General features: G+C 72.6%; 54 protein-coding genes and 3 tRNA genes (1 of these 57 only partly in view). 31 read left to right on the forward strand and 26 right to left on the reverse strand.

All coding sequences use genetic code 11. The features are described 5' to 3' along the window. Positions 1-136: 136 nt before the first annotated feature. The 4 genes from BJP25_RS21360 (at position 137) to BJP25_RS21375 (ending at position 6,041) form a co-directional block, all read left to right on the forward strand. Positions 137-1,384, forward strand: a complete 1,248-nt coding sequence (locus BJP25_RS21360; RefSeq protein WP_143219237.1) for an acyltransferase family protein — start codon at positions 137-139, stop codon at positions 1,382-1,384. A 66-nt stretch (positions 1,385-1,450) separates the two neighbouring features. Further along, the gene (locus BJP25_RS21365) at positions 1,451-3,403 is read left to right on the forward strand and encodes a DUF6541 family protein (RefSeq protein WP_075976788.1); all 1,953 of its coding nucleotides are present in this window, start codon (positions 1,451-1,453) and stop codon (positions 3,401-3,403) included. Between the two features lie 95 nt (positions 3,404-3,498). After that, a complete protein-coding gene (locus BJP25_RS21370; RefSeq protein WP_143219238.1) occupies positions 3,499-5,139 on the forward strand; it encodes a glycosyltransferase in 1,641 nt (546 codons plus the stop codon). Beyond that, positions 5,136-6,041 (forward strand): glycosyltransferase, encoded by a 906-nt coding sequence (locus BJP25_RS21375; RefSeq protein WP_233158194.1) that lies wholly within the window; start codon positions 5,136-5,138, stop codon positions 6,039-6,041. Before BJP25_RS21370 ends, BJP25_RS21375 begins: the two co-directional genes overlap by 4 nt. Before the next feature lie 278 nt (positions 6,042-6,319). Here the strand turns inward: BJP25_RS21375 and cspE are convergent, their stop codons facing one another. Next, on the reverse strand, positions 6,320-6,523 hold the full coding sequence (cspE, locus tag BJP25_RS21380; protein ID WP_075976790.1) for a transcription antiterminator/RNA stability regulator CspE: 204 nt from the start codon (positions 6,521-6,523) through the stop codon (positions 6,320-6,322). Between the two features lie 257 nt (positions 6,524-6,780). Here cspE and BJP25_RS21385 point away from each other — a divergent pair, with 257 nt between their 5' ends. Together BJP25_RS21385 and BJP25_RS21390 are read left to right on the forward strand one after the other, a co-directional pair. Further along, on the forward strand, positions 6,781-7,131 hold the full coding sequence (locus BJP25_RS21385; RefSeq protein ID WP_075976791.1) for a hypothetical protein: 351 nt from the start codon (positions 6,781-6,783) through the stop codon (positions 7,129-7,131). After that, the gene (locus tag BJP25_RS21390; protein ID WP_075976792.1) at positions 7,131-7,862 is read left to right on the forward strand and encodes a lysophospholipid acyltransferase family protein; all 732 of its coding nucleotides are present in this window, start codon (positions 7,131-7,133) and stop codon (positions 7,860-7,862) included. The genes BJP25_RS21385 and BJP25_RS21390 overlap by 1 nt, the downstream gene beginning before the upstream one ends. A gap of 40 nt (positions 7,863-7,902) precedes the next feature. On the opposite strand, the gene BJP25_RS21395 is transcribed toward BJP25_RS21390, so the two are convergent. Continuing rightward, on the reverse strand, positions 7,903-8,709 hold the full coding sequence (locus BJP25_RS21395; protein WP_075976793.1) for a Cof-type HAD-IIB family hydrolase: 807 nt from the start codon (positions 8,707-8,709) through the stop codon (positions 7,903-7,905). A 103-nt stretch (positions 8,710-8,812) separates the two neighbouring features. On the opposite strand from BJP25_RS21395, the gene BJP25_RS21400 reads away from it, so the two are divergent. The 4 genes from BJP25_RS21400 to BJP25_RS21415 all read left to right on the forward strand — a co-directional run bounded on the left by BJP25_RS21400 (position 8,813) and on the right by BJP25_RS21415 (position 12,691). Next, entirely contained in the window at positions 8,813-9,790 is a 978-nt protein-coding gene (locus tag BJP25_RS21400) for an LLM class flavin-dependent oxidoreductase (RefSeq protein ID WP_084794319.1), read from the forward strand. Between the two features lie 101 nt (positions 9,791-9,891). Further along, positions 9,892-11,100 (forward strand): UDP-galactopyranose mutase, encoded by a 1,209-nt coding sequence (gene glf / locus BJP25_RS21405; RefSeq protein WP_233158195.1) that lies wholly within the window; start codon positions 9,892-9,894, stop codon positions 11,098-11,100. A 53-nt stretch (positions 11,101-11,153) separates the two neighbouring features. After that, entirely contained in the window at positions 11,154-11,669 is a 516-nt protein-coding gene (locus BJP25_RS21410; RefSeq protein ID WP_075976794.1) for a phosphatase PAP2 family protein, read from the forward strand. Between the two features lie 71 nt (positions 11,670-11,740). After that, a complete protein-coding gene (locus BJP25_RS21415; protein WP_084794337.1) occupies positions 11,741-12,691 on the forward strand; it encodes a decaprenyl-phosphate phosphoribosyltransferase in 951 nt (316 codons plus the stop codon). A gap of 200 nt (positions 12,692-12,891) precedes the next feature. Here the strand turns inward: BJP25_RS21415 and BJP25_RS21420 are convergent, their stop codons facing one another. From BJP25_RS21420 to BJP25_RS21430, 3 genes are all read right to left on the reverse strand, one after another. Beyond that, complete coding sequence (locus BJP25_RS21420) at positions 12,892-13,350, reverse strand: NlpC/P60 family protein (RefSeq protein WP_075976795.1); 459 nt, start codon at positions 13,348-13,350, stop codon at positions 12,892-12,894. 98 nt (positions 13,351-13,448) lie between these two features. Then, positions 13,449-16,523: an AfsR/SARP family transcriptional regulator gene (locus BJP25_RS21425; protein WP_158075699.1), complete on the reverse strand. Its 3,075-nt coding sequence runs from the start codon at positions 16,521-16,523 to the stop codon at positions 13,449-13,451. Positions 16,524-16,600: 77 nt separating this feature from the next. After that, complete coding sequence (locus BJP25_RS21430) at positions 16,601-17,356, reverse strand: decaprenylphospho-beta-D-erythro-pentofuranosid-2-ulose 2-reductase (RefSeq protein WP_075976797.1); 756 nt, start codon at positions 17,354-17,356, stop codon at positions 16,601-16,603. Between the two features lie 116 nt (positions 17,357-17,472). Here BJP25_RS21430 and BJP25_RS21435 point away from each other — a divergent pair, with 116 nt between their 5' ends. Then, a complete protein-coding gene (locus BJP25_RS21435; RefSeq protein ID WP_075976798.1) occupies positions 17,473-17,886 on the forward strand; it encodes a GtrA family protein in 414 nt (137 codons plus the stop codon). Positions 17,887-17,890: 4 nt separating this feature from the next. Here the strand turns inward: BJP25_RS21435 and BJP25_RS21440 are convergent, their stop codons facing one another. The 4 genes from BJP25_RS21440 to wzm all read right to left on the reverse strand — a co-directional run bounded on the left by BJP25_RS21440 (position 17,891) and on the right by wzm (position 20,916). Then, positions 17,891-18,157, reverse strand: a complete 267-nt coding sequence (locus BJP25_RS21440; protein WP_075976799.1) for a hypothetical protein — start codon at positions 18,155-18,157, stop codon at positions 17,891-17,893. Between the two features lie 135 nt (positions 18,158-18,292). Then, positions 18,293-19,186, reverse strand: a complete 894-nt coding sequence (gene glfT1, locus BJP25_RS21445; RefSeq protein ID WP_075976800.1) for a galactofuranosyltransferase GlfT1 — start codon at positions 19,184-19,186, stop codon at positions 18,293-18,295. Beyond that, entirely contained in the window at positions 19,183-19,974 is a 792-nt protein-coding gene (gene wzt / locus BJP25_RS21450; RefSeq protein ID WP_075976801.1) for a galactan export ABC transporter ATP-binding subunit Wzt/RfbE, read from the reverse strand. Before wzt ends, glfT1 begins: the two co-directional genes overlap by 4 nt. A 15-nt stretch (positions 19,975-19,989) precedes the next feature. Beyond that, a complete protein-coding gene (gene wzm / locus BJP25_RS21455; RefSeq protein ID WP_084794323.1) occupies positions 19,990-20,916 on the reverse strand; it encodes a galactan export ABC transporter permease subunit Wzm/RfbD in 927 nt (308 codons plus the stop codon). Between the two features lie 72 nt (positions 20,917-20,988). On the opposite strand from wzm, the gene BJP25_RS21460 reads away from it, so the two are divergent. From BJP25_RS21460 to BJP25_RS21475, 4 genes are all read left to right on the forward strand, one after another. Next, positions 20,989-22,260, forward strand: a complete 1,272-nt coding sequence (locus BJP25_RS21460; RefSeq protein WP_084794326.1) for a cytidylyltransferase domain-containing protein — start codon at positions 20,989-20,991, stop codon at positions 22,258-22,260. 41 nt (positions 22,261-22,301) lie between these two features. Then, on the forward strand, positions 22,302-23,183 hold the full coding sequence (locus BJP25_RS21465; RefSeq protein WP_075976803.1) for an N-acetylneuraminate synthase family protein: 882 nt from the start codon (positions 22,302-22,304) through the stop codon (positions 23,181-23,183). Positions 23,184-23,319: 136 nt separating this feature from the next. After that, a complete protein-coding gene (locus BJP25_RS21470; RefSeq protein WP_233158197.1) occupies positions 23,320-24,000 on the forward strand; it encodes a hypothetical protein in 681 nt (226 codons plus the stop codon). Next, the gene (locus BJP25_RS21475; RefSeq protein WP_075976804.1) at positions 23,997-24,509 is read left to right on the forward strand and encodes a hypothetical protein; all 513 of its coding nucleotides are present in this window, start codon (positions 23,997-23,999) and stop codon (positions 24,507-24,509) included. Before BJP25_RS21470 ends, BJP25_RS21475 begins: the two co-directional genes overlap by 4 nt. Positions 24,510-24,582: 73 nt before the next feature. Here the strand turns inward: BJP25_RS21475 and BJP25_RS21480 are convergent, their stop codons facing one another. After that, positions 24,583-26,118: a M28 family metallopeptidase gene (locus BJP25_RS21480; protein WP_075976805.1), complete on the reverse strand. Its 1,536-nt coding sequence runs from the start codon at positions 26,116-26,118 to the stop codon at positions 24,583-24,585. Positions 26,119-26,311: 193 nt separating this feature from the next. Then, entirely contained in the window at positions 26,312-27,856 is a 1,545-nt protein-coding gene (locus BJP25_RS21485; RefSeq protein WP_084794328.1) for a M28 family metallopeptidase, read from the reverse strand. Positions 27,857-28,001: 145 nt separating this feature from the next. On the opposite strand from BJP25_RS21485, the gene BJP25_RS21490 reads away from it, so the two are divergent. Beyond that, the gene (locus BJP25_RS21490; protein ID WP_075976806.1) at positions 28,002-28,961 is read left to right on the forward strand and encodes an NAD(P)H-quinone oxidoreductase; all 960 of its coding nucleotides are present in this window, start codon (positions 28,002-28,004) and stop codon (positions 28,959-28,961) included. A gap of 9 nt (positions 28,962-28,970) precedes the next feature. Here BJP25_RS21490 and BJP25_RS21495 read toward each other — a convergent pair whose 3' ends face one another. After that, entirely contained in the window at positions 28,971-30,173 is a 1,203-nt protein-coding gene (locus BJP25_RS21495; RefSeq protein ID WP_075976807.1) for a cysteine desulfurase-like protein, read from the reverse strand. A 69-nt stretch (positions 30,174-30,242) separates the two neighbouring features. On the opposite strand from BJP25_RS21495, the gene BJP25_RS21500 reads away from it, so the two are divergent. Continuing rightward, positions 30,243-30,800, forward strand: a complete 558-nt coding sequence (locus tag BJP25_RS21500) for a bacterial proteasome activator family protein (protein ID WP_075976808.1) — start codon at positions 30,243-30,245, stop codon at positions 30,798-30,800. A gap of 63 nt (positions 30,801-30,863) precedes the next feature. Here BJP25_RS21500 and BJP25_RS21505 read toward each other — a convergent pair whose 3' ends face one another. Further along, a complete protein-coding gene (locus BJP25_RS21505) occupies positions 30,864-32,171 on the reverse strand; it encodes a 3-hydroxybutyrate oligomer hydrolase family protein (RefSeq protein WP_075976809.1) in 1,308 nt (435 codons plus the stop codon). A 164-nt stretch (positions 32,172-32,335) separates the two neighbouring features. Here BJP25_RS21505 and BJP25_RS21510 point away from each other — a divergent pair, with 164 nt between their 5' ends. Further along, complete coding sequence (locus tag BJP25_RS21510; protein ID WP_075976810.1) at positions 32,336-33,259, forward strand: extracellular catalytic domain type 1 short-chain-length polyhydroxyalkanoate depolymerase; 924 nt, start codon at positions 32,336-32,338, stop codon at positions 33,257-33,259. 50 nt (positions 33,260-33,309) lie between these two features. On the opposite strand, the gene ypfJ is transcribed toward BJP25_RS21510, so the two are convergent. Both ypfJ and BJP25_RS21520 read right to left on the reverse strand, forming a co-directional pair. After that, positions 33,310-34,230 carry a KPN_02809 family neutral zinc metallopeptidase gene (gene ypfJ / locus BJP25_RS21515; RefSeq protein ID WP_075976811.1) on the reverse strand — a complete coding sequence of 307 codons (921 nt, stop codon included), beginning with the start codon at positions 34,228-34,230 and terminating at the stop codon, positions 33,310-33,312. 556 nt (positions 34,231-34,786) lie between these two features. Next, the gene (locus BJP25_RS21520) at positions 34,787-36,505 is read right to left on the reverse strand and encodes a bifunctional metallophosphatase/5'-nucleotidase (protein ID WP_075976812.1); all 1,719 of its coding nucleotides are present in this window, start codon (positions 36,503-36,505) and stop codon (positions 34,787-34,789) included. A 111-nt stretch (positions 36,506-36,616) separates the two neighbouring features. Here BJP25_RS21520 and BJP25_RS21525 point away from each other — a divergent pair, with 111 nt between their 5' ends. Both BJP25_RS21525 and BJP25_RS21530 read left to right on the forward strand, forming a co-directional pair. Then, a complete protein-coding gene (locus tag BJP25_RS21525) occupies positions 36,617-37,087 on the forward strand; it encodes a MarR family winged helix-turn-helix transcriptional regulator (protein WP_233158199.1) in 471 nt (156 codons plus the stop codon). A gap of 27 nt (positions 37,088-37,114) precedes the next feature. After that, positions 37,115-37,199 (forward strand) — tRNA-Ser (locus BJP25_RS21530). A gap of 660 nt (positions 37,200-37,859) precedes the next feature. Here the strand turns inward: BJP25_RS21530 and BJP25_RS33580 are convergent. The 5 genes from BJP25_RS33580 to BJP25_RS21550 form a co-directional block, all read right to left on the reverse strand. Beyond that, positions 37,860-38,780 (reverse strand): hypothetical protein, encoded by a 921-nt coding sequence (locus BJP25_RS33580; protein WP_143219239.1) that lies wholly within the window; start codon positions 38,778-38,780, stop codon positions 37,860-37,862. 711 nt (positions 38,781-39,491) lie between these two features. Beyond that, on the reverse strand, positions 39,492-40,547 hold the full coding sequence (locus BJP25_RS21535; RefSeq protein WP_075976813.1) for a helix-turn-helix domain-containing protein: 1,056 nt from the start codon (positions 40,545-40,547) through the stop codon (positions 39,492-39,494). Beyond that, positions 40,544-41,281 carry a hypothetical protein gene (locus BJP25_RS21540; protein ID WP_075976814.1) on the reverse strand — a complete coding sequence of 246 codons (738 nt, stop codon included), beginning with the start codon at positions 41,279-41,281 and terminating at the stop codon, positions 40,544-40,546. The genes BJP25_RS21535 and BJP25_RS21540 overlap by 4 nt, the downstream gene beginning before the upstream one ends. A 59-nt stretch (positions 41,282-41,340) precedes the next feature. Further along, positions 41,341-41,835 carry a hypothetical protein gene (locus BJP25_RS35080; RefSeq protein WP_075976815.1) on the reverse strand — a complete coding sequence of 165 codons (495 nt, stop codon included), beginning with the start codon at positions 41,833-41,835 and terminating at the stop codon, positions 41,341-41,343. Positions 41,836-41,939: 104 nt separating this feature from the next. Continuing rightward, positions 41,940-43,178 (reverse strand): MFS transporter, encoded by a 1,239-nt coding sequence (locus tag BJP25_RS21550; RefSeq protein WP_075976816.1) that lies wholly within the window; start codon positions 43,176-43,178, stop codon positions 41,940-41,942. Between the two features lie 177 nt (positions 43,179-43,355). Between BJP25_RS21550 and BJP25_RS21555 the strand changes: the two genes are divergently transcribed. After that, positions 43,356-44,114, forward strand: a complete 759-nt coding sequence (locus BJP25_RS21555) for a sulfite exporter TauE/SafE family protein (protein WP_075976866.1) — start codon at positions 43,356-43,358, stop codon at positions 44,112-44,114. Here BJP25_RS21555 and hisC read toward each other — a convergent pair. Continuing rightward, positions 44,111-45,178 carry a histidinol-phosphate transaminase gene (gene hisC, locus BJP25_RS21560; protein WP_075976817.1) on the reverse strand — a complete coding sequence of 356 codons (1,068 nt, stop codon included), beginning with the start codon at positions 45,176-45,178 and terminating at the stop codon, positions 44,111-44,113. The two genes, BJP25_RS21555 and hisC, sit on opposite strands and share 4 nt — an antisense overlap. Before the next feature lie 181 nt (positions 45,179-45,359). Here hisC and BJP25_RS21565 point away from each other — a divergent pair, with 181 nt between their 5' ends. From BJP25_RS21565 to BJP25_RS21585, 5 genes are all read left to right on the forward strand, one after another. Then, positions 45,360-46,007, forward strand: a complete 648-nt coding sequence (locus BJP25_RS21565; protein WP_075976818.1) for a dienelactone hydrolase family protein — start codon at positions 45,360-45,362, stop codon at positions 46,005-46,007. A 21-nt stretch (positions 46,008-46,028) separates the two neighbouring features. Continuing rightward, entirely contained in the window at positions 46,029-46,793 is a 765-nt protein-coding gene (locus BJP25_RS21570; RefSeq protein ID WP_075976819.1) for an ESX secretion-associated protein EspG, read from the forward strand. Between the two features lie 48 nt (positions 46,794-46,841). After that, positions 46,842-48,578, forward strand: coding sequence for a phosphatidylglycerol lysyltransferase domain-containing protein (locus BJP25_RS21575; protein ID WP_075976820.1), 1,737 nt, complete (start codon positions 46,842-46,844; stop codon positions 48,576-48,578). A 68-nt stretch (positions 48,579-48,646) separates the two neighbouring features. Then, a tRNA-Ser gene (locus tag BJP25_RS21580) sits at positions 48,647-48,736 on the forward strand. A gap of 42 nt (positions 48,737-48,778) precedes the next feature. Beyond that, positions 48,779-48,854, forward strand: a tRNA-Arg gene (locus BJP25_RS21585). 128 nt (positions 48,855-48,982) lie between these two features. On the opposite strand, the gene BJP25_RS21590 is transcribed toward BJP25_RS21585, so the two are convergent. The 3 genes from BJP25_RS21590 to BJP25_RS21600 are packed head-to-tail and all read right to left on the reverse strand — an operon-like array spanning position 48,983 to position 51,032. Then, entirely contained in the window at positions 48,983-49,438 is a 456-nt protein-coding gene (locus BJP25_RS21590; RefSeq protein ID WP_084794329.1) for a hypothetical protein, read from the reverse strand. Further along, positions 49,435-50,712 (reverse strand): WXG100 family type VII secretion target, encoded by a 1,278-nt coding sequence (locus tag BJP25_RS21595; RefSeq protein ID WP_075976821.1) that lies wholly within the window; start codon positions 50,710-50,712, stop codon positions 49,435-49,437. Before BJP25_RS21595 ends, BJP25_RS21590 begins: the two co-directional genes overlap by 4 nt. After that, positions 50,709-51,032, reverse strand: a complete 324-nt coding sequence (locus tag BJP25_RS21600) for a hypothetical protein (RefSeq protein ID WP_075976822.1) — start codon at positions 51,030-51,032, stop codon at positions 50,709-50,711. Before BJP25_RS21600 ends, BJP25_RS21595 begins: the two co-directional genes overlap by 4 nt. Before the next feature lie 221 nt (positions 51,033-51,253). On the opposite strand from BJP25_RS21600, the gene BJP25_RS33590 reads away from it, so the two are divergent. From BJP25_RS33590 to BJP25_RS21625, 5 genes are all read left to right on the forward strand, one after another. Then, positions 51,254-51,661, forward strand: coding sequence for a hypothetical protein (locus BJP25_RS33590; RefSeq protein WP_143219240.1), 408 nt, complete (start codon positions 51,254-51,256; stop codon positions 51,659-51,661). Positions 51,662-51,663: 2 nt separating this feature from the next. Continuing rightward, positions 51,664-52,389: a hypothetical protein gene (locus BJP25_RS21610; protein WP_143219241.1), complete on the forward strand. Its 726-nt coding sequence runs from the start codon at positions 51,664-51,666 to the stop codon at positions 52,387-52,389. Positions 52,390-52,402: 13 nt separating this feature from the next. Next, positions 52,403-52,717: a hypothetical protein gene (locus tag BJP25_RS21615; protein ID WP_075976825.1), complete on the forward strand. Its 315-nt coding sequence runs from the start codon at positions 52,403-52,405 to the stop codon at positions 52,715-52,717. Positions 52,718-52,726: 9 nt separating this feature from the next. Further along, positions 52,727-53,515 carry a hypothetical protein gene (locus BJP25_RS21620; protein ID WP_075976826.1) on the forward strand — a complete coding sequence of 263 codons (789 nt, stop codon included), beginning with the start codon at positions 52,727-52,729 and terminating at the stop codon, positions 53,513-53,515. Between the two features lie 373 nt (positions 53,516-53,888). Next, positions 53,889-54,275, forward strand: a complete 387-nt coding sequence (locus BJP25_RS21625) for a SecDF P1 head subdomain-containing protein (protein WP_075976827.1) — start codon at positions 53,889-53,891, stop codon at positions 54,273-54,275. Positions 54,276-54,335: 60 nt separating this feature from the next. On the opposite strand, the gene BJP25_RS21630 is transcribed toward BJP25_RS21625, so the two are convergent. Both BJP25_RS21630 and BJP25_RS21635 read right to left on the reverse strand, forming a co-directional pair. Next, positions 54,336-55,130 carry a transglutaminase-like domain-containing protein gene (locus tag BJP25_RS21630; protein WP_233158200.1) on the reverse strand — a complete coding sequence of 265 codons (795 nt, stop codon included), beginning with the start codon at positions 55,128-55,130 and terminating at the stop codon, positions 54,336-54,338. Between the two features lie 58 nt (positions 55,131-55,188). Continuing rightward, positions 55,189-55,515 carry the 3' portion of a hypothetical protein gene (locus BJP25_RS21635; protein ID WP_143219242.1) on the reverse strand. Its footprint extends 168 nt past the window's final position, so the window shows 327 of its 495 coding nt (coding positions 169-495); its start codon lies beyond the right edge, outside the window; its stop codon occupies positions 55,189-55,191.

The following is a 55,515-nucleotide window of genomic DNA, read 5'->3' on the forward strand; positions in this document are numbered from 1 at the left end:
GGTGGGGACAGGAGAGCGGGTGGTGGGTGGGGCGTGGACCCCTCGGTGGGGGGTGGGGGATGGGTGGTTAGCCTGGGGCTGCTCTTTCGGACTTGCGCGTCGGGCGCTGACTTCTGGTATTCGGAGCTGAGACTCGGTGGTTGACGGTAGGGCTGGGCAGGCGGCGGTGGGGGGTGCTGGGCGGCCGCTGGGGGAGATCCTGCCGTTGACCGGGGTGCGGATCGTGGCGGCGATGTGGGTGGTGCTGTTCCACTTCCGGGGGAACCTGTGGGACGAGTACCCGGGGTTGAAGCCGGTGTTCGACCCGGTGCTGCGGCACGGGGACCTGGGGGTCGACCTCTTCTTCGCGCTGTCGGGGTTCGTGCTGGCGTTGAACTACCTGGACCGGATGGGGGACGGGCTCAGCAGGCGGGCGACGGCTCGGTTCCTGTGGGCGCGGTTGGCCCGGGTGTGGCCGGTGTACGCGGTCACGCTGCTGGTGGCGGCCGGGTGGCACGGGGTGCTGATGATGCGGGACCTGCCGGACCCGGTGGTGCCGGACGAGTACACCGTGCTGAGCTTCCTGCGGCAGGTGTTCATGGTCGTCATGTGGACGGAGCCGGACAACGACCGGGTGGCGTGGAACGGGCCGTCGTGGTCGATCAGCGCTGAGTGGTTGGTCTACCTGCTGTTCCCCGTCATCGTGCTGCTGCTCGTGCGGTTGGGGTGGGTGCTGCGGGTGCGGGGGCTGCTGTTCCTGGGGGCCGTCGTGGTGCTGCCCGCGGCGATGATGGCGGCGTTCACCGGCAACATGTACTCGCCGTACCTGTGGGTGCTGCGGCTGCTGGGGGCGTTCGTCGGCGGGGGCATCGCGTGCCTGGCGTTCCGGCGGATCGCGCAGACGCGGCGCAACGACGTGGCCTCGGGGTGGGCGGCCTGGGTGCTGCTGGTGCTCATCGTCGGTTCGCTGTACGCGACCGAGTGGGTGGGCAGCGCCTACTTGATCGCCACCTTCCTGTTCTCGCCGTTCCTCATCGCCATCTCGGTGTCCACCAGGGGGCTGTCGCGGGTGTTCTCCACCCGGGCGTTCGTCCTCGGGGGGCACATCTCCTACAGCGCCTACCTGGTGCACATGCTGCTCATCGAGCCGATCTGGTGGGCGCAGATGATGTGGCCGCAGACCTTCGCACCGCACTCCGCGCTGCTGCGCGCGTGCTTCCTGGCCGTGCCCTTCGTCGTGCTGCTCGTCGCCTACGCGATGTGGCGGTGGGTGGAGGAGCCCAGCCGGAAGGTCATGCGCGCGATGACCAAGCGGCCCCTGCCGCGCACCCCCGACGCCCCGGCCCCCCTGCACACCGGACCCGTTCCCACCGAGGAGCGGCAGGTGGTGCGGGAACCGGCCTGACCCGGCCCGCAACGGACAACGGCGGGCCCCGTCCTGGGGGCGGGCGCGCCGGGAGGACAAGAAGCCATGACCGCAACGCACCTGCTCGGGATCGGGTCGCTCGCCCTGGTCCTGCTCGTGCCCGGCCTGCTCGTCGGCGTCGCCGCCGGGCTGCGCGGGTGGGTGCTGCTCGGCGCAGCGCCCGTGCTCACCTACGGCGTCGTCAGCGTGTTCGCGCCCTACTTCCCCGGGCTGCTGCCCCGGTGGTCGGTGTGGGCGCTGCTGCTGTCGGCCGCCATCACCGCCGCCGTGGTGGGGGTGGTCCGGTTCGTCGCCCAGCGCTGGCTCGGGCGGTTCCAGGAACCGTTCACCATGCCGTCCCGGTGGAGCTGGTACCACCACGCGGGCGTCGTGCTGGCCATCGGCGTGGCCGCGGGCGTCGGCCTGCTGGTCACCTACCGGGCGACGGCGGGTTTCACGGGGGTGCACCAGTTCTGGGACGCGATGTTCCACGCGAACGCCACCCGGTACATCTCCGACACCGGGCAGTCCGCGCCGATCGCCCTGCGCATCATCAACGCCCCGGACAACCCGGACTTCTACTACCCGAACACCTACCACGTGCTGCTCGCCACGGCGGTGCAGATGTCCGGGCTGGCCATCCCCGACGCCATGAACATCGGCGGCGGCGCCCTCGCGGGCAGCCTGGCCCTGGGCGTGGCCGCCCTGGTCCGGGTCACCAGCGGCCGCCCCGCCGTCGCGGGCGCGTCCGCCCTGGTGTCCTGCGCGGTGGGGGCCTTCCCCGCGGGCCTGCAGTACTTCGGCCCGCTGTGGCCCTTCGCCGCGGGCATCGTCGTCATCCCCGCCTTCCTGGCGCTGTTCACCACCGCCGTGCGCTGCCGCCAGGTCGGCGTGCTGGTCGCCACCGCGGTCGGCGCCATGGGCCTGTCCGCGCTGCACCCCAGCGCCGCGCTCGCCGCGGGCGTCTACGGCGGCGGGTGGCTGCTGTTCCGCTGGGTGGGGGCGCGCAAGGTGCCGCTGCGGGAGGTCGGGGCGCTGGCCGTCATGGGCGTGGTCGCGGCGGTGTTCGTCGTGCCGCAGTTCCTCGCCGCCACCGCCACCGCGGGCAACGCCACCGTGTCCTGGCCGCTGATCTCGGTCCCCGGCCAGGCGTTCGGCTCGATCATGCTGCTCAACTCCGACACCCCGTACCCGCAGTGGTGGCTGGTGGTGCCGCTGGTGGTCGGGCTGTTCGCGGTGCGGCGGATGGACGGGCTGCGCTGGCTGCTGCTCGGCGGCGGCTTCTTCGTCGCGCTGTTCGTCCTCGCCGCCAGCTACAAGGGCTTCCTCGTCCGGCTGCTGACGAACCCGTGGTGGAACGACACCTGGCGCTTCGCCGGGCTCGTCGCCATCGCCCAGGTCGTCGTCATCGGCTTCGGCCTGGTCGTCATCCGCGACAAGGTCGTCGAGTGGGCGGGCCGGGCGCGCGCCGGGCTCGCGGACTCGCGCGGGGTCAAGCTCGGCACCCTCGCCGCCGTCGTCCTGCTGCTCGTGGTGGGCACCGGCGGCCTCTACCGCGACCTCAACCGCTGGGTCATCACCCGCGCGTACGGCGACGGCCCCACGGTCAGCGCCAAGGAGCGCGAGGCCATGGACAAGCTGCGCGAGCTGGTGCGCCCGGGTGAGCTGGTGATGAACGACCCGCAGGACGGCTCGCCGTGGATGTGGGCGCTCGACGGGGTGCAGCCGGTGTTCGGCCACGCGGTCATCCCCTCCGCCGACTACAAGGTCATCGGGCCGGACCGGGTGCGGCTGTTTGAGCACTTCGACGAACTCGACGATGACAGCGCCGTCGACGCCATCATCCGCAAGAACCGGATCGCCTACGCCTACATCGGCAACGGGTTCGCCAGCCCGTCGAGCAAGCGGGCGCTGGGCATGGACGCCCTGGACTCCGCGCGCTCGCTCAAGCTGGTGTACGAGAACCCCGACGCGCGCATCTACCAGGTGGTCCTGCCGGGCGGCGCCACCCCGGGGTGACGGGGTGTCACGCCGCCGGAACCCGCGGGAGCCGCGCGGGTAGCATCGTCTCGCCAGGCTCCCGCGGCGAGCGCCACACGACCCCCTCGAGAGACGTGACCACCAAGCGCGAGAACCCCAACGCAAGCCCGACCGTCGAGCTGCTGGACGAGAGCGGGGTCGGGCTCACCGGTGACGGCCTGCTCGACGACCGGGAGAAGGCCCTCGTGCTCGGCGCGGCCAACTTCCACGCCCTCACCCGCCCCGGCCGGACCTTCCGGCTGACGGTGCTGCGCGGCCCCCAGGGCACCCTGCCGTCGCTGACCGACGAGCAGACCGTGCAGATCGAGTGGGAGGACGACCGCGAGGTCGTCGGGTCGGTCGTGTTCCGCAGCCTGGTGCACACCACCTCCACCGAGGTCGACTCCGACGGCCTGGTCGACCTGGTGGTGGACGTGGGCGGGTCGGAGCAGACCGCCTCGGCCTACCACCAGCTGCCCGGCCTCAGGGGCGCCCTGCGCCGCGCGGTGCGCTTCACCGTGCCGGTGCAGTTCGACGCCCTGCGCCAGTACCGCACCGACCTGGTCGAGAAGAAGTACCGGGCGCGCGACCTGCCCCGCAAGGCGGGCGTGCGCATCGACCGGGGCGCGCGCGCGGTGGACACCGGCAAGGTGCCCGCGGTCGTGTTCGGCATCCACTGGCTGGAGCTGGGCGGGGCCGAGCGCTGGGCGCTGGAGACGGTGCAGCTGGCCAAGGACGCGGGCCTGACCCCGATCGTGATCACCGACCGGCCCTCGGGCCACCCGTGGATCACCCGGCCGGAGCTGGAGGGGGCGGTGGTCGTGCCGCTGACCCACCCGCTGCTGCCCGACAGCGAGGCCGCGCTGCTCAACGGCGTGATGACCGCCTTCGACGTGCGCGGCGTGCACGTGCACCACTGCACCTGGCTCTACCAGCGGCTGCCCTGGCTCAAGGCGATCCGCCCGGACATCCCCGTGGTGGACTCGCTGCACATCCTGGAGTGGCGCACCGGCGGCTTCGTCGACATCTCCGTGCGGGTGTCCAACGTCGTCGACCAGCACCACGTCATCTCCCCGCAGCTGCGCGACTACCTCATCGGCAAGCAGCGGGTCCCGGCCGAGAAGGTCGCCCTGGCGACCCTGGCCAACCTCACCGCGGACAAGCAGGTGCGGCGGCGCCCCGAGCGCGGCGACGCACCCTTCACCGTGGCGTTCGTCGGCCGCTTCACGCAGCAGAAGCGGCCGTACCTGTTCCTCAAGCTCGCGGCCGAGCTCAAGGCCAACGCCCCCGGCGCCGTCCGGTTCATCATGCACGGCGACGGCGAGCTGGCGGGCGAGGTGCACGGCCTGCGCGCCCGCCTGGGCCTGGCCGAGGCGCTGGAGCTGCGCGGCCCCGACCGCCCGGTGGCCGACACCCTCGCCGAGGCCGACGTCCTGGTCATCTCCTCCGACAACGAGGGGTTGACGCTGACCTCGTTCGAGGCCTCCGCCGCGGGCATCCCGGTGGTCTCCAGCGACGTCGGCTCGCAGGCCTCGCTCATCGCCGACGAGCTGCTGTGCCCGCGCCACCCCTACCCGTTCATCCGCACGGCCGCCGACCGCATCGCGGCCATGATGGACTCGCCCGAGCTCAGGGAGCGGTGGTTGGCCGAGCAGCGGGCCAAGTCCGCCGCCTTCGCCACCCTCCCCGACGCCCGCGCGTGGGTCCGCGACCTCTACCGAGGATGGAACTCGTGACCACTGCCGTAGCCGCCGTCATCGTCACCTACAACCGCAAGGCCAAGCTGCCGACGGTGCTGGACAACGTCCTGGCCCAGAGCATGGCCCCGCAGTGGGTGGTGGTGGTCGACAACGCCTCCACCGACGGCACCGCGGAGGTCGTCGCCGAGTACGCGGCCAAGGACGACCGGGTCGTGGTGGTCTCGCTGGGCGAGAACACCGGCGGCGCGGGCGGCTTCGCCACCGGCATGGCCCGCGGCTACGAGCTCGGCGCCGACTTCGTCTGGATCATGGACGACGACTGCTACCCGGACGAGCACGCCCTGCAGGAGCTGGTCACCGGGCACGCCAAGGCCGAGCAGAACCTGGGCACCCAGATCCCCTACGCCTGCTCGCTGGTCAAGTTCATCGACGGCACCATCTGCGAGATGAACAACCCGGGCACCACCTGGGACTGGGGCAGGCTCATCTCCCAGGGCCAGCAGGCCGTGCTGGTCACCCACTGCTCGTTCGTGTCGGTGCTGTTCCCCCGCTGGGTGCTCACCCGGCACGGGCTGCCGCTGCGCGAGTACTTCATCTGGTTCGACGACCAGGAGTACACGCTGCGCGTCACCAAGGACGCCCCCGGTGTGCAGGTGCTGACCAGCGTCGCCGTGCACGACATGGGCGTCAACCGCGGCGTCAACTTCGGCGACGTCACCGCGCAGAACATCTGGAAGTTCGAGTACGGCGCGCGCAACGAGGCGTCGTACCGGCTGCACCGGGAGAACCCGGTCTCGTTCGTGAAGTTCGTGCTCCGGCTCGTCCAGGGCCTGCGCGGCGGGCGGGTGGCCTGGCCGCTGCGCGTGCGCCTGCTCAAGAAGGTCGTCGAGAGCGTCCGCTTCAACCCCCAGCCGGAGTACCCGCGCTCGGTGCTGTGATATTTCCTCCCGCCGCCCGCCCCCTCGCCCCGCCCGGCATCGTCCCCGGCTTGAGGGGGCGGGTGCGGTGGAGGGGGGAGGGGCGAGGTCGTCCCCGACTTCGTGGGAGAGGCGCTGGCATCGTCCCCGGCCTGGTGGGGGAGGGGGGTGCCCGGCTCGCGAGGGGGGAGAGGTTGGATCATCCTCTGCCTGGCGAGGAGGCTTGCGGGGTTCTCGACCTGAACAGCACGAAGGCCCGCCACCCGGAGGGGTGGCGGGCCTTCGGCGTCAGGCCTGGATCAGATGGCCAGGACCTTGGAGGCCTGCGGGCCCTTCTGGCCCTGCGTGACCTCGAACTCCACGCGCTGGTTCTCCTCCAGGCTGCGGAAGCCGTTGCCCTGGATCTCCGAGTAGTGGACGAAGATGTCCGAGGAGCCGTCGTCCGGCTGGATGAAGCCGTAGCCCTTCTCGGAGTTGAACCACTTGACTGTGCCCTGTGCCACGAAAATCTCCTCAACAGGTACCGCTGAAGCCCCAGGCGGTCGCCCGGGACCTGGTCGATTCCAGACGGCGACTTCTCCGGCGTGACCTGGAGGAAAACCGCGCGCCCGCAACGATCTCTTGCGAGCGTGAACTAGCACGTGCTCAAGAAAAGTTACGACCAGGGACAGTGAACCACACCGCCCCGGGCGCGCGCACGTGTGAGGTCACACGGGACGCGGGGGTTGCGGGGGAGTTGCCGCTGGGAGACGCTTTCGGGGTGAGCGAGCTCGCCAGTGAGAAGACCATCGCACTCGACCTCGACGAAGCGGGTGTCTCCGTCGACCTCCCCCGTCCCGCCCACTCGGGCGACCAGGTCCAGGGCGTGCCCTACCGCCCGGTCGAGTTCCGCGACGACGACCTGCCCGCGGCCCTCGAACGCGCCGCGGCCTGGCTGCGCAGCACCCAGGAGTGGCTGGGGGAGCCGGTGGACGTCATCGCCATCCACCTCGACTACGACGACACCGAGGGCACCCCGTACTACGACGTCAAGCTGCTGTGCAACGAGGAGGACCTGGCGGGCGCGCCGATCGCCATCCGCGAGCAGCAGGCGGGCGGGGCCGCGGGCTAGTGGCCGAGATCGTCTACCCGCCGGTCATCGGGCTGGCGCGCACCCTGTTCCGGGTGATGGACTACCGCATCGACGTCGCGGGCACCGAGCACATCCCGCGCACCGGTGGGGCGGTCATCGCCTGCAACCACGTCAGCTACCTGGACTTCATCTTCTGCGGCCTCGGCGCCCGGCCCGCCAAGCGGCTGGTGCGGTTCATGGCCAAGGAGTCCATCTTCCGCAACGCGGTGGCCGGGCCGCTCATGCGCGGCATGCACCACATCCCCGTCGACCGCTCGGCGGGCCAGGCCTCCTACGCCGAGGCCCTGGCCAAGCTGCGCGCGGGCGAGGTCGTGGGCATCTTCCCGGAGGCGACCATCAGCCGGTCGTTCACCGTCAAGGAGATCAAGTCCGGGGCGGCGCGGCTGGCCGCCGAGGCGGGCGTGCCGCTGGTGCCGATGGCGCTGTGGGGCACCCAGCGGCTGTGGACCAAGGGCAGGCCGCGGGACATGGGCCTGCGGCACGTGCCGCTGTCGATCCTGGCCGGGGAGCCCATCGCGGTGCCCGCCGACGCCGACCTGGACGCGGTGACCACCGACCTGCGGGCGCGCATGGCCGAGCTGCTGGACCGGCTGCAGAAGGGCTACCCCGACGCCGAGCCGGGCGCCTGGTGGCTGCCCGCGCACCTGGGCGGCACCGCGCCGACGCCGGAGGAGGCCGCGGAGCTGGACCGGCGCAAGCCCGAGGACTGACCGACCGGGTGCGGGGGCCGACCGGCCCCCGCACCACGGGTCAGAACCAGCGCTCCAGCACCAGCGCGACCCCGTCCTCGCCGTTGGTCGCCGTCACCTCGTCCGCGCACCCCTTGACCTCGGCGGACGCGTTGCCCATGGCCACCCCGAGCCCGGCCCAGCGCAGCATCTCCACGTCGTTGTTCATGTCCCCGAACGCGACCACGCCCGCCGCGTCCACCCCGAGCAGGGTGGTGACCTCGGCCAGGCCGGAGGCCTTGGTGACCCCCGCGGCGGAGATCTCGATCAGCCCGCTGTTGGTCGAGTAGGTGACGTCCACCGACTCGCCCACCAGCTCCCGGGCGGCCAGCGCCATCTCCGCGCTGGTCATCCCGCGGTGGCGCACCAGCAGCTTCGTCGCGGGCTCGCCCAGCACCTCCGCCCGCGGCAGGAACCGGCTCTCCTCGTCGCCCCACGGGTTGTGGTAGCCGTGCTCGGAGGCCAGCGCGCCCGCCGTCTCGTCGCCGAGCACCGGGCGCTCGGTGGCCACCTGCATGCCCGGCAGCACCTTCTCCAGCGCGTGCGCCACGTCGTGCAGCAGCAGCGGGTCGAGGGTGTGCGCGGAGACCAGCTCGCCGTCGCCGATGTGGTAGACCAGCGCGCCGTTCGCGCACACCGCGTAACCGGTCAGCTCCGCCGGGACGGCCACCGGCGGGATCCAGCGCGGCGGGCGGCCGGTCACCAGCACCAGCTCCACCCCCGCCGCCCTGGCCCGGCGCAGCGCGGCCAGGGTGCGCTCGGTGAGCCGGTGGTGCGGGTCGATCAGGGTGCCGTCGACGTCGGAGGCGATGAGGCGGGGGGTGTCCACGCCGCCATCCTGCCCGCCGCGGGTGTGGCGGGCGCGCAACGGTCCGGGGTGGGCTTGGTTACCCGATCACGGCTTGCCCGTACTCCGGGGTAGGTTCGGACGGGTGCGCGTAGGCATCGTGATCCTCCCCGAACACCGCTGGTGGGCGGCCGAACCCCGGTGGCGGGCCGCCGACGAGTACGGGTTCGACCACGCCTGGACCTACGACCACCTGGGCTGGCGGTCCCTGGTCGACGGGCCGTGGTTCGACGCCGTGCCCACCCTGACCGCCGCCGCGATGGTCACCGAGCACATCCGGCTCGGCACCATGGTGGTCAGCCCGCACTTCCGCCACCCGGTGCCGCTGGCCAGGCAGCTGCTGGCGCTCGACGACATCTCCGACGGCCGGTTCATGCTCGGCCTGGGCTCAGGGGCGGGCAGCCCCGGCACCTACGACCGGACGGTGTTCGGGCCCGCCGCCGAGCCGACCCCGCGCGAGGCGGTCGAGCGGTTCGACGAGTTCACCGAGCTGACCCACCTGCTGCTCACCCAGCAGCGCACCACCTACCGGGGCAGGCACTTCCAGGCCGTGGAGGCCCGCAACGCCCCCGGGTGCGTGCAGCGGCCCCGGCTGCCGTTCCTCGTCGCCGCCAACGGGCCCCGGTCCATGACCACCGCCGCCCGGTTCGGGCAGGGCTGGGTGACCACCGGCAAGCCCGGCGCCGCCGACGCCGACCAGTGGTGGGCGGGGACCGCCGAGCTGGGTGCGCGCTTCGACGAGGTGCTCGCCGAGCAGGGCCGCGACCCGGGCACCGTCGACCGCTACGCCTTCGTCGACGCCTCCCCGCTGTACTCGCTGAGCAGCACCGGCGCCTTCCAGGAGCACGTCGGGCGCGCCGCCGAGGCGGGCTTCACCGACCTCGTCGTGCACTGGCCGCGCCCGGACGGGCCCTTCACCGGCCGGGAGACGGTGCTGGAGGAGGTGGCCGAGGAGGTGCTGCCGCTGCTCGGCGGCCGCGCGAGCAGCGGCCCGGTTGACGACGACCACGAGCCGCCGGTGGTCTTCGAGGCCCACGACGACCGCGGCCGGGCGCAGGGCTGAGCGCCGGGCGGTGACCGCCCGGTCACCGCCCGCACCCGCCCGTGCCCCCGCGCCTGCGGGCACAGCGGGTGACGCGGGTAGCCTCAGCCCCCGTGAGCCCGGTGGCAGACCCCAAAGACAACTTCGACGGATACGACCTCATCGTGGTCGGGGCCGGATTCTTCGGCCTGACGATCGCCGAGCGGACCGCCTCCCAGCTCGGCAAGCGGGTGCTGGTGCTCGACCGCCGCCCGCACATCGGCGGCAACGCCTACTCCGAGCCCGAGCCCGAGACCGGCATCGAGATCCACAAGTACGGCGCGCACCTGTTCCACACCTCCAACAAGCGGGTGTGGGACTACGTGAACCAGTTCACCGGGTTCACCGGCTACCAGCACCGCGTGTACGGCAAGTTCGACGGGCAGGTCTACCCGCTGCCGATGAACCTGGGCCTGATCAACCAGTTCTTCGGCAAGTCGCACACCCCCGACGAGGCCCGCGAGCTGATCGCCAAGCAGTCCTCGGAGATCGACACCGAGAGCGCGGCGAACCTGGAGGAGAAGGCGATCTCGCTGATCGGCCGCCCCCTCTACGAGGCGTTCATCAAGGCCTACACCGCCAAGCAGTGGCAGACCGACCCGACCCAGCTCGACCCGAGCATCATCAGCAGGCTCCCGGTCCGCTACACCTTCGACAACCGCTACTTCAACGACACCTACGAGGGCCTGCCGGTCGACGGCTACACCGCGTGGCTGGAGCGGATGGCCGAGCACGAGCTCATCGAGGTGCGGCTGGAGACCGACTACTTCGACGTGCGGGAGCGCATCCCGGCCGGGACCGCCACCGTCTACACCGGACCGCTGGACCGGTACTTCGACTTCGCCGCCGGTGAGCTGGGCTGGCGCACGCTCGACTTCGAGCTGGAGGTGCTGCCGGTCGGGGACTTCCAGGGCACGTCGGTGATGAACTACAACGACGCCGACGCCCCCTACACCCGCATCCACGAGTTCCGGCACTTCCACCCCGAGCGCAGCGAGTACCCCAAGGACAAGACGGTCATCGTCCGGGAGTACTCCCGCTTCGCCGACAAGCCGGGCGACGAGCCGTACTACCCGATCAACACCCCGGAGAACCGGGAGAAGCTGACCCGGTACCGCGAGCTGGCCAAGGCCGAGGCGGCCGAGCGCAACGTCGTCTTCGGCGGGCGCCTGGGCACCTACAAGTACCTCGACATGCACATGGCGATCGGCTCGGCGTTGTCGGTGTTCGACAACAAGGTCGCCCCCCACCTGACGACCGGTGCGCCGCTCGACGGCTCGCTGGACGCCTGACGACTCCGGGCGGGCGGGGGTGCGCCCCGCCCGCCCGCCTGGGAGGAACCGAAGTGACCCAGCGCAACACACCCGCGGCCGAGGTCGCCGTGCTCAGCCGGGTGCAGGGGGCCATCGGGCACCCGACCGCGGTGGCGGCGGCCCGGGGGCTGTCGCTGTTCGGCGAGCACGCCGCGGGGTGGGCGGGCCTCGGGCTGCTCGGGGCCGCGGTCGACCGCCGCAGGCGCCGCGACTGGCTGCTGGCCACCGGGGGCGTGCTCGCCGCGCACGCCGCGTCCATCGCCGTCAAGCGCGTGGTGCGCAGGCCGCGCCCGCAGGACCCGTCGGTGAAGGTGCTGGTGGGCACCCCGAGCAAGCTCAGCTTCCCGTCCTCGCACGCCACCTCCACCACCGCCGCGGCCGTGCTCTACGGCGGGCTCACCGGCAAGCCGCTCGTGCCCGCCCTGGTCCCCCCGATGCTGCTCTCCCGCGTCGTGCTCGGCGTGCACTACCCGACCGACGTGCTGGCGGGCTCGGCGCTCGGGGGTCTCCTCGGCGCACTGCTGCGACGTAGGCTGGGGCGGAAGTGACCGGCGCGGCCCCCTCCGGTGCCGGTGCGGCCGGTGAGGGCACCGGTTCGCTGGACACCCAGGAGACCGCTGTGGACAGTTCGGACGCTGGCACGCCCGGTGCCGCGCCCGCCGAGCCTGCTGTGACCCAGGACACCCCGGCCCGCAAGGGCGGCGTCGTGGGCGGCCTCGTGCGCACCGCCCGGCCCCGGCAGTGGGTCAAGAACGTCCTGGTGCTGGCGGCCCCGTTCACCGGCGCGCAGATCTTCCAGGGCTCGGTGCTGCTCGACGCGGCCATCGCCTTCGTCGCGTTCTGCCTGGTGTCCTCCGCGGTGTACCTGGTCAACGACGCCATCGACGTCGAGGCCGACCGCGCCCACCCCACCAAGCGCAACCGCCCCATCGCCGCGGGCGTGGTGCCGGTGCGCCTGGCCTACGCCGCCGCCGTGGTGCTCTTCCTCGCCTCGCTCGGCATCGGCCTGCTGACCAGCTGGCAGCTGCTGGTGGTGCTCGCGGTCTACGCGGCGGTGCAGCTCGGCTACTGCCTGGGCCTCAAGCACCAGACCGTGATCGACCTGTGCATCGTCGCCTCCGGCTTCCTGCTGCGCTCCATCGCGGGCGGTGTCGCGGCGGGCATCGCGCTGTCGCAGTGGTTCCTGCTGGTCACCGCGTTCGGCTCGCTGTTCATGGTCTCCGGCAAGCGCTACGCCGAGGTCATCCTGTTCGAGCGCACCGGCGCCAAGATCCGCTCCTCGCTGGCCAAGTACTCCGCCAGCTACCTGCGCTTCGTCTGGGCCACCGCCGCCGCCATCATGATCACCGCCTACTCGCTGTGGGCCTTCGAGATCCGCGCCGACAGCCCCGACGACTCCGTCTGGGCCGTCATCTCCATCGTCCCCTTCGTCATCGCCGTCCTGCGCTACGCCGTCGACGTCGACGGCGGCCAGGCGGGCGAACCCGAGGACATCGCCCTGCGCGACCGCGTCCTCCAGGTCCTCGGCATCGCCTGGGTCGCCTGCCTCGCCCTCTCCATCTACCTCTGACCCCAGCACGACGAACCCCCTCACCGCGGCTCGCGGTGAGGGGGTTCGCCGTTCCGCGGGAAGGACCAGCCCCCCAGTGCTGGCCCTTCCCCCCGGTCCGGCCCCCGCCGGATCCGGCCCCGGCCGCCGCGCGCCCCGGGACGTCCCCCCGCACCCGTCTCCCGCCGGGTGCGCCGCCCGTCGCGCGCGACAGCGCCAGGTCAGGTGATGCCCGAGTACCGGCGCGGCTGCACCAGCGGGTCGGCGGCGGAGCCCCCCGGGTACGCCACCACGTGGTGCAGCGTGCCTGCCGAGACGGTCTGCTCGAACCCCCAGTAGCTCGTCCGCGCGCCGTCGGCCCACTCGTGGAAGACGGTGATGTGCGGGGGGTGGTCCGCGTCGCCCACGCAGAGCAGGGCGTCGCCCGCGAGCAGGTCGGACTTGGCGACGGGGGTGGAGACCCCGGCCAGGCCGACCGCGTCGAGGCCACCCCTGCGGTCCGGTGGGATGCCCGGGAGTCCCCACGCCATCGAGACGTAGCCCGAGCAGTCCGTTCGGTAGATGCCGTACTCGTTGTGGTGGTAGCGGGTGTGGCTGTGGCGCACCGAGGGGCGCAACCAGCTCTCCGCGCGCTCGATGACCTCGCCGCGGCTGATCGCGCCGCACCGCGCGTCGGGCATCCCGCTCGTCCTCCCTCCTCGACCCGTTCTCGTCGACCTGTTCTCGTCGGCCCGTTCTCGTCGACAGGGGAAGGCTCACAGGCGCGGCTATAAGCGGCCTATAGGTGGGCGCGAACCGCCCGCAGCCACCCGGCCGGGGTGGTCGCGGCCAGCTCGTCGGCCTCGCGGGCCTGGCAGGCGGTGAACAGCTCGATCGCCCGCGCCCAGTGCTCGTCGGCGGCCGCGGGGTCGGCCGCGGCCAGGTCGCGCAGGGTGCGGGCCTGCCAGAGCGGGAGGTCCAGCTCGGCCCAGCGGTCCAGGGCCGCGCGCAGCAGGGCGGCCGCCGCCGCCGGGTCGCCCCAGGCCAGCTCGTGCTCACCGAGGGTGCGGGTGGCCAGGGCGATGCCGAACCGGTCACCGATGTCGGTGCTCTCGCGCAGGCAGTCCGCCAGGGCCGCCGCGGCGCCGGTGGGGTCGGCGGTGCGCAGCTTGGCCTTCGCCCAGGACTGGCGGGCGTAGGTGGTGCCCAGCACGTCGCCTGCCTCGCCCAGCACCTGCACCGCCCGCTCGCTCAGCTCCACCGCGCGCGCCGCGTCGCCCGCCGCGCGGTGGCACAGGCTGAGGCCGCGCAGCGCCAGGCCCTCGCCCCGGCGGTCGTCGAGCTCGCGGTACAGGCGCGCGCAGGCGTCGAAGCGCTCGACCGCCTGCGCCAGGTCGCCGTGGTCGCGGCTGATCGCACCCAGGCCGTAGTAGGCCGCGGCCACCACCGACCGGTCGCCCACCCGCTCGCCCAGCTCCACCGCCGCCCGCAGGTCGTCGGCCGCCGCGGCGAAGTCGGCCAGGTCGCGGCGCACCGTGCCGATGCCCACCGCGGCCACCGCCAGCACCGCCTCGTCGCCGACGGCCTCGGCGTGCGCGCGGGCCTGCCGGAAGTGGTCGAGGGCGGCGGTGAAGTCGTCCTTCTCGTAGTGCAGCTGCCCCAGCCCGGCCAGCACCACCGCCTCGGCCCGCCGGTCGCCGCGGCGCCGGGCCGCCGACAGCGCCACGTCGTGCGTGCGCTGCCAGCCGTCGAACTCGTTGCGCGCGGCGAACGGCGAGGACAGCAGGGAGGCGATCAGCAGCGTGCCCAGCCCGTCGACGCCCAGCTCGTGCGCGCGCTCCACGGTGCGCACCACCGCCGCGGTCTCCGACCCCAACCACCCCGTCGGGTCCTCGGCCACCTCGGCCAGCAGCACCGGGTCCACCTCGACGCCGGGCGCCAGCCGCGGCCGCAGGCCCAGGGTCACCCTGGGCAGCTGCCGCGACCCGGCCTCCACCAGCGCCAACCAGGTGCCCAGCGTGCGGCGCACCGCCTCGGGCACCACCTCCGGCGGCTCGTCGGCCAGCGCCCGCTCGGCGCCGAAGAGCTGCACGAGGTCGTGGAAGCGGTACCGGACCCGGCCCAGGGCGTCCACCCCGGCCACGTCCAGCAGCCGCAGGTCCACCAGCTGCTCCACCACGTCCTCGGCGTCGGCGGGCGGCAGGTCCAGCAGCGGCACCGCCGCCCACCAGCCGAAGTCCGGCAGGTCCAGCACCGCGAGCAGGTGGAAGGCGCGCCGCTGCCGCGCGGTCAGCTCGTCGTAGACCACCCCCAGGCTGGAGCGGATCGCCAGGTCGCCGACGGCCAGCTCGTCGAGCCTGCGCCGCTCGTCGGCCAGCCGGTCGGCCAGCGACCGCAGGGGCCAGTGCGGCCGGGCCAGCAGCCGCGCCGCCGCCGCGCGGATCGCCAGCGGCACCCCGCCGCACAGGTCCGCGATCCGCTCGGCCTGCGCCCGCTGCGCGGCCACCCGATGCTCCCCGACGACCTTGGCCAGCATCTCGGTGGCCACCCCGGTGTCGAAGAACCCCAGCTCCACCGGCACGGCCCCGGCCAACCCGGTCAGCCGCGACCGGCTCGTCACCAGCACCAGGCACCCCGGCTCCCCGGGCAGCAGCGGCCGCACCTGGTGCTCGCCGCGGGCGTTGTCGAGCACCAGCAGCACCCGCCGCCCGGCCACCGCCGAGCGGAACAGCTCCGCCCGCGACGCCTCGGTGCCCGGCAGGTCCGACCCGCTCACCCCGAAGGCGGTGAGGAACCGCCCCAGCACCTCGAACGCTCCCAGCTCCCGCTCCGCGCCGCGCAGGTCGGCCCACAGCTGCCCGTCCGGGTACTCGGCGCGCAGCCGGTGCGCGGCGTGCACGGCCAGCGCCGACTTGCCCGCCCCACCCGCCCCGGACACCACCACGATCGGCGTCCGGTCGTGCCGCCGCCCCCCGACCTCCAGCAGCCGCCCCAGCACCGCCGCCCGCCCGGTGAAGTCCGGCACGTCCGGCGGCAGGGTGCGCGGCACGGGCGCCGCCGCCACCGGGGCCGGTGCCGCCTGCGGGGCCAGCTCCCCGGCGAGCACCCTGGCGTGCAGGTCCCGCAGCGCCTCCCCGGGTTCGATCCCCAGTTCGTCGAGCAGGTGCTTGCGCCCCTCCCGGTAGACGGCCAGCGCGTCCACCTGCCTGCCGATGCCCACCAGCGCCCGCATCAGCAGCCCGCGCGCCTCCTCCCGCAGCGGGTGCGCGGCCACCAGCCGCCGCAGCGGCTCGGTCAGCTCCCTGGCCCGCCCCAACGCCAACCCGGCGCGCGCCCGCCCCTCCTCGGCCGCCAACCGCTCCTCGGCCAACCCGTCCGCCCGCACCCGCGCGAACCCCGCGTCGACCCCGCCGAACGCGGGTCCCCGCCACAGCGCCAACGCCGCCTCGTACGCCCTGACCGCCCCCGCGTCGTCCCCCGCCCGCTCCGCCCGCCGCGCCGCCGCCAGGTGCCCCTCGAACGCCCCCAGGTCGGTGTCGGCGTCCGCCAGGTCCAGCAGGTACCCCGGCGCCCGGGTCACCAGCGCCCCCGGCTCCCCGGCCGCCGCGAACCCCCGCCGCACCGCCGACACGTACGTGTGCACCAACGCCGTCGCCGACTGCGGCGGCGCCTCGTCCCAGATCAGGTCCACCAACCGCGACACCGACACCACCTGCCGCGGCTGCACCGCCAACGCCGCCAGCAGCGCCCGCGGCTTCGGCCCCCCGGTCGACACCGGCCCGTCGTCCCCGCGCACCTCGACCGGCCCCAGCACCAGCACCCGCACGCCCTCACCCCCCGAGTCGTCGATCGCCGCGCGCCAACCTCCTGGCACGTGCCCCCGCTCGTCCCCCCTAGGTCGAACGCAGGGTGATCGTACGGCGACAGACCGACATTCCCGGGCGGAACGGCTCAGATGGGGAGCTTGCGGAAGATCGGGCGCGGGACGTGCCGGAGGGCGGACATGACCAGGCGCCACGGGGCGGGGGCCCAGACGAGGTCCTTGCGGGCGCGGACGGCGGAGAGGAGAACGTCGGCGACCTTGTCGGCGGTGGTGGCCAGCGGGGCGGGCTTCATGCCCGCGGTCATCTTGGTGCGGACGAAGCCGGGGCGGACGACGGTGACGTGGGCGCCGTGCGGGCGCAGGGCCTCGCCGAGGCCGAGGAAGAAGCCGTCGAAGCCCGCCTTGGTGGCGCCGTAGACGAAGTTGGAGCGGCGGACGCGCTCGCCCGCCACCGAGGACAGGGCGGCGATGGCGCCGTGGCCCTGCTCCTTGAGCCGCTCCGCGACGGCGATGCCCAGCGACACCGGGGCGGTGAAGTTGACCTGGGCCAGCTCCACGCCCGCGGCGTGGTCCTGCCACAGCTGCTCGGCGTCGCCCAGCAGGCCGAAGGCGAACACGGTGAGGTCCACGTCGCCGTCGCCGAACGCCTCGGCGACGAGCTTGGGGTGGCCGTCGAGGTCGAGGGCGTCGAAGGGCAGCACCCGCACCTCGGCGCCGAGGCCGCGCAGCTTCTCCGCCGCCGCGTCCAGCCGGGCGGACGGGCGCGCGGCCAGGGTGATCGCGCGGGTCCCGAGCCCGGCGCAGCGCTCGGCGACGGCCAGGCCGATCTCCGAGGTGCCGCCGAGCAGCAGCAGGGACTGGGGCGTGCCGACTGCGTTGATCAAGGTCAAGGCCCCCGTGGGTGGGTCGCGGTCCAGGTCCGCCCAGGGTAGCGGCGGCGCCGGGGCCTACACTTCCCAGGCCACCCACCGCCCAGGCCAGGTCGACCCCGGGGGACCACGTGACCGACGTCCGCGAGCGCAGCACCGGCCTCGTCCAGCAGCTCGTCCGCTTCGTCCTGGTCGGCGGCTTCTGCGCGCTGGTCGACTCCGGCCTCTACTGGCTGCTGCTGCACGCGGGCACCTGGGTGCACCTGGCCAAGGCGCTCAGCTTCATCGCGGGCACCACCACGGCCTACTTCCTCAACAAGCGCTTCACCTTCACCGACGCCGAGGACCGCGGCGCCGCCCAGGCGGGCGGCTTCGCCGTGCTCTACACGGTCACCTTCTTCGTCAACGTCGGCACCAACGCCCTGATGCTCGCCCTGATCCCCCCGTTCCGCTGGCAGGTGGCCCTCTGCTGGGTCATCGCCCAGGCCGTCGGCACCGCCATCAACTTCGTGCTCCTGCGCACCGTGGTGTTCCGCAAAGCCTGACGGCTCAGCCCCCGAACCCCGACTGCCGCTGCGGCACCCCGTACACCCGCGCGTTGCCAGGGAACGAGTCGAAGTGCGCGCTCACGACGTGCCCGAAGTTGATCGCCACCGACGTCCCGTCCTCCAGGTCCGTCGACTCCACACCCCCGGACCCCATCAGCACGGCCAACCGCGGCAGCAAGCTCTTCCCCGCCCGCGGCGACAGCGCGAACACCAGCGGTTCGCCCCCGGTGGCCAGGTGCAGGACGAGGACTCGACGTGATTCAGTCATGTGACGAGACCACCACCCCCCACCGCCCCCGGCAAGGCCGGTTCGCCGGTGGCGGATCCGCTGAAGGCTGAAGGCCCCTTCCCGGGGTCGGGAGGGGGCCTTCAGCAAGGGCCGGTCAACGCCGATAGGCGCTTGTCAGTGGCGGAAGAACTTCTCCTTGCGGCCCTTGGCGACGAGCTTGAGCCACTGCGCGAAGGCCTTCGGGTCGCGCTTGGTGCCGAGGAAGTAGAGGCCGAAGCGGAACAGCTCCAGCAGGCCGATCTTGCGCATGCCGGGCTGGGAGAGCAGGTAGCCGCGGTTGCGGTAGGTGTAGTAGCGCTTGACCTCGTTCTCCGGGTCCTGGGCGTGGAAGCGCCCGCCCAGCATGGGCTTGAACTCCTCGGAGCCGTCCGGGTGCAGGTAGGCGGCCTTGAGGCTGGTGCCGAAGGGCAGGCCGGAGCGGGTGAGGCGGCGGTGCACCTCGACCTCGTCGCCGCGGAAGAAGAGGCGGTAGTCGGGGACGCCGACGACGTCGAGGGTGCTGGCGCGGAAGAGGGCGCCGTTGAACAGCGAGGCGATGCCGGGCAGGAAGTCGGTGCCGAGCTGGTCGGTCTGGCGCTTCCAGGTGAGGCCGCGGCGCAGCGGGAAGGCGAGGCGGTCGGGGGCGTCGATGTTGGTGACGACCGGGGAGACCTCGGCCAGGCCGCGGGCCTCGGCGACCTCCAGCAGGGTGGCCAGCACGGTCTCGTCGGCGGGGCGGCCGTCGTCGTCGGCGAGCCAGACCCAGTCCGCGCCCAGGGACAGGGCGTGCAGCATGCCCAGGGCGAAGCCGCCCGCGCCGCCGAGGTTGCGGTGCGACTCCAGGTAGGTGGCCGCCACCCCGCAGGACTCCACCAGGTCCCGGGCGGGGTCGTCGGGGCCGTTGTCCACCACGACGAGGTGGTCGACCGGGCGGGTCTGCGCCGCGATCATCTTCAGCGAGTCGGCGAGCAGGTCCCTGCGGTGGCGGGTGACCACCACCGCCACGACCGCGCCTGCGGGGAGCTTCATGCCTTCTCGCCGAGCCTCTCCAGGGTCTCCGGGCTCATGTGCTCGAACGGGTCGCGGCCCTTGTAGGCGGTGAGCACCTCGCGCAGCGAGCCCTGCATCTTCACCCGGCCCTCGTCCATCCAGATCGCGGTGTTGCACAGCTCGAAGAGCAGGTCGTCGGAGTGCGAGGCGAAGACCAGCATGCCCGAGCGGCGGACCAGGTCGACCAGCCGGTCGCGGGCCTTGGACATGAACGCCGCGTCGACGGCGCCGATGCCCTCGTCGAGCAGCAGGATCTCCGGGTCGATCGAGGTGACCACGCCCAGCGCCAGGCGCACCCGCATGCCGGTGGAGTAGGTGCGCAGCGGCAGGTGCAGGTAGTCGCCGAGCTCGGTGAACGCGGAGATGTCGTCGACCCGCTTCTCCATCTCCTTGCGGGTCATGCCCAGGAACAGGCCCCGGATCATGATGTTCTCCAGGCCGGAGATCTCCGGGTCCATGCCGACCGCGAGGTCGAACACCGGCGCGATCTTGCCGTTGATCTGCGCGGTGCCCACGGTGGGCTCGTAGATGCCAGACAGCAGCCGCAGCAGCGTGGACTTGCCCGCGCCGTTGTGCCCGACCAGGGCGACCCGGTCGCCCTCCTTGAGGCTGATGGTGATGTCCTGCAGCGCCTCGATGATCGGGACCTTGGCCTGGGTGCCGATCTTGCCGCCGACCTTGCCCAGGACGAGCTTCTTCAGCGACCGCGTCTTGGCGTCGAAGATCGGGAAGTCGACGGAGGCGTTGCGGACCTCGATGCTGACCATGTTCGGAAGCCTCACTCAGACCCAGTAGGAGATGCGGGCACGGTAGTTGCGCATGGCGACCAGGGCCAGCGCCCAGCCGACGAGGGTCACGCCGCCGACGACGACCCAGTGGTGCCAGCTCTGCTGCAGGCCGAGCAGCGGCGCGCGCAGGATCTGGATGAAGTGGTACACCGGGTTGAGCTCGGCGATGAGGATGGCCCAGGAGTGGTCGCCCTCGCCGAAGCGCTGGTTGAGGATGTCGGTGGACCACATGATCGGGGTCATGAAGAACACCAGCTGCGTCAGCGCGGCGATGACCTGCGGGATGTCGCGGTAGCGGGTGCTGATGATGCCGAAGAGCAGGGTGACCCAGGCGCCGTTGGCGGCGATCAGCACGAAGGCGGGGACCGCCAGCAGCGCCGTCCAGCTCAGGCCCGGCTGCACGATCGCGTTGGCGGTCTCCTGCAGCTTGTAGGGCTGGCTGAGGTAGCCGAAGAAGATGATGAGCACGGCCAGGTAGACCAGCAGGTTGTGCACCAGCATCAGCGTGAGCCGCCACACCGTGCGCAGCGCGTACACCGTCAGCGGCGCGGGCAGGTGCTTGATCAGGCCCTCGTTGGAGATGAACGCGTCCGAGCCCTCGGTGAGGCAGCCCAGGATGAACGCCCAGACGATGAAGCCGACGGTGACGTACGGCAGGAACGTCCCGATCGGGGAGCCGAACAGCTGCGAGTACAGCAGGCCGAGGCCCGCGGAGGTGACGGCCATGCTCAGGGTGATCCACAGCGGGCCGATCACCGAGCGGCGGTAGCGCTGCTTGATGTCCTGCCAGCCGAGGTGGCCCCACAGCTCGCGCGCGGCGAGCCCCTCGCGGATGTCCTGGAACGCCCGCGCCCAGCTGCGCCCCGCGTGCACCGGCGGGGGCGAGGTGGGCACTGACTCGATGGCGCTGATTGCTGACACGAATGGTGAGCGTACCGGCGCGCGGCCGGGCTGGGACCGGGGGAGCGCGACAGCGGTGACGGCCCTGGCAGCATGGGTGTCGTGTCTGCTCCCGCTGTTCCCCCCGCCCGGGTCGTGGCCGTGGTCCCCGCCCGGGGTGGTTCCAAGGGCGTGCCCGGCAAGAACCTCGCCACCGTGGGCGGGGTGCCGCTGGTGGCCAGGGCGGTGACCGCGGTGCTCGACTCCGGCGTGGTCGACGAGGTCGTGGTCAGCACCGACAGCGCCGAGATCTCCGCCGCGGCCGCCGCTGCGGGGGCCACGGCGCTGCCCAGGCCCGCCGAGCTGTCGGGGGACACCGCGTCGTCGGAGTCGGCTGTGCTGCACGCCCTGGACGTGCTGCGCGAGCGCGACGGCGCCGACCCGGGGGTGGTGCTGCTGGTGCAGTGCACCTCGCCGTTCATCGCCCCGGAGACGGTGTCGGCGGTGGTCTCGCGGGTCCGCGAGGGGGGCGCCGACTCGGCGTTCACCGCGGTGCGGGTGCACGAGTTCCTCTGGCGGGTGAGCCCGGACGGCGCAGCCGACGGGGTCAACCACGACAAGTCGGTGCGCCCGCGCAGGCAGGACCGGGAGCCGGAGTACCGGGAGACCGGGGCCGTCTACGCCATGCGCACGGCCGGGCTGCGCGCCGCGGGCCACCGGTTCTTCGGCCGCACCGAGCTGGTCGAGGTGCCCGCCGCGGACGCGCTGGAGGTCGACACCCCCGACGAGCTGGCGCTGGCCAGGCGGGTGGCCGAGGGCCGCGCCGAGGTGCGGGTGCTGCCGGTGGACGCCCTGGTCACCGACTTCGACGGGGTGCACACCGACGACACCGCGACGGTCACCCAGGACGGCGTCGAGTCGGTGCGGGTGAGCCGCTCCGACGGCGCGGGCGTGGCGCTGCTGCGCGCGGCGGGGGTGCCGATGATGATCCTGTCCGTCGAGCTGAACCCGGTGGTGGCCGCCCGCGCCCGCAAGCTCGGCGTCGAGGTGGCGCACGGGGTGGCCGACAAGGTGGTCCGGCTCCGGCAGTGGATGCGGGACCACGACCTGGACCCCGCGCGGGTGGCCTACGTGGGCAACGACCTGCGAGACCTGCCCTGCATGGCGGCCGTCGGCTGGCCGGTGGCGGTGGCCGATGCGCGACCGGAGGTGCGCGCGGTGGCTAGGGTCGTGCTGCGGCGCGGTGGCGGCGCCGGTGCCGTCCGCGAGGTGGCCGACCTGATCCTCGCCGCGCCGGGTCCGCGCGCGCACGCCGAGCCCCCGGGCCGGGTCGTGCCCCACGACCCGCCCGCCCCGCTCGGGGCGACCCGGCACGACGACAACTGAGCCCGCGCCAGCCCCTTGTGACCCAGCCCTAGGAGCCCCTGATGAGCACACCCGCACCGACCGTGGCGATCGGCGACCGGGTGGTCGGAGCAGGCCACCCCGCCTACGTCGTCGCCGAGGCGGGCATCAACCACAACGGCGACGTCGAGCTGGCGAAGCGGCTGGTGGACGTGGCCGCCGACGCGGGCGCCGACGCGGTGAAGTTCCAGAAGCGCACGCCCGAGATCGCGACCCCCGCCGCCATGCGCGACACCCGGCGGGAGACGCCGTGGGGCGAGATGAGCTACCTGGAGTACCGCTACCGGGTCGAGTTCGACGAGGCCCAGTACGGCGAGATCGCCCGGCACTGCGACAAGCGCGGCATCGCCTGGTTCGCCTCGCCCTGGGACGTGCCCAGCGTGGAGTTCCTGGAGCGGTTCGACGTGCCCACGCACAAGGTGGCCTCGGCGTCGCTGACCGACGTCCCGCTGCTGGAGGCGCTGCGGGCCACCGGCAAGCCGATCATCTGCTCCACCGGCATGTCGACGCTGGAGGAGGTGGAGCGCGCGGTCGAGGTGCTGGGCACCGAGCGGCTGGTGCTGCTGCACGCCACCTCCACCTACCCGTGCCCGCCGGAGGAGTCGAACCTGCGCACCATCGAGACGCTGCGGCAGCGCTTCCCGGGGGTGCCGGTCGGCTACTCCGGGCACGAGCGCGGCTTGCAGGTCTCGATCGCCGCGGTGGCCCTGGGCGCCTGCGTCGTCGAGCGGCACGTGACCCTGGACCGGGCGATGTGGGGCTCGGACCACGCCGCGTCGCTGGAGCCCGACGGCCTGCGCAAGCTCGTCCGGGACGTGCGGATCGTCGAGACCGCGCTGGGCGACGGGGTCAAGCGGGTCTTCCCCGGCGAGGAGGCCCCCCGCAAGCGCTTGCGCGTGGTCTGACCGCGCGGCGCCGGTCGTCGCGGCCGGGGGGACGAGTGCCCGTGCGCGTCCCCCCGGCCGGTAAGGTCATCCACCGCGCGCAGCGCGTGCGCGCGTGATCAGCGACGACACCAGCACCGCGAGGCACCGATTCCGCATGACAGCCGTTGAGCCCGACGTGCCCACCACGTCCGAGGCGCTGCGCGCCGACCTGGCCGCCCTGCTGGCCGCCTACGCCCGGCACGACCCGCCGCGCTCGATCGCGGTCGTGGGCAACGCCCCGGTGGCCCCGGACGCCGAGCGGGCCGCCGCCGTGGACGGCTGCGACCTGGTGGTCCGGATGACCACCTTCGCCCTGGACGCCCCCGGCGGGCCGCCCGCGCTGGGCCGCCGCGCCGACGTGGTGGTGCTGCACCGCGGCGTGGTCGCCAGCCCGCACCTGTTCGCCGACTACACCTCGCGGCTGTACCTGCTGGTGGAGCCGGGCAGGCTGCACTGGGAGACCGACCGGCTGCCCGAGTGGTGGCCGCAGGACCTGGGCTTCCAGCCGGTGCCGAACCGGGAGTTCACCGTCGAGCTGAACCGGCTGCTGGGCTACGACCCCGGGGTCGCGGAGTGGGCCACCACCGGCACGCTCACCGCGTTCCTGGTCAGCGAGCTGTTCCCCGCCGCCCGCGTGCTGATGACCGGCATGTCGATCATCGACCGCCCGCAGCAGACCACCTTCGAGCACGCCTGGGGCGAGTCGGTGCGGGTCACCGCCGAGCACCGCCTCGACGCCGAGTCCGCGCTGCTGCGCTCCTGGATGTCCACCGGAAGGATCGAGGTGCTCCGATGACCAGCCCCGTCTCCGGCGCCGCAGCCCGGCTGCGCGGCGCGGCCCGCCAGGCGGGCAGGCCGGTGTGGCTCAAGGTGCGCCGCCGCATCGACGGCCTCATCGTCGAGCGGCTGGCCCCGCTCGCCGAGCGCGAGCAGCTGCACGCCGAGCAGCTGCACCTGCGCCTCGACGAGACCCAGCAGCACCTGCGCTCGCTGTCGGACGACCTGGCCGCGGGCATGCAGGACTGCGACCGCCGGTTGCGCGAGGTCGCCGCGGGCCTGGAGTGGCTCGACCACGAGCACCGCCGCATCGGCCCGCAGCTGGCCGCGGTGGAGGCCCGCCTGGCCGAGCTGGAGCGCGGGGTCGCCCGCGCCGAGCAGGCCGAGCCGGGGGCCGAGGAGCCCGCCGACCCGTCGCTGGCGGCCGTGCTCGCCGAGATCCGCGCCGAGCACGCCCGCGTCCGCGCCCGCCTGGGCACGGTCAACCGCTACGAGGAGCGCCTGGCCCGCCTGGAGGGCAGCGCCTGAGCGGCACCCCCGCCCGCACGCACGAGGCCCCGGCAGCCGCATCGGCTGCCGGGGCCTCGTCGGTGCTGGTGGGTCAGCTCACGACGGTGTGCGGGTCGAGGGAGGCGGTGCGGGTGACCGCCTTCTTCTGCGCCGCGGCCTTCTTGGCCTGGGCGCGGGCCGCGCGCGGCGGCACGCCGTTGACCTCCTCGGTGCTGATGGCGTACGAGGCCACCACCCAGGCGATCGCGTCGGAGTTGCGGTCGAGCGCGACGCGGTCGATGTTGCCCAGGTTGTCGCAGGCCTGGTGGTAGCACTTGTCGTAGGCCTGGCCGGCGACACCGCCCCACAGGTCGGCCTCGGCCTGGGTCTTGAGGCCCTCGGCGCCGGTGAACAGGCCACCGGCCGGGATGCCCTGGTTGATGAACTCGCCGTAGTCCGAGCGGCCGGTGAAGTCGGTGCCGCGGGTCTGCACGCCCTGCGAACCCAGGAAGCCGGTGAACGCCGCCTCGATCTGGCCCGAGCCGTAGGGGCCCGCGCCCGCGCCGACGCCGTCGGAGTCGTCACCGTCGTAGACGAAGTAGCCCGCGTTCGGCGAGGCCACCATGTCGAAGTTCAGGTAGAGGGCGATGTCGAGCTGCTGCTCGAACGACAGCGACTGGACGAACTTCGTCGAGCCGACCAGGCCGTACTCCTCGGCGCTCCACCACGCGAAGCGCACCGCGTTGTTGACCTTCGGCGAGCCGCCGAGCTGGACGGCGGTCTCCAGCAGCGCCGCGCTGCCCGAGCCGTTGTCGTTGATGCCGGGGCCCTCGGTGACGCTGTCGAGGTGCGCGCCCGCCATGACCACGTTGTTCTTCTTGCCGGTCTTGGTCTGGGCGATCACGTTGAAGCTCTGCCGGTCCTCGACCAGCACCCGCAGCTCCACGGTAACGACCTGGCCGGGGTTGGCGGCCAGGGCCAGCCCGTCGGCCTTGGTGATGCCGCCGGTCGGGATGTAGACGATGCTCGGGTCGCTGCCCAGGGTGCCGTTGAGCGGGCCGTCGGTGTTGTTGTAGACGACCGCGGCGACGGCGCCCGCCGCGGCGGCGTTGGCCTGCTTGACCTGGAAGGTGCAGCCGCCGCGGGAGATCAGCGCGACCTTGCCGGTGACGTCGAGGCCCGCGTAGTCCGAGGCCTCGCAGCCCGGGGTGGTGTCGGCGCCCGCGGGCACCACGGCCAGCGGGGCGGTCACCCCGCCCACCGGGGTGGACTTGCTGGTGGTCATGACCGTGATCGGCACCGCGCCCGACGGCGTGGTCAGCTTCTCGGCCAGGGTCTCGCTGTAGGCGAAGGTGAACGGCTGCCGCCAGAGGTCGTAGCCCGCGGCGGCGAGCTTGGACTCGACGTACTGCGCGGACTGCTCGTGGCCGGGGGTCGAGGCCGCGCGGGTGCCGCCGTTGCGGTCGGCGAGCCGCTGCAGGGCGATCAGGTGCCGGTTCACCCCCTCGCCGGTGACCTTCTTGACCAGGTTCTTCGCCAGCGCGGGCCCGTCGGGCAGCTGCGCCGCGGCGGGCAGCGCGGTCAGCGACAGCGTCCCCGCCGCCGCCAGGACCGCGGCCCCGGCTCGGATCGTCAAGCTCGTGGACATGCACAAACCCCTTGCTGCAGGTTGGAATCCGACCGAGGCCGACCAGGGCCCCGACGTGATCCGGTGCCTCGGCGCTGACACCCTCACCTGATCGGGAGTCGTCGGTCAAGAGCCCACCGTTACCAGTGAAGGGCCCGCACACCGAGGGACCCCCGCGACCGCGCGGCCGCGGGGGTCCTTCCGGGTGTGCTGGTTAGAGCGAAGCGCCCGGGACGGTCGTCGGGGCGACGGCCGCCTTGCGCGACTGCGCGTCGATGGCCGCGGCCCGCTTGGCGGCCTTGGCCTTCTTGTCCTTGGCCGTCTTCGGCGGGACGCCGTTGATGTCCTCGGTGCTGATGCCGTAGGAGGCCACGACCCACGCCAGCGCGTCGGCGTTGCGGTCGAGCGCCACCCGGTCGACGTTGCCCAGGGTGTCGCACGCGGAGTGGTAGCACGGGTCGTAGGCCTTGCCCGCCTGCCCGCCCCACTTCTGCGCCTGCGCGTCGGTCTTGACGCCCTCGGCGCCGGTGAACAGGCCACCGGCGGGGATGCCCTGGGCGATGAACTCGCCGTAGTCGGAGCGCCCGTCGAACGCGGTGCCCTCGGTCTGCACGCCCTGCGAGGCCAGGAAGCCGGAGAACGCCGCCTCGATCTGCGCCGAGCCGTAGGGGCCCGCCGCGCCGGACTCGCCGTCGGAGTTGTCGCCGTCGTAGACGAAGTACGCCGCGTTCGGCGAGCCGATCATGTCGAAGTTCAGGTAGAGGGCGATGTCGAGCTGCTGCTCGAACGACAGCGACCGAACGTACTCGGTGGACCCGACCAGGCCCAGCTCCTCAGCGCCCCACCAGGCGAAGCGCACCGCGTTGCCGACCTTCGGCGACGCGCCGAGCTGCAGGGCGGTCTCCAGCAGCGCGCCGCTGCCGGTGCCGTTGTCGTTGATGCCGGGGCCCTCGGGCACCGAGTCCAGGTGCGCGCCCGCCATGACCACGTTGTCCTTGCGCCCGGTCTTGGTCTGGGCGACCACGTTGCGGGCGGTCTTGTCGACGACGTGGAACCGCATGTCCACGGTGGCCACCTGGCCGCCCAGGGTGAACAGCAGGTCGCCGTCGGCCTTGCTGACGCCGCCGGTGGGCACCTTGCCCGGGTTGGTCAGGGTCACGCCGGTGAGCGGGCCGTCGACGTTGTTGGCGATCAGCACCGCGACCGCGCCCGCGGCGGCGGCGTTGGCCGACTTGACCTCGAAGGTGCACCCGCCGCGGCGGATCACCGCGATCTTGCCGGTGACCTGCCCGGCCGCGAAGTCCGACGCCTCGCAGCCCGGGGTGGCGTCCTGCGGGATGGCCACCAGCGCCCCGGTCACCCCGCCGACCGGGGTCTGCGGCGACTCCTCCAGCGGGAAGGCGTCGACGACCCGCTGGCCGACCGTCGCGGAGTTGGCGTCGTTGACCTGCACGGGGTAGGTGAACTCCGGGGTCGCCACGTCGAACCCGGCGCCGCGCAGCTTGCCCGCCACGTAGTCCACGCTCTGCTCGTAGCCGGGCGTGCCCACCGCGCGGGTGCCGCCGTTGCGGTCCGCGATGCGCTGCAGGGCGATCAGCTGGCGGTTGATGCCGTTCGCGGTGACCTTCTTGGTGAGGTTCTTGGCGAGCGCGGGGCCGTCGGGCAGCTGGGCGGCGGTGGCGGGCACCGCCGCGAAGGCGACCCCGGCGCACGCGGCGAGCACCACGGCGCTCGTGCGGGCGGGTGTGAGTGACGACATGGGCGGACTTCCCTTCGTGGGGGTTGAGCGTGCCGGGCCCCCGGACCACCGGCGGGGTGACTCTCGCCCGCGGTGCGCCGCAGGTCAAGGGGTTCGCCGTGGACTGACCTGCGGCGGACCCGCATTCCCGACTAACGTCGGGTCCATGCACGCCATCACGCAGCGCGAACCCGGCGGACCAGAGGTGCTGGAGTGGACCGAGGTCCCCGACCCCGAGCCGGGCCCCGGCGAGGTGCTGGTCGAGGTGACCGCCACCGCGGTGAACCGGGCGGACCTGCTGCAGCGCAAGGGCTTCTACCCGCCGCCGCCGGGCACGACGGACGTCATCGGGCTGGAGTGCTCCGGCACCGTCGCCGCGCTGGGCGAGGGCGTCACCCGCTGGCGGGTCGGTGACGAGGTGTGCGCGCTGCTCGCGGGCGGCGGGTACGCGGAGAAGGTGGTCGTGCCCGCGGGCCAGGTCGCCCCGGTGCCGTCCGGAGTGGACCTGGTCACCGCCGCCGGGCTGCCGGAGGTCGCCGCGACCGTCTGGTCCAACGTGGTGGGTGTGGCCGGGCTGGTGGCGGGGGAGACGCTGCTGGTGCACGGCGGCGCCGGGGGCATCGGCACGCACGCGATCCAGGTGGGCAAGGCGCTCGGCGCGGTGGTGGCGGTGACCGCCGGTTCGGCCGAACGGCTGGACCGGTGCCGCGAACTGGGCGCCGACATCCTGCTGAACTACAAGGAGGTCCGGTTCGAGGAGGAGGTCACCGCCGACGTCATCCTGGACAACATGGGGGCCAAGTACCTGGGCCGCAACGTCGCCGCGCTCAACCGCGGCGGCCGGGTCGTGGTGATCGGCATGCAGGGCGGGGCCACCGGTGAGCTGGACCTGGGCGTGATGCTGTCGAAGAACGCCGCCGTGCACGCGACCGGCCTGCGCCGCCGCCCGGTGCCGGAGAAGTCGGAGATCATCGCCGACCTGGTGGACAAGCTGTGGCCGCACCTGGAGTCCGGGCGGGTCAAGCCCATCACCCACGAGGTGCTGCCGATCCAGCGCGCGGGGGACGCGCACCGGATGCTCGACGAGGGCGGGGTGTTCGGCAAGCTGGTGCTCCAGGTCCGCTGACCCGCGCGGTCAGGGCTTGAGCGCCTTGACCGCCTCGACGAGCTGGTCGACCTCGACGGCGTTGGTGTAGTGCGCGAGCCCGACGCGCACCGCGCCGCCCACCTCCCCGACCCCCAGCGCGGCGAACACGCCGGTGGGGGTGTCGTCGGCGAACGCGCAGATGCCCAGCCGGGCCAGCTCGGCCACCGCGTCGGCGGCCCGGCGGTCGGCGGTGGTGAACGCCAGCGCGGGGATGCGCCGCATGGCGTCGCCGAGCACCATCACGTGCCGCAGCGACCGCAGCTCGGCCACCAGCCGCGACAGCAGCCCGGCCTGGTAGGACTTCGCGCTGCCCAGCGAGGTGGTGAGCCGGGCGCGGCGCGACCCGGTGGCCGCGTCGTCCAGCTCCGCGAGGTAGTCCACCGACGCGACCAGCCCGGCCAGCAGCGGGTGCGCGTGCTGGCCCAGCTCCAGCCGCTCGGGCCCCTGGGCGCGCGGGTCGAGGTTGGTGGCGGGCAGCCGGTCGAGCACCGCCGGGTCCGCGAACGCCAGCGCCGCCACCGCGGGCCCGCCCCAGGCGCTCGCGGACACCACCAGCACGTCGGCGCCCAGCTCGGTGATGTCCAGCGGCACGAACGGCGCCGAGCTGGTCGCGTCCACCACCACGGTGGCGCCGTGCTCGCGGGCCGCGGCGACGATCTTCGGCAGGTCCGGCCGGGTGCCCACGGCCCCGGAGGCCGCGGTGACGGCCACGACCCGGGTGCGCGGGCTGACCAGCTCGCCGTACTGCCAGGCGGGCAGCTCGCAGGTCTCGATGTCGACCTCCGCCCAGCGCACGGTGGCCCCCGCCCGCTGGGCCACCCGCAGCCAGGGCGCGGTGTTGGCCTGGTCGTCGAGCCGGGAGAGCACCACCTCGTCCCCGATCAGCCAGCGCTCGCCCAGCGCCTCGGCCAGCCGGGCCAGCAGCACCGCCGGGTTGGGCCCGAGCACCACCCCGGCCGGGTCCCCGCCCACCAGGTCGGCCACCGCCCGCCGGGCCGCGGCCACGATCGCCTCGGCCCGCTGCGAGGCCGGGAACACCCCGCCCGGCCCGGACACCGGCGCCCGCAGCGCGGTGGACACCGCCGTCGCCACCTGCTCGGGCACCTGCATGCCCGCCGGGGAGTCGAGGTGCACCCAGCCGTCACCCAGGGCGGGGAACAGCCCGCGGACCCGAGCGACGTCGAAGGCCATGGCCACACCGTACGAGAGCCGCCGGGGACTACCCTCGACCGGGCCAGCTTCTCGGCGAGGACGGAGCAGATGAGCCAACCCACACCCGACCGCGAGGACCAGGCCCACCACGTCGTAGTCGTGGGCCCCGACGGCGCCCCGCTGGGCGCGGCCCGCATCCCCGACGGCGCCGACTCCCCCGGCGGCGGCGAGTCCGTCGGTGACATGGTCGAGCAACCCGCCAAGGTCATGCGCATCGGCACGATGATCAAGCAGCTGCTGGAGGAGGTCCGCGCGGCCCCCCTCGACGAGGCCAGCCGCGTGCGCCTGCGCGAGATCCACAAGAAGTCCATCGCGGAGCTGGAGGAGGGCCTGGCCCCGGAGCTGCGCGAGGAGCTCACCCGCCTCTCGCTGCCCTTCACCGAGGACACCACCCCCTCCGACGCCGAGCTCCGCATCGCCCAGGCCCAGCTCGTCGGCTGGCTCGAAGGCCTCTTCCACGGCATCCAGACGGCCCTGTTCGCCCAGCAGATGGCCGCCAGGGCCCAGATCGAGCAGATGCGCCGCGGCCTGCCCCCCGGCGTCGGCCCCGGCCAGGGCAAGGACGGCCCCACCACCCACCTCGGCGACTCCGGCCAGTACCTCTGACCGACGGCGCCACGCACCGGGGGGCGGCTGCTCAGCAGCCGCCCCCCGGTGTTCTCCGGGCTGCTAGCCCAGTGAGCAGGTGGTGGCGAGGTCGCCGGTGCCGCGGGGGATGGTGCGGGACGGGGGTGGTTGCACGCCGTCCAGCCAGGCGCCCATGGTGTCGAGGGCGTTGAGGAAGCAGGGGGCGATGGGGCGGAGCTTGTCCGGGTAGGTGTCGTACAGGGCGTCGACGTGGGTGCCCGCTTCGACGCGGTAGTAGCGGTGGAGGGGCTTGCGCTTGACCATGGCGGCGTAGGTGTCGGAGTCCTGGTCGATGGGGAGCAGGGCGTCGAGGGTGCCGTGGAGGGTGATGAGGGGTTTGCCGATGCGGCCGGTCAGGGCGATGCGGGAGACGGCGGCGTGCACGGCGCGGGGGCGGGACGCGTAGTCGTAGTCGGCGTCGCAGGTCGGGGTGCCCGAGGTGCAGAAGGGGACGCCCGCATGGAGGGGGCCGTCCCAGGTGGGGTCGAGCTCTTCGCGGTAGATGCGCTGCGTGAGGTCCCAGTACACCTTGTGGTGGTAGTCCCAGAGGAAGCGCGAGCCCTCGGGGAAGCCCGTCACCGTGCCGGACTGGTAGCCGCGCAGGGCCGGGGGCAGGAAGGTCAGCAGGTTCGGGCCCCGGGTGGTCCAGAGGGTGCCCTCCCAGTCGACGCCACCGTCGTAGAGCCAGGGGCGGTTCTCCAGCTGCCAGCGCACCAGGTAGCCGCCGTTGGACAGGCCCGCCGCCAGGGTGCGGCGGGGGAGCGTGCCGTAGTGGTGGGCGACGGCCGCCTTGGCCGCGACGGTGAGTTGGGTGACGCGGTCGTTCCACTCGACCAGGGCATCACCCGGGCGGGTCCCGTCGGTGTAGAAGGCGAGGCCGGTGTTGCCCTTGTCCGTGGCGGCGAAGGCGTAGCCCGCGGCGAGGGCGTGGTCGGAGATGGCGCGGTCGTTGGCGTACTGGCGGCGGGTGCCGGGGGAGCCGGAGACGACCAGGCCGCCGTTCCAGCGCTCGGGCAGGCGCAGGACGAACTGGCTGTCGTGCGCCCAGCCGTTGTTGGTGTTGGTGGTCGATGAGTCCGGGAAGTAGCCGTCGACCTGCACACCCGGCACCGCGCCCGGCACCGGCAGGCCCGCCGGGGTGAGCCCGGCCCAGTCGGCGGGCACGGTGTGGCCGGAGGCGGAGGTGCCGGTCGTGGTGAGGTCGGACAGGCACGCGCTCCGCTGCTCGGCCGCTCCGGGCACCCGCACCTGCGAGCAGGTCCCGGCCGCGGCGGGTGACCCGCCCACCAGCCCGGCCACCAGGGCCACCGCTGCGGTCAGACGCACGAACACCGCCCACCTCCACTCCATCGGGGTAGCTCGACCGTGGCACCGGTGGAGACCCCGCGGAACCCGCCCGGACCACACAAACCGCCCGCGGACTGTGGTGTGGACCACCATGGGCCGCGCGGCGCACCCGCTCCTACCGTCGAGCGATCGGCAGTTCGACGAGAGGGAACGAGAGGGAGTCGGGGATGCGATCAGCGACGATCGTGCTCGCCCTGCTGGCGGGCCTGCTCTTCGGTGCGGCGCCCGCCCGCGCGGCGGCGATCAGCGAGGTGACCGGCTTCGGGTCCAACCCCGGGGCGCTGAAGATGTACCGGTACCAGCCCGACGGGCTGGCCGCGGGCAGGCCGGTCGTGGTGGCGATGCACGGCTGCACCCAGGACGCGCGCGGCTACGGCACCGCGACCGGCTGGACCCGGCTGGCCGACCGGTGGGGCTTCACCGTCGTGCTGCCCGAGCAGCAGACGACCAACAACTACAACCGGTGCTTCAACTGGTTCCAGGCCCAGGACACCACCCGCGGCCAGGGCGAGGCGGCGTCCATCGCCCAGATGGTCGCCCGGGCCCAGGCCGACGGCGCGGGCACCGCCTACGCCTCGGGCCTGTCCGGCGGCGGGGCCATGACCTCGGTCATGCTCGCCACCTACCCCGAGTTGTTCGCGGGCGGCGGGATCGTCGCGGGCCTGCCCTACGGCTGCGCGACCACGGTGGTCGACGCGTTCAGCTGCATGAACCCGGGCAAGAACCTCACCCCCGCGCAGTGGGCGGCCAAGGTGCCCGCGCGGTCGGGCCCGTGGCCCACCGTCGCGGTGTTCCACGGCACCGCCGACTACACCGTCAACGCGGTCAACAAGCAGGAGATCGTCGACCAGTGGACGGCCCTGCACGGCATCGCCGCCACCCCGACCAGCACCGACACCGTGGCGGGCTACCCGCACGCCGTCTACGCCAGCGGTGGCCGGGCGGTCGTCGAGACCTACACGATCACCGGCATGGGCCACGGCCAGCCCGTCGACCCGGCCACCGGCTGCGGCACCGCGACCGCCTACGTCCTCGACGTCAAGCTGTGCGCCGCCTACCGGCTCGGCCTGTCCTGGGGCCTGGGCAGCTGACGCGTGAGGGGGCCCGGCCGCGCACGGCCGGGCCCCCTCGTGGCAACCGGTCAGCCCAGGTTGTTGGTCTCGAAGGTGTTGCAGCTGGTGGGGTTGCCCGTCTCCAGGCCGGTGGAGAACCACTTCTCCCGCTGCGCCGACGAGCCGTGCGAGAACTGGCTCTCGTCGACCTGGCCGCCGCCGAGGTTCTTCTGGATGTAGTCGTCGCCGATGCGGGCGGCGACGTCGAGCGCGCGGCTGATGTCGTCCTGCGAGATCGACTTGATCAGCGGCTTGCCGCCGGGGCTCGACGGCACGGTGGTGGCGTGGTTGGCCCACACCCCGGCGTAGCAGTCGGCCTGCAGCTCCAGGCGCACCCCGTCGGAGGTCGGGCCGGTGCCCTCGCGCACCCGGCCGGAGGTGCCGAGCAGGTTCTGCACGTGGTGGCCGTACTCGTGGGCCAGCACGTAGGCCTCGGCGAAGGTGCCGCCCTGGGCGCCGAAGCGGGTCTGCAACTCCTGGAAGAACGACAGGTCGATGTACACCTCGGAGTCGGCGGGGCAGTAGAACGGGCCCACGTCGGCGGTGGCGCCGCCGCACCCGGTGCGGACGCTGCCGGTGAAGAAGTTGGTGGGCGCGAGCTGGTACTTGGTGCCCGAGCGGGCGAACTGGTCGGTCCAGTACCCCTGGATCGAGTTGATCACCGCCACCAGCGCGCAGTCGTCGCTCTTGTTGGCGTCGGCGCCGGTCCGGCACTCGGCGGACAGGTCGGTCGAGGTCACCGCCTGCCCGGACTCCAGCGACCCCAGCGAGGGCACCCCGCCCCCGCCGGTCGGCAGCCCGCCGAGCTGGGACAGCACGAAGTAGATGATGGCGCCGAGGATGCCGATGCCCCCGCCGCCGAGCGCCACCCGACCGCCGATGCCCCCGCCGGAACCGCGGGTGTCCTGCACCTGCGATGCGTCGAGCGAGACGTCGTCGTTGAACTCCACTGGCCCACCCCGTGGTCCGCAGGACACGTACGGGGGAACTCTACGGCCTGGTGGGCGGGTGGTGCCCGGTGCCGTGTCGGTGGCTGCGCACCGGGCACCACCCCCTGATCCGTAGTGGTCCGACGCCGCGCCGGGCGGCGCGGAGCCCCGCGGGCCGAGCCGGGAGAGGTCGCCGACACGGGGCTCAACAGCGTCGAGGCGCCGGAGGGGCGCCCAGGATGTCCGACGGGTTCACTGCTCGCGGCCGTGACCGCTCCGACTGGCTCGGAACGGGCGCGGGGACGCAGTCCGCGGACCACCACTGCGGGACGATCGCTGCACCATCGCACCACCTTCCCCTTCCCGGAGACGCCCGGGGGACGGCACAACCTGTGGTCGCTGTGCTCCGCCACCGGGACTTCGCCGACACCACCATGGTCCGCCCGCGGCGCCCGGCGGGCAATTCCCCGAACCGGTGACCGTCCGCAGAGGACGATCATGCACCCGTTGCGCCCCTGGGGAAGCCGAGAGCCGGCACCCCGGGTGGGGGTACCGGCTCTCGGGTGCCGCGCGGTGCCTACTGGACCGCGGTGATGCGGTCCGCCGCCGGGGGCGCCAGGTTCGGGTTGACCGCCAGGTACGCGGTGAGCGCGTCCAGGTCGATCGGGCCACCGGCGAGGTCGGTGCCCTTGGTGAACCCGGTGAACCCGTCGCCGCCCGCGGCGAGGAAGTTGTTCACCGACACCCGGTAGGGGGCCGCCGGGTCGACCGGGGTGCCGCCGATGGTGAGGTTGGAGATCCGGTTGCCCTGGGCCGCCGAGCGCGACCACGTGTAGTGCAGCGAGCTGGAGACCTGCAGGAACCGCGTCACCGGCGCGCCGTTGGCGTCGGTCTGCCACTGCTGCTCCAGCACGGCCTTGAGGTCGGCGCCGGTCAGCGTGATGGTCTGCATGATGTTCGCGAACGGCTGCACGGCGAAGGTCTCGCCGTAGGTCACCACGCCGTTGCCCTCGCCCGCGGGGGAGGAGGCGTAGACCAGGTCGGTGCGGATGCCGCCCGGGTTGGTCATGGCCACCACGGCCCCGTTGCCCTGGGTCGCGGCCAGCTGCGCGTCGGCGATGACGTCACCCAGGGGCGACTCACCGGCGGCGTTCTGCGCCCGCACCAGGTCGGCGGTGATGGTGCCCACCTGGCGGTTGGCGATCGGGGCCGACTTCGCGGTCGCCTCGGTCACCAGCGCCTGCACGTCCGCGTCCGCGGGGACGGTGCGGGTGACGATCTCGTTGTGCGCGACCGTCGCGGTGCGCACGACGTCGCGGGTCTTCTTGTCGATCTTGAGGTCGACGACCGAGAGCAGGCGCCCGAAGGACAGGCCCTGGATCAGCGTGCGCGGCTTGCCCGCCGGGTCATTGACCACGCAGTTGTACTGGGTGTGGCTGTGGCCGGTGAAGAACACGTCGATCGAGGCCGAGGCCTTGGTGGCGATCTCGCGGGCCGGTCCGGGGACGGTCTTGCAGTCGTCCGGGCCGGTGGTGCCCTCGGTGTTGTCGCCCTGGTGCAGCAGCACCACCTGGGTCTTGATGCCGAGCAGGTCGAGCACCTTGGAGGTCTTGTTGAGCGTCTGGACCTCGTCGTTGAACTTGAAGCCCTCGACCGCGGTGGGCACGACCACCGACGGCAGGTCCTCCAGGGTCACGCCGATGACGGCCACCGGCACGCCCTCGACGACCTTGATGGTGAACGGCAGCAGCGCGGGCAGGCCGTTGGTGAAGGTCACGTTGGCGCCCAGGAACGGGAAGTCGGCGCCGTCGAAGGTCGGCCGGAACACGCAGCCGTCGGTCGGGTGGCAGCCGCCGAACTGCATGCGCAGCAGCTCCCGGTAGCCCTCGTCGAACTCGTGGTTGCCGATGACGCTGGCCTGCACGCCGATCTGGTTGAGGAAGTCGATCGTGGGCTCGTCGTGGAACAGCGCCGAGTTCAGCGGCGAGGCGCCGATGTTGTCGCCGGTGGACAGCAGCAGCGAGTTCTTGACCTCGGCGCGCAGCTGCTTGGCGTGGGTGGCCAGGAAGGCGGCGCCGCCCGCGTCGACGGTCGAGCCGTTCGACAGCGTGACCCGGCCCGAGGACCCCGCGGGCGGGGTCAGGTTGCCGTGGAAGTCGTTGAACGAGATCAGCCGCAGGTCGACGGTCTTGGCAGGCGCGGGCGTCGCCTGGGCGACCGTGCTGCCGAGCGCCGCGGCGGCGAGGGTGGCCGTCGCGAGCGCCGCGATGCGCGTCGCCAGTCGCGTGGATGTCATCAGTCCTCCGTCCGAGTGCCCGATCACCTGACCGGGCACAAGTGGCCCGCAGTGTGCCCTGCGGAGATGGCGAAGACCAGTCCCCTGAGGTGAACGCCGTAACCTGGACGCGTGACGACAGCGCGGACCGAACCCCGGTGGTTGCTCCCCGACGAGATGCGGGCCTGGCGGGCCTACGTCATCGGCGGCGAGCTGCTGCGCCAGCAGCTCAACCGCGAGCTGCAGGACAAGCACGGCCTCGCCCTCCCGGACTACGAGGTCCTCGTCCGCCTGAGCGAGCAGCCCGACGGCCAGATGCGCATGAGCCAGCTCGCGGGCCAGGTCGCCTCCTCCAAGAGCAGGCTCTCCCACCAGATCTCCCGCCTGGAGAAGGCGGGCCTCGTCCGCCGCGTCGACTGCGCCGAGGACGCCCGCGGCGTCGTCGCCGAGATCACCCCCCAGGGCCGCGACGTCCTCACCACCGCCGCCCCCACCCACGTCGAGGGCGTCCGCGCCCACCTGGTCGACCTGATGACCCCCCAGGAGCAGGAGGTCCTCGCGGGCCTCTTCGAGCGCGTGATCGCCCACCTCGACCAGTCCTGACCCCCGAGGACTACCCTGTCCCCACCGGGAGGCGTGGCAGAGCGGCCGAATGCATCCGCCTTGAAAGCGGAAGACGGGCAACCGTCCGGGGGTTCAAATCCCTCCGCCTCCGCAGTTCAGAGGGGGTGTCGACTGTCCCATGTGGATGACCGACACCCCCTTTGTGTAGCAGTGGGTGTAGCAACGCGGGCATTTCCGCAGGTCAGCGCCACATCTCGTCAGACGGCCTCCGCAGCGCGTCCCGCTTGTCGTCTATATCTTGGTCTTGCTTATCAATTAGTAATCTAGTGGAAGTCTCTGATATACAGAACGTGTTCGCTTTAGGATCATCAGCAGGGTAAGTATCATGTGTGTTGCCAGGAGTACGACTGGAGCGGAGTAACCCCAAGCAGCCGGGGTGTCCTTGGCTGTAACCGCTACAGTAAAGATCAACGTGGCTGTTGTGGCAAGCCCCATCAAGACCGCGTATGAAATGTTTGCCTCCAGTTCATCAATTAGGTCTATTAGCTCGTCCCGCTTGTTTTCCTCGTCTGCCACCCTGGTTCTCAGTTGAAACACATGAACCAATAGGCCGAACAAGAATGCCGTATAGATGGATATACCGCTAAGAATTCCTTCAAGTCCCCGCAATTCAAATCGAGTAATCAAACAAGTAATGCCGAGAGCGATTGGAATTCCATAAAAAAAGACTATATCCGTCATCATCAACTTTTTTGTCCGATAGTCGATCAGAGTTTGAAACTGATCGCGAAACGTCGCGGCGATCGACCATTTACTTGTCACGATAAGCCGCCATTTTCACATTGAGCTGCTGTCGTGTCCATGCCTTCTTCTTCCAGTCGTCGGGAAGTTTAAGGCCAACCTTAGACCGAAGGTCTGACACTTTGGTGAGCATGGCGTCCAGCACGTCGTCTGAAGAAAGGCGGTCTGCATCATCTGCTGCTAGAGAGTGAAGCAGTACTGGCACGTTCTTGGCCCCAAGCAAGAGGCGCCTTTGTTGTATTCCATCGGATAGAACAACCTCCACCTCATCGCCTGGATCTTCTTTAATGCCGATTATGCTATGCGCGTTAACATCGCCGGTGATGAGTTGGTCACGCAGGTTGCGCCCGAAATGCCCTAATCCCCGGCGCGGCCGCATTTGGCAGACTATCTTTCCTATTGAGCTTCGGATTGTTCCATCTGCAATATCTGATGAAGCTTCGTACTTGTTAACCTGAACAGATTTCATGTCGGCATTCTTGAGGTAAGAACTCCACGCTTCTTTGTCGATGTACCCTTCATTTTTGAATACAAAATTCTTGCCAGAATCTCTGAATTTCTCCACGAATGCCCGATAGAAGGTCGAAAGAACGGTTCCCGCCGAACTGTGACTGCCGTATCGCTCGCCTATCAATAGTGCGTATGGCCCATTTTCCGAAGCAACTAGCAGGTTTTTGGTAGTCGTAACTGCAGATTCGCTCTCGCTGATCTCCTTGGTGGTGCTCCCGCTCTTGATGTCGACCAGTTTTCCCTCTGTTCCGAAGCGGCCTTGGTCTGCGGAGAAGTAGATGGTCCGCCCGCTGGCTTTCAGGTTTTCGATGGTGAGGTAGAGATTACTTCCAGATGTTACAAGCGGCGTCTTCTTTACATCCTTAAGAAAACCATAAAAGAGAGTAATGAAATCAATCTCAGAGCCATCGAGATTGCTCATGTTGAAAGGTTTGTCGGGTTTCCGATTAGGGGCCACCTGAAGTAGGTGAATTGAATATGACTGTTTGGTCACGGTTGACCTTCCATCTACGCTGCTGAATCTGGCTCTAAAGGGTCAAGGCCGCGCCGCCTGCGCGGCGCGGCTTGGTGGGCCTGCTCGGCTTGGCGCCGATGTCCCCATCCATCGCGCCACGGCGCGGCCTCCCGCTTCGCTCACGGCCGCGCGGGCGCACAGCACGGCACTCGTGCTCGCCGGGTGCGCCACACCGCCCAGACGGCGCGAGGTTGCCATGCAGAGTACGCCGAAGGCCGACACTCCCGTGCCTATGAGCGCGTGTCCTCCCCGCGACCTGCTCGGTACCAGGGGCACCGCTGCCCCTGGACCCCGGCGAACCCGCACGCCCCGCGCCGTACTCGGAGTAGCACGAAGCCCCCGTAGGCGCGGAACGCACTACGGGGGCGGTGCTTGAACCGTGTAGCACCCGGTGTAGCAACGGCTCCGAACTACCTCGGACGGCCCCACCCGATGAGCTGCGAAGACGGACTAATCCAGACCGGCAAAACCCCCCAAAGGGGCGCCTTGAAAGCGGAAGACGGGCAACCGTCCGGGGGTTCAGATCCCTCCGCCTCCGCTCTCTGACCAGCGGCGATGTCGTTGGCGGGTGCGCGGGCACCGCCGGTCGCGTGCCGCTGGGGTGTTCTCGACCGCAGGTCAGCCTGCGGGGGTGCGGGACGTGACGATCGCGAGCAGGTGGTCGGGGACCCTCGACTCCGCGGCCAGCAGGCCCGCGGGCAGCAGTTCCAGCGCGCGGGGCAGCAGGGACGGTTGTTCCACCGACAGCACGGTGCCCGGTTCGCGGCGGCGCCAGCCGCGGGTGGAGATGGTGGTCATGGCGTTGCGGTAGGTGACGTCGCGCATGCGGCCGAGTTGGCGGGCGCGGTAGAGCAGGGCTTGGAGGCTGACGCCCCAGTGCTCCTTGAGGGTGGCGAGGCGGGGCCAGTCGGCGCGGGTGGGGAGGTGGTCGGCGATGGCGGCGGCGGGCAGCAGGAACTCGGCGGCGAAGCGGTTGGCCTGGTTCTCCACGACGGTGTTGCCGGGTTCCTCGTCGGCGTGCATGACGAGGTGGCCGAGTTCGTGGGCGACGTCGAAGCGCTGGCGGTAGTAGTCGTCCTTGGCGGGGTTGAGCAGCACCAGTGGGCGGTCGGCGCGGGAGACCGAGTAGGCGTCCACCGAGGCCGACTGGGGGGGCGTGAACACCGTCAGCACCCCGTTGCCCTCGGCCGCGCGGATGGTGTGCGGCACCGGTCCGTCGCCCAGGTCCCACAGGGCGCGCAGGGCGGCGGCGGCGCGCTCGGGGGCGTCGTCGGCGCAGTCGAGCGGCACCGGTGCCGACACCAGGCGCACCGGGGGGAAGTCGACGTGCCGCTCCAGCACGGCGGTGACCTCGGTGACGACCTGCACGTACGCCTCGGCCTGGTCGCGGGCGAGCTGGGTGGTGGAGCGCAGCGAGCGGAAGTGGGCGGTGGCGGGCGCGGCGCCCGCGCCCGGCAGGAAGAACCGCGGCTCCACGCCCAGGGCCAGGGCCAGCTTGGCGACCGTGGGCGGGGAGGGCCGCTTGGTGCCCGACTCGTAGAAGCTGATCGCGGCCGGGGTGAGCTCGACCGCGGCGGCGAGGGCGTTCTTGCGCAGGCCGGACAGCCGCCGCGCCAGGGTGAGCCTGCCGCCGTCGAACTGCGCCGCGGCCTCGGCGAGGTTCCCGCTCGTCATTCCCCTGTTCCCGCGACCCGCTTCAGCTGGACCTCGGCGTCGGACACCCCCCGCTGCCCGGTCGGGGCGCCGACGACCGGCCAGACCCTACCGGCCTCGCGCGGGCGCGGCTCGACCAGCCGCTCACGCCAGTGCCACGGCCTGCCGCCGCCCTCGGTGCTGCGCGGGCGGCCCAGCCAGCACTCGGAGTCGGTGGCGTCGGAGTTGATGGCGTGCGCGATGAACAGCACCGAGTCGTCGATCTCGGACTCGCCCAGGGTGAACAGGGTGAACTGGTCCTCCGGCGGGCGGCGGCCCGCGGCGCGCTGCTTGGTGGGCGTCTTCGACGCCCAGGAGATCCGGTCGACGCCCTCGTACGGGAACGAGGTCACCAGCCAGCGCCAGCGGTCGACGCGCCAGCCGGGGGAGCTGTGGTCGTCGGCGCGCAGCACCACCCCGGGGCGCACCGACGGCATCGCGTCGAGCTCCCCGGACAGCAGCCCGTCGCCGAGCACGTCCCGGCCGACGAGCTCGCCGTCGGGGTCGACGTGGTAGCGGCGGCAGTGGAAGACGCGGTCGAGGCGGTCGCAGAACAGCTTGTGCGCGGTGAGCCCCAGCCACACCTGGTCGTGCCCGGTGGCCGGGTCGTAGTCCATGGCCGTGCGCCGGGCGGCGGTGGCCCACGCCCACGAGACGGCCGCCAGCACCCCGGCCCGGCCGAGCTCGGCCAGCGCCCGTTCCCGCTGCTCAGTCATGCCACCGGACTCTACCGGCAGGCAGTAATCGGTGCGCGAAACTTAACCGGCGTGTCGGGTCAGGACTCGCAGCCCACGCCGTCGCGGTCGTCGTCGAAGCGGTGGCGGTCGGGCCTGCGGACGGGGAAGCCGCGGTCGGGGATGTCCGAGCAGTCCAGGTCGGCGGCGCCCAGCGGCAGGCAGAGCGTGGGGTAGCTCGGGTCGCACAGCCGGGGGCGCGAGGTGGTCGTGGTGCTCGCGGACGTGGTCGTGGTGGTGACCGGCGCGGGCTGCTCCTGCGGCAGCCGCAACTCCTCGCTCGTGGGCGCGGCCTGCTCTACCTCGGGGGTCCGCGTGGGCGTGCTGGTCGTCGTGCGCGGGGCGACCGTGACCGTGCGCACGGAGGTCACCGTGGACGTGCCGGCGCTCGTGGTGGTCGTCGGCGCGGGTGCCGACGACGGGGCCGCGGCGGCGGGCTCGGAGTCCGGGCGCTGCCCCAGCACGCCGCCGATCGTGGCGGCGGACAGCGTGAGGGCGACCAGGGGCCAGGTCGGCAGGGGGCGGATCTTGCGCACGTGTGTTTCTATCCGAACCGCCTACCGCTTGGTTACCCGCCGCGATCCGATCGTGATGTGACGGCGGTCCGGGCGCACCCCGCAGGCGCCCGGACCGCCCGCCCTCAGGCCAGTTCGCGCCCGCGGGTCTCCGGCAGGCCGAACAGCGCCAGGAACGCCAGCACGTAGGCCAGCGCGGCGAACCCCATCGCCCCGCCGACGCCCCAGCTCTCCGCGAGGAACCCCACCGCGCCCGGGAACAGCGCCCCCACGCCTCGACCGAAGTTATAGGTGAACCCCGGACCCACCCCGCGCACGTGCGCCGGGTACAGCTCGGACAGGAACGCGCCGAACCCGCTGAAGATCGCCGAGTAGCAGAACCCGAGCGGGAAGCCCAGGTAGAGCACCCAGTCGCCCGCGCTGGCGGGCAGTTGCGTGTAGAGCAGGATCAGCACCGCGTCCACCACCGCGAACAGCCCGATCGATGCCTTGCGCCCCAACCGGTCGGTGAACCACCCGCCGCACAGGTAGCCCAGGAACGCCCCGACGATGAGGAACGCGGTGTAGCCGGTGCTGCCGACGACGCTGAGCCCCCGGTCCTTCTGCAGGAACGTCGGCACCCACGTGGCCAGCGTGTAGTAGCCGCCCTGCACGCCCGTCGTCATCAGCGCCGCGAACAGCGTCGGCCGCAGCAGGTCGCCGCTGAAGATCTCCCGCAGCGACCCGCGCGGGCCGGCCTCCCGCTCGCGCACGGGCGCGTCCTCGGTGCCCCGCCGCAGGTAGAACACGAGCAGGGCGGGCAGCGCGCCGGTCAGGAACAGCACCCGCCAGGCCGTGCCCGGCTCGAACAGCGCGTAGACGCCCAGCTGCACCAGCACGGCCGCGCCCCACCCCACGGCCCAGGCGCTCTGCACCACCGACGCCACCCGCCCGCGGTGCCGCGCGGCGGTGTACTCGGCCACGAGCACGGCCCCGGTCGCCCACTCGCCGCCGAACCCGAGACCTTGGAGCACCCGGAACACCAGCAGCGTCTCGTAGTTCGGCGCCAGCCCGCACAGCGCGGTGAACAGGGCGAACGCCAGGACCGTGATCGCCAGGGTGCGCACCCGGCCGATCCGGTCGGCGAGGATGCCCGCGATCAGCCCGCCGAAGGCCGACGACACCAGCGTCGCCGTGCTGAACAGGCCGGTCTGCCCGGTGCTGAGCCCGAACGCCACCCCGATCGCGGGCAGCGCCAGGGGCAGCACCTGGTAGTCGTAGGAGTCGAGGCCGTAGCCCAGGAAGGCGCTGGTGAACGCCCGCCGCCCCGGTGGCGGCAGCTCCCGGTACCAGCCCATCCGCGCGCGCGTGCCGGTCGTGCCCATCGGACCCCCTCGGTGCCAGTGGTGTGCCGCACGTCCCGGTCAGTCTGTAGGATTGTTCAACAAGTCCACAACCCTGCGGTGTGCGGTTCGCCCGGAAAGCGGCAGAGCGGGTGAGATCCCCACCTCCCGCGCCGGGCCCGCGCGCCCCGCCGGACTTAGGGTGCGTCCGTGTCGACGCTGACCTTGTGGGAGTCCTTGGCCGTCCTCGCGGCGGGCATCTTCGCCGGTGGCATCAACGTGGTGGTCGGCTCGGGCACGCTCGTCACGTTCCCGGTGCTGCTCGCCGTGGGCTACCCGCCGATCGTGGCCAACGTGTCCAACACCCTCGGCCTCGTCCCCGGCTCCATCACCGGCGCCATCGGCTACCGCACCGAGCTGGCGGGCCAGCGCCCGCGCCTGCTGCGGCTGGGCCTGGCCTCGCTGCTCGGCGGCGTCCTCGGCGCCGTCCTGCTGCTCACGCTGCCCGCCGAGGCGTTCGAGGGCATCGTCCCGGTGCTGATCGTGGTGGCCCTGGTGCTGGTCGTCCTGCAACCCCGGCTGTCGCGGGCGCTGGCCGCCCGCCGCACCGACGACGCCAAGCCGCACGGCGGCGCCCTGGTGTGGGTCGGGGTGTTCCTCACCGGCGTCTACGGCGGCTACTTCGGCGCCGCGCAGGGCATCATCCTGCTCGGGCTGATGGGCATCCTGCTCGCCGAGCCCCTCCAGCGGCTCAACGCGGTGAAGAACGTGCTCGCGGCGCTGGTCAACGCCGTGTCCGGGGTGATCTTCATCCTGGTCGCGGACGTCGCCTGGCTGCCCGTGGTGCTCATCGCCGTCGGCTCGACCCTCGGCGGCTTCCTCGGCGCCAAGGTCGGCCGCAAGCTCTCCCCGGCGATCCTGCGCGGCGTGATCGTCGTGGTCGGCCTGGCGGCCATCGCCAAGATCGTCCTGGGTTAGCTCGGGAAGTCCGCTGCGGCGGCGAGGAACTGGTCGTTCTCCGCGGCAGTGCCGATCGTCACGCGCGCGCCATCACCCGCGAACGCCCGCACGACCACCTTGTGCGCCATGCAGTGCTCGTTGAACTCCGCGGTGCGCTCGCCCAGCGGCAGCCAGACGAAGTTGGCCTGCGAGGGCGGCACGTCGAACCCCATGCCCAGCAGCGCCTCGCGGACCCGGGTGCGCTCGGCCACGATCTCCCGGCACCGCTCCAGCAGCTCGTCCTGCGCCCGCAGCGAGGCCACCGCCGCCGCCTGCGCCACCGCGTTCACCCCGAACGGCACGAACACCTTGCGCACCACCTCGGTGACCTCCTCCGAGGCCACCAGGTAGCCCACCCGCAGCCCCGCCAGGCCGTAGGCCTTGGAGAAGGTGCGCAGCACGGCCACGTTGTCCCGGCCGTGCGCCCAGGACGCCTTGGCGTACTCCACGCCGTCGGGGATGGCCGGGTCGTCGACGAACTCCCGGTACGCCTCGTCGATCACCACGAGCACGTCCGAGGGCACCGCCGAGACGACCCGGTCCAGCTGCTCGGCGGTCAGCGCCGTGCCGGTGGGGTTGTTCGGCGTGCAGACGAAGACCAACCGGGTCCGCGGGGTCACCGCGGCCACGATCGCCTCGACGTCCAGCTCGTGCCCGGCGGTCAGCGGCACGCGCACCTGCTGGGCCCCGACGACCTGGGTGATGATCGGGTACGCCTCGAACGAGCGCCACGGGAACACCACCACGTCGGACTCGCCGCAGGTGGCCTGCACCAGCTGCTGGCACAGGGTCACCGACCCGCAGCCCACCGACACCTGCGACTCGCGCACGCCCAGCCGCGCCGCCAGCTCGGCCACCACGGCCGTCGCCCCGCTGTCGGGGTAGCGGTTGACCTGCCCCGCCGCCTCCGCGATCGCCGCCACCACGCTGGGCAGCGGCCCGAGCGAGACCTCGTTGCTGGCCAGCTTCACCGCCCCGGGGACGGTGCGGCCGGGCACGTAGCCGGGCAGCGCGGCCAGGTCGGCGCGGGTGCGGACGCTCATCGTGGCTCCTCGTGGGGTCCTGGGACGACGGCGCCCACGCTAGCCGAGCCGGGGCCGGGAGTTGTCCGCCAGGAGCGGTCCGCGCGCACCCGGCGCGCGCGCACCCGCGGTCGAGCTGGTGCTCCCGGGTGAGCGGGCGATCACGTTGACTGGTGTTCACCCCGCCGTGGTTGGGTTGCTCATGGTCCAGACCCGCACAGAGGATGTCCCCACCGCCGCCGCCACCGTCCGCCTGACCTGCGCGGAGCCCGACGGCGTCGTGCGCGGCGGCCTCGTGGTGCTGCCCGAGGCGCGCGGCGTCACCGAGGCCGTGCGCGGCGTGGTGGCGGGGTTGGCCGCGGAGGGCTGGCTGGTCGCGGTGCCGCACCTGCACCACGGCGAGCACCACGAGGTGGACGACCCCGACCTCGACGCCCTCTCCGGCCCCGCCGTCCTGACCGCGCACGACGCCGCCGCCGGGTGGCTCGCCGGGCACGGGGTGACCCCCGACCGCACCGGCGTCATCGGCTTCGAGCTCGGCGGCGCCGCGGCCGTCCTGGTCGCCACCGCCCGCGACCTCGGCGCCGCGGTCACCGTGGCGGGCGGCGGCATCCTCGAACCGCTGGCCCCCAGCCTCCCCGCGCTGGTGGAGGTCGCGGGCGAGCTGCGCTGCCCGTGGCTGGGCCTCTACCGCGAGGAGGGCGACGACATCACCCCCGAGCAGGTCGAGAAGCTGCGCGACGCGGCCAGCACCGCCCAGACCGCCACCGACGTCGTCCGGTTCCGCTTCGACTCCACCTACGAGGCCTGGCAGCGGGCGTTGAACTGGTTCGACGCGCACCTGCGCTGAGCACCGACATACTTGCGACCCATGGTCGCCACCTTGAGCGAGGTCGAGTTCGACCTCACCTGGGAGGCGCTCGGCCTGGCCGAGCGCCCCTACCCGCTCGACGTCCCCAGCTTCGGGCACACCACCGACGAGCGCGCCCGGCTGCGCGCCGAGGTCGCCGCCGCGCTCACCGCCCGCGGCCTGCGCACCGGCGAGGACCTCGACCGCGACCTCGAGGACCAGCTCCTGCTGCTGGCCAGGCCCGACTACAGCCTGGACTGCCTGCTCTCGGTCGGCGCCGACCTCAAGGTCGTCGGGGCGGGCGCGGGCAGCCGCACGGCCCTGGCCGTGCAGCACGGCGGGCAGATCAGGGTCGGCGCCGCGGGCCGCGGCGGGGTGGCCGCCGAGGTCGCGGGCATGCTCGTCGACCTGCCCGCCGGCCCCGGCAACCCGGTGACCCTGCGCAAGGCCGACTTCACCGCCGCCGTCGAGGCCTACGCCGCCACCGGCTTCGGCGGCCTGGAGCACGCGCTCAACCGGGCGGGGGTCTCCGGCCGGGACATGCGCACCGTCACCACCCTCGTGCAGAGCCCGCGCAGCGGCGGCGGGCAGGCCGCGGCCAACGCCGTCGACCGGGTCGGGCGGCGCACCAGGACACCGGTGCTCAACTGGTTCGACGCCGAACCCGGCCGCTACGCCGTGCAGGCGCAGGTCCACGGCGGCGAGGAGTGGCTGGCCATCGCCCCGGTCGACACCGCGGTGCTCGCCGGTCGCCTCCAGCAGCTCGTCGACGGGGTCCGCCGCTGATCACCCCGGCTCCCGCGCCGCCGCCCGCGCGGTAGCACACTGGAGCGCGTGACCAGAGCCGCCACCGAACGCGACGCCGCCCGCCGCTGGCTCCCCTCCGGCGAGACCACCGTCAAGCTCCTCACCTGGTCGACGCGGGTCGTCGCCCTGCTGGCCGTGCTGTCGGTGCTGCTGCCCGGCTCGCGCCGCCCCCAGCTGCGCGAGGCCCTGGGCGCCTGGCTCAACCTGCCCGAGCAGGCCACCGTCGCCGCGGGCGCGGTCGTGCTGACCAGCGGGGTGATGCTGTGGCTGCTGGCCAACGCGCTGCGCCGCCGCAAGCGCCGCGCCTGGCAGGTGGCGGTGGTGGTGACGGCCCTGATCACCGTCGCGCACGCGGTGGCGTGGCGGCACGGCATCGGCTCCGGGGTCACCGCGCTGGTGCTGTGCGGGGCGCTGATCGCCACCCGCAAGCACTTCACCGCCGCCCCCGACCCCGTCTACGGCAAGTGGCGTGCGCTGCGGGTGGCCCTGCAGCTGCTCGGGGCGGGCTTCGCCGCCGTGTTCGTGCTCCTGGTGGGCACGCCCCGGCGGCTGTCCGGCGACCCGTCGTTCCTCGACGCGGTGAGCCAGTCCCTGCTGGCCCTCATCGGCGTCAGCGGCCCGGTGCACCCGGTGGCCTGGCTCGACGACCTCACCGCCGCCATCGGCCTGGTCTTCGGCGTCGGCGCGGCCCTGCTCGGCGGCTACTACCTGCTGCGCTCCGCCGAGCCCAAGCCCGGCCTGGCCGCCGACGACGAGGACGCCCTGCGCGCCCTGCTGGCCACCCGCGGCCGCGACGACTCCCTGGGCTACTTCGCCCTGCGCCGGGACAAGGCGGTGGTGCTCTCCCCGACCGGCAAGGCCGCGGTGTCGTTCCGGGTGCTGGCGGGCGTCGCCCTGGCCTCCGGCGACCCCCTGGGCGACCTGGAGGCGTGGCCGGGGGCGATCGAGCGGTTCCTGGCCGAGTGCCGCGCCAACGCCTGGGTCCCGGCCGTCATCGGCTGCTCCGAGCGCGGCGCCACCGTCTGGGTCCGCTACGGCCTCGACGCCATCGAGCTCGGCGACGAGGCCGTCGTCGACGCCACCGCCTTCAGCCTCGACGGCCGGGCCATGCGCGGGGTCCGCCAAGCCGTCGCCAAGCTGCGCCGCGCGGGCTACGGCGTCACCGTCCGCCGCTGCTCCGACATCCCCGACGACGAGCGCGCCGACCTGGCCGACCTCGCCGAGCGCTGGCGCGGCACCGAGACCGAGCGCGGCTTCTCCATGGCCCTCTCCCGCGCCTGCGACCCCGCCGACCCCGACTGCGTCATCGTCACCGCCACCCGCGGCACCGAGGTCACCGGCCTGCTCCAGTTCGTCCCCTGGGGCCCCGACGGCCTCTCCCTCGACCTCATGCGCCGTGACCGCGCCACCGGCGACAACGGCCTCAACGAGCTCATGATCACCGACCTGCTCGCCGCCTGCCCCACCCTCGGCATCACCCGCGTCTCGCTCAACTTCGCCGTCTTCCGCGCCGCCCTCGAACGCGGCGGCCGCATCGGCGCGGGCCCGGTCGCCCGCCTCTGGGCCCGCGCCCTCAAGCTCGGCTCCCGCTGGTGGCAGATCGAGACCCTCTACAAGTTCAACGCCAAGTTCGCCCCCACCTGGCTCCCCCGCTACCTCGTCTTCCCCGCCGTCCGCGACCTGCCCCGCGTCGCGCTCGCCGCCATGGAGGCCGAGGGCTTCGGAGGCCGCCCACCTGCGCTTCTGCGCGTCCTCAACCGCTAAGAGGGGGGTGTTGCGCACCCCGCTGGAGCACCTGTGTAGTCTCTTCTCTCGAGCGGCCTGGGGCCCCGGGAGGCTTCGCCTAGTCTGGTCTATGGCGCCGCACTGCTAATGCGGTTGGGGTTAACAGCCCCTCCCGGGTTCAAATCCCGGAGCCTCCGCTGGACGCCCGGGAGACCGGGCAGCCAACGACAACTGAACACGCACCCGTAGCTCAACGGATAGAGCATCTGACTACGGATCAGAAGGTTAGGGGTTCGAATCCCTTCGGGTGCACCACAGGAGTCAGCCGCTTGACCTCAGGTCAAGCGGCTGACTTTTTGTCCGACCAGGATGTGGCTCGCGCTTTCGCTGTGACCCCCGCCAACCGCTCCTCCTCCGACGTGCTGGGAGGAGGAGCGGTTCGGTCATTGGCCGGTGGCGACCAGGACGAGCTTGTCGGTGCCCTTGGCGAGGTAGGCGTGGACGAACCAGCCCTGGCCGGTGAAGGTGGAGTTGAGGGCGTCACTGGTCAGGTAAGGGCCTTCGGGGACGTCGTCGCGCAGGCCGTCGACGACGGGGGGTTGGTCGGTGGTTTCGCGGGTTCCGGGGGTGACCTCGGAGACCTTCGCGGGGGGGAGGGTGACGACGGCGTCGATCCAGTAGGTCGACGGGCCGGGGACGCGGTCGTCGCCGAGGGTGCCGGACATCCACTGGGCGGACCGGGCGTCGGCGAGGCCGGGGAAGCGCTTGGTGAGGGGGGCGAGGTCGGTGCGCAGTTCGCCGGTGCCGGACTTGGTCGGCATGCGGGGTCCTCTCTCCGGCGGGGTGGTGCCGCAGGCGGTCAGCAGGAGGGCGAGCAGGAGGGGGACCGTGCGGGTCACCTGGCGCGGTTCCTCTCGGGTTCCCTGGGGTTGTCCGGGGTCGGGCCGCGGTCGCGCTCGGTGCCGCGGACCTCGCGGTCGGACGGGGTGGGGTCGTCGGACAGGCCCGCGGGCGGGTTGCCCAGCTCCCAGGTGATCGTCTTGGTGATGGTGCCGTGGGTGTCGAAGGGCTTGGCCCAGCCGACCTCGGTGAACCGGCCGTTGGCGTCGTCCGGCGCGCCCGTGGCGATGTCGGCCTGGCCGCGGTTGAAGTTGTACCGGTCCTCGGCCTCCACCGTCACCTCCATGGTGACCCGGTTGCCCTCGACCCGGACGTCGCCGTGGCTCCACAGCTGGTGGCCGCCGATGGCCTTCTGCCAGTTCTCCGTCTGCGGCTGGTGGGAGATCGGGTGCGCGCCGCCGGTCATCGAGAAGTCGCGCTGCCCGCCCGCGATCAGCTCCTCCGCGGCGCGGGCCGCGCGGGCGACCTCGGTGTCGACGCTGGCGCGGATGCCGGAGTCCTCGCGGTAGGCCTTGGCGTAGTCGAGCTCCATGGGCGTGCCGGTGTTGGACCAGTAGTGCTCGTAGGTGGCCGTGCCGTCCGGCAGGTACCCGAGCAGCTGGGCGCCGCGCAGCTGGGCGAGCCACTTCGCCTTCGCCACGTGGTCGGCGAGCGTCGGGTCCTCGGTGTCGTAGGCGAAGTCCTCGTCGTAGGTGATCTCGGGCTTCTGCGGCTTGCCGGTGTGGTACTCGCCGTCCGCGGTGTAGGCGGTGTCCGCCTCGGCCAGGGTGGTGGCGCCGTTGTCGCTGACCTTGCCCCCGGCCGCCGCCGCGAGGGCCTCGGCCAGCGCGGTGTCGATCTCCCCAGCGGTCGTCATGGCCTTGGTGACACCGTCCGCCAGCGCCCGCCCCAGTGCCGCGCGGGCGGCGGGGTCACCGCTGTCGGGGGCCTGGTCGTGCACCGAGCCGTCGGCGCCGATGCTGAACCGGTTGGCCTGCGCCACGCCCTCCAGGTCGTCGATGCCCCGGCGCAGCTCCTGCACGGCGTCAGCTGCCTGCTCCAGCGCGCGCTGCACGTGCGCGGCCTCGGCGACCACGTGCTCCGCGCGGTCGCGCAGCGTGCCGAGGGTGTCACGCGCGCCCGCGGCGTTCTCCCCGTGCCAGGCCAACGGCCCGAACGACATGTCCAGCTCGTCCTGCAAGCCCAGGACCCGGTCCTTGCGCCCCCGCACGGCCTGGGCGACGTCCTCCAGCCCGTCGGCGTCCCACGTCCTGATCTCGGCGTAGCTGCTCACCCGCCACCCCCCAAGCTGTCCAGCAGCGCCCCGATCCCGCCGAAGTCCGCCTTGGCCGCGTCCTCGTTCCGCTGGTAGCCGTCCGCGGACGTCCCGAGGTTGCCGCTGAACGTCGCGATGTCCGCCGACCAGGCCCGCAACCGCTCGTCCCACGCCTCGGCCAACGCCTGCGCCCGCCCCGCCGCGGCCGACCCGGGCATGGCCGCGCCCACCGGCCTGACCGCCTCACCCAGCTTCACCTGCCCGGCCTGCTCCCCAGCCGACCCCGCGGCCCTGGCCGCCTTGCGCAACCCCTCGACGTCGACCTCGTAGCCGTCCACGGCGGTGACGCTAGGCGATGAGGTCGAGGATCACGTGGCTTTCCCACCGACCATCACCCGGACGGACGTGCACCTTCCCGACAAATCCACGCGGCCCCCGAAGTCCGTTCCGGAGAACCGGCCGATTGGTGGGTGGCTGTCGGTGTCGAACGGGGTGGAACCGCAACCCGTGGGCTGGCGTCGAAGGGGGGCGTTGCAACCGGACTGGGTGGGGGAACTCGATGGCCGTCGCTGACCGCGAAGAGGCGGGGAGGCGGACGACCGCGCTCACGTGCGCGGTGATCGCCCAGGTCGTGCTGGCGGGGGTCCTGGTCACGTGGGCGGGCACCGACGAGCCGCTGGGGCGCGACGTCTTCGGGCGGGGTGGGTCGGTGGGCGTGTTGGTCGCGGCGATGGCGCTCATCGGGGTGGGGGCGAGCCTGGTGCTCGTCCGGCCCGCGCGGCCGGTGCTGCTGGTCGGCGCGGTGGGGGTGGGTGTGGCGGTCGGGGGGCTGGCCGTGCTCGCGTTCGCGGCGCTGTCGGCGGCGACGGGGTTGTTGCTCTTGCTCGCGTGCGGGATGGCGGTGCCGGTCCTGCTGGGCGTCACGCGCACCCGCTCGCGGGCCCAGGACCGGACTGCGGGAGGGTGATCGTGGACGACTTGATGGCGCAGTTCGCGCAGATGCAGAAGTACACCGCGGCCTTGCACGGGCTGATGACCGCGGCGCAGGAGCACGCGCCGCGGCACGCCGAGGGCACCGACGGGTCGGGGCTGGTGCGCGTGGAGCTCGGGCCGGACGGGCTGCCGGTGTCCATCCGCGTGGCCGCTGAGTGGACCAGGCGGATCACGGCGGAGGGGTTCGCCGGGGCGGTGGTCGAGGCCGCGCAGGCCGCGATGTCCGAGCGGATGCGGGAGTGGACCCAGGCGCTGGCCCAGGACGGGTGGCGCGACCGGGCGGACCGGATGCGCGGGCCGTCCGCCGCGACCGGGGGCCAGGTGCCCGCCGCGTTCCGCAAGCCCGCGCCGCAGGTCGACCCGCGGCCGATCGGGGACGTCGCGGAGGACATGTTCAAGGCCTTCGACCGGGTCGGGTCCGCCGCGAGCGCCCCGGCCGCGACCGGGGCGTCCGGGTCCGACGAGAGCGGCAAGCTGACGATCACCCTCTCGCCCACCGGCATGACCGGCTGCACCGCCGACCCGCGCTGGGTGGCCGAGCAGAGCGCCGCCCGGCTGATGAACGCCCTCGACGGCGCGCTGCGCTCGGCCAAGGCCGCGCTCGCGGGCGCCGCCGCGGCGCCCACCCAGGACTCCGGGCTCGACGGCCTGCTCGCCGAGGCCATGGCCCTGCTGAACGACCCCCGCAAGCTCGCCGACTGAGAGGAGCGCGACGATGGCACCGCCCACGTCGGAGCAGATCACCACCGCCATCCAGGCCCTGCGCACCGAGGCCGGGGTGTGGGACACCGAGTCCGCCGAGGTGGGCCGGATGCCGCCGATGGCCGAGAAGCTCAAGCTCGACCGCGTCGAGGCCGGGCTGTTCCAGGTCGTGTTCGACGCCTACAAGCAGGTGATCGACCAGGTCATCGCGCGCACCACCGAGGGGGCTGCGCAGACCGCGGAGATCGCCAAGACGCTGCGCTCGGTGGCCGACACCTACGAGCGCGAAGAAGCCGCGAACGTGCACCGGCTCAACAACATCTACTAGGGGGCGGTCATGTCGTTCAGCGAGGCGCAGTTCACCGAGGCCGTCAACAAGATCAACCAGGGTCTGGACAGCCTGTCGGTCAAGATCGGCGAGGTACCGCAGGCGGCGAACGCGGCGATGAACCACTGGTACATCCCGGACTTCGTCAAGGACGCGATCAAGTGGTGCGCGGAGAAGATCTGCGAACTGGCGAACTGGATCTGGGACAAGATCAAGGAGGTCATGAAGGGCGTCGCCGCACCGGTGCTGTTCTTCAAGTACGCCTTCGACTGGCAGGACATCCGCGGCGTGGCCAACGGCGTCACCGGCCAGCTCAAGCCGGAGGCCATGCCCGCGGTCAACTCCTGGACCGGCTCGGCGGCCACCGCCTACAAGGCCGTCATCAAGCCCCAGGGCGACGCCGCGGGCAAGATCGCCACCATCTCCGACAAGACGGCCACCGCGCTGACCGTGTGCGCGGCGGCGGGCCTGGCGTTCTACGTGGCGATCGGGGTGATCCTGGTGAAGTTCATCGCCGCCATGGTCGCCGCCATCGCCGCCTTCGGCTCGGCGGTGTTCTCCTGGGCGGGCGCGGCCATCGTCGTCGAGGAGGCGGGCGTCAACAGCGGCCTCATCTGGGCCGCCATCGCCGCCCTGACCGCCGCCCTCGGCGCCCAGGCCAGCCAGATGGTCGCCCTCCACGGCGAGGCCGTCGACGCCAGCTTCTTCCCCGGCGGCAAGTGGCCCGACCCCACCACCGGCGCCTACTCCGACGGCACCGTCACCGACGGCGACGCCGACTGGTCCCTCAACAAGTAGCCGCCTCCCCGCACCCGCCCACGCGGGCGGGTGCGGGGCCTCCTGACCCTTTCGCCGCGGGCCGCGCCTCGGGGATCCTGTGCGTCGCTGTTCGACCCACTGGGGAGGCTTTGTGCTGCGGCGTGTTGTGGTGGCGGGGGTTGTTGTCCTCGTCGCGTGTGGGTGCTCCACTTCTGTGCGGGGGTCGGCTAGTGGGGGCGGGGCGCCGTCGTCTTCGTCGTCGTCGGAGATCTCGGGTGGGTCGGCGGGTGGGGTGGAGTTCCGGCCGGTGGTCGTTGCCGCGGGTGAGGGCGCGTCGGGGGCCGGGTGTGCCAGCGCTCAGTGCAGGCAGGATCCGCGGTTGCTGTCCGATCCCGGTGCTCAGCAGGAAGCGTTGGCAGGGATCGACTGCGACGCTGCGGAGCCCGGGGGGTTCGACGCCGAGCAACCGCTGGTGGCGTGCGCCGAGGACGGGTCGGAGCGGTTCGTGCTCGACAAGGCCCTCTTCACCGGGGAGGGGGTCTCCGCGGCGAAGGCGAGCAAGGCCGAGTACGGCTCCGGCTGGGCCGTCACGATCAGCCTGCGCTCCGCTGAGCAGCGCACCTGGACCGACTACACCACCAACCACCTGAGCGAGCGGGTCGCCTTCGTGGTCGACGGCCGGGTCGTGTCCGCGCCCACCATCCAGGGCGCCATCACCGGCGACACCACCATCACCGGTGGCTCCGGCGGCTTCACCGAGGACGAGGCCACCGATCTGGCCAAGCGCCTCGGCGGCTGACCGGTCCCGGCGCGGTCCCCACCCCCGGACCACCCCGCGGCCGACGTCGTCCTCTGTGGACTAGGTCAGCGCCACCAGCTGGTCGCCGTCGTCCTCGGGGAGGTGGGGGTGCGAGGTGACGGTGACGGTGCTGGTGATCAGCTCGGTGTCGTTGGGCGTGGTAAGGAAGGCGGTGTCGGCGGCGTCGCGGCCGGTGGCGATGCGGACGAAGCTGGGTCGCGGGGCCAGGCGGGTGGCGTCGAAGACGTACCAGCGGTCGCCGATGGCTGCCTCGAAGACCGCGTGGAAGTCCATCGGGGACAGCCCCGGCGCGTACACCGACACGAACCGCGCCGGGACGTCGACCGCCCGGCACAGGGCCACCGCCAGGTGGGCGTAGTCCCGGCAGACCCCCTCGGCCAGCAGCAGGGTGTCGACCGCGTCGTCGGTGGGTCCGCTGGAACCGCCGACGTAGGACAGGTGGCCCGCCACGTGGTCGACGATCACCCGCACCTTCTCCTCCGGGTCCACCCGGTCCCCGATGACCCGGGTCGCGTACCCGCCGAGGCGGTCGGCCGGGCAGTAGCGGCTCGGGCGCAGGTACTCGATGCGCTCGGCCTCGGTGACGGGCACCGACGCGCCCTCGGCGTAGGGGTGCCTGGCGCGGTAGCGCAGGGCCAGCTCACCCGGGTTCGCCGCCACGACGTGCAGGCGGGTCCCCCCGGGCATGCCGACCTCGCGGACCGAGCCGGGGGCGCCCTCCACCCACAACCGCTCGTCGTCGACGGCCCCGGCAGGGGCCACCGACACGGTGACCGGGCCGGGTCGGGACAGCCGCATCCGCAGCTCGACGTGGATCTGGCAGTGCTGCAACACCTCCTCATCATCCGGGAAGGTCGGCCCCCGGTGCAGGCCGCACCGGGGGAACCCGCGCTCAACCCGCCGCCGCGGGCACCGCGCCCCGGCCGACCAGCCCCGCGGTCGTCTCGTTCAGGAGCCTGCCCACCACGTCCGGGTCGCAGCTGATCCTGGCCAGCCGGGCCCGGATCGCCGCCGGTGAGCGCTCGTGCTCGGACGCGAGCTGCCGGATCACCTCCGGCGCCGGATCTGTCGGCGGGTGCGACAACCAGGCCTCGCGCAGCGCGGCATCCGACTCCGCCGTCCAGCGCTGGTTGGCGTTGCCGCTGGTGGGGGGCTTGCGCGAGCGCGGTGACCGAAGGCCGGAGAGGGCTGTGAGCGACTGGGTGAGCAGGCGGGCGCA

The sequence above is a fragment of the Actinokineospora bangkokensis genome (genome assembly GCF_001940455.1).
GTDB classification, from domain to species: domain Bacteria; phylum Actinomycetota; class Actinomycetes; order Mycobacteriales; family Pseudonocardiaceae; genus Actinokineospora; species Actinokineospora bangkokensis.

Excerpts from the sequence above, each read along its gene's own strand:
- BJP25_RS21540 (WP_075976814.1), bottom strand. The coding sequence starts at position 41,281 with ATGACTGAGCAGCGGGAACGGGCGCTGGCCGAGCTCGGCCGGGCCGGG.
- glfT1 (WP_075976800.1), bottom strand. The coding sequence starts at position 19,186 with ATGAAGCTCCCCGCAGGCGCGGTCGTGGCGGTGGTGGTCACCCGCCAC.
- BJP25_RS21460 (WP_084794326.1), top strand. The coding sequence starts at position 20,989 with ATGGGTGTCGTGTCTGCTCCCGCTGTTCCCCCCGCCCGGGTCGTGGCC.
- BJP25_RS21550 (WP_075976816.1), bottom strand. The coding sequence starts at position 43,178 with ATGGGCACGACCGGCACGCGCGCGCGGATGGGCTGGTACCGGGAGCTG.
- BJP25_RS21500 (WP_075976808.1), top strand. The coding sequence starts at position 30,243 with ATGAGCCAACCCACACCCGACCGCGAGGACCAGGCCCACCACGTCGTA.
- BJP25_RS21465 (WP_075976803.1), top strand. The coding sequence starts at position 22,302 with ATGAGCACACCCGCACCGACCGTGGCGATCGGCGACCGGGTGGTCGGA.
- BJP25_RS21565 (WP_075976818.1), top strand. The coding sequence starts at position 45,360 with ATGGTCCAGACCCGCACAGAGGATGTCCCCACCGCCGCCGCCACCGTC.
- BJP25_RS21510 (WP_075976810.1), top strand. The coding sequence starts at position 32,336 with ATGCGATCAGCGACGATCGTGCTCGCCCTGCTGGCGGGCCTGCTCTTC.
- BJP25_RS21620 (WP_075976826.1), top strand. The coding sequence starts at position 52,727 with ATGTCGTTCAGCGAGGCGCAGTTCACCGAGGCCGTCAACAAGATCAAC.
- BJP25_RS21505 (WP_075976809.1), bottom strand. The coding sequence starts at position 32,171 with ATGGAGTGGAGGTGGGCGGTGTTCGTGCGTCTGACCGCAGCGGTGGCC.
- BJP25_RS33590 (WP_143219240.1), top strand. The coding sequence starts at position 51,254 with ATGGCCGTCGCTGACCGCGAAGAGGCGGGGAGGCGGACGACCGCGCTC.
- BJP25_RS21365 (WP_075976788.1), top strand. The coding sequence starts at position 1,451 with ATGACCGCAACGCACCTGCTCGGGATCGGGTCGCTCGCCCTGGTCCTG.
- BJP25_RS21490 (WP_075976806.1), top strand. The coding sequence starts at position 28,002 with ATGCACGCCATCACGCAGCGCGAACCCGGCGGACCAGAGGTGCTGGAG.
- BJP25_RS21535 (WP_075976813.1), bottom strand. The coding sequence starts at position 40,547 with ATGACGAGCGGGAACCTCGCCGAGGCCGCGGCGCAGTTCGACGGCGGC.
- BJP25_RS21440 (WP_075976799.1), bottom strand. The coding sequence starts at position 18,157 with ATGACTGAATCACGTCGAGTCCTCGTCCTGCACCTGGCCACCGGGGGC.
- BJP25_RS33580 (WP_143219239.1), bottom strand. The coding sequence starts at position 38,780 with ATGAGCAATCTCGATGGCTCTGAGATTGATTTCATTACTCTCTTTTAT.
- BJP25_RS21420 (WP_075976795.1), bottom strand. The coding sequence starts at position 13,350 with ATGCCCGACGCGCGGTGCGGCGCGATCAGCCGCGGCGAGGTCATCGAG.
- wzt (WP_075976801.1), bottom strand. The coding sequence starts at position 19,974 with ATGGTCAGCATCGAGGTCCGCAACGCCTCCGTCGACTTCCCGATCTTC.
- BJP25_RS21570 (WP_075976819.1), top strand. The coding sequence starts at position 46,029 with ATGGTCGCCACCTTGAGCGAGGTCGAGTTCGACCTCACCTGGGAGGCG.
- BJP25_RS21470 (WP_233158197.1), top strand. The coding sequence starts at position 23,320 with ATGACAGCCGTTGAGCCCGACGTGCCCACCACGTCCGAGGCGCTGCGC.
- BJP25_RS21480 (WP_075976805.1), bottom strand. The coding sequence starts at position 26,118 with ATGTCCACGAGCTTGACGATCCGAGCCGGGGCCGCGGTCCTGGCGGCG.
- hisC (WP_075976817.1), bottom strand. The coding sequence starts at position 45,178 with ATGAGCGTCCGCACCCGCGCCGACCTGGCCGCGCTGCCCGGCTACGTG.
- BJP25_RS21485 (WP_084794328.1), bottom strand. The coding sequence starts at position 27,856 with ATGTCGTCACTCACACCCGCCCGCACGAGCGCCGTGGTGCTCGCCGCG.
- BJP25_RS21475 (WP_075976804.1), top strand. The coding sequence starts at position 23,997 with ATGACCAGCCCCGTCTCCGGCGCCGCAGCCCGGCTGCGCGGCGCGGCC.
- BJP25_RS21520 (WP_075976812.1), bottom strand. The coding sequence starts at position 36,505 with ATGACATCCACGCGACTGGCGACGCGCATCGCGGCGCTCGCGACGGCC.
- BJP25_RS21495 (WP_075976807.1), bottom strand. The coding sequence starts at position 30,173 with ATGGCCTTCGACGTCGCTCGGGTCCGCGGGCTGTTCCCCGCCCTGGGT.
- BJP25_RS21615 (WP_075976825.1), top strand. The coding sequence starts at position 52,403 with ATGGCACCGCCCACGTCGGAGCAGATCACCACCGCCATCCAGGCCCTG.